49 protein-coding genes and 1 tRNA gene (2 of these 50 only partly in view) are annotated in these 57,671 nt (G+C 38.5%); 30 read left to right on the forward strand and 20 right to left on the reverse strand.

Annotation, left to right across the window (positions count from 1 at the left end):
- The 4 genes from AY601_RS01570 to AY601_RS01585 all read left to right on the forward strand — a co-directional run.
- Positions 1–717: the 3' portion of an alpha/beta hydrolase gene (locus AY601_RS01570; protein WP_084359015.1), read on the forward strand. It extends 126 nt beyond the left edge of the window; only the last 717 of its 843 coding nucleotides appear in the window; its start codon lies beyond the left edge, outside the window; the stop codon is at positions 715–717.
- 80 nt (positions 718–797) lie between these two features.
- Positions 798–1,322 carry an OmpA family protein gene (locus AY601_RS01575; RefSeq protein ID WP_068395519.1) on the forward strand — a complete coding sequence of 175 codons (525 nt, stop codon included), beginning with the start codon at positions 798–800 and terminating at the stop codon, positions 1,320–1,322.
- 124 nt (positions 1,323–1,446) lie between these two features.
- A complete protein-coding gene (locus tag AY601_RS01580) occupies positions 1,447–2,019 on the forward strand; it encodes a YeeE/YedE family protein (protein ID WP_232324679.1) in 573 nt (190 codons plus the stop codon).
- A gap of 2 nt (positions 2,020–2,021) precedes the next feature.
- The gene (locus AY601_RS01585; RefSeq protein ID WP_084359017.1) at positions 2,022–2,435 is read left to right on the forward strand and encodes a DUF6691 family protein; all 414 of its coding nucleotides are present in this window, start codon (positions 2,022–2,024) and stop codon (positions 2,433–2,435) included.
- Here the strand turns inward: AY601_RS01585 and AY601_RS01590 are convergent.
- Positions 2,432–2,923, reverse strand: coding sequence for a DUF6985 domain-containing protein (locus AY601_RS01590; RefSeq protein WP_068395523.1), 492 nt, complete (start codon positions 2,921–2,923; stop codon positions 2,432–2,434). The two genes, AY601_RS01585 and AY601_RS01590, sit on opposite strands and share 4 nt — an antisense overlap.
- A 255-nt stretch (positions 2,924–3,178) precedes the next feature.
- On the opposite strand from AY601_RS01590, the gene trpD reads away from it, so the two are divergent.
- The 4 genes from trpD to trpA are packed head-to-tail and all read left to right on the forward strand — an operon-like array spanning position 3,179 to position 6,829.
- Positions 3,179–4,165 (forward strand): anthranilate phosphoribosyltransferase, encoded by a 987-nt coding sequence (trpD, locus tag AY601_RS01595; RefSeq protein ID WP_068395525.1) that lies wholly within the window; start codon positions 3,179–3,181, stop codon positions 4,163–4,165.
- Positions 4,162–4,788 (forward strand): phosphoribosylanthranilate isomerase, encoded by a 627-nt coding sequence (locus tag AY601_RS01600; RefSeq protein WP_068395527.1) that lies wholly within the window; start codon positions 4,162–4,164, stop codon positions 4,786–4,788. Before trpD ends, AY601_RS01600 begins: the two co-directional genes overlap by 4 nt.
- A gap of 42 nt (positions 4,789–4,830) precedes the next feature.
- Positions 4,831–6,012 carry a tryptophan synthase subunit beta gene (gene trpB / locus AY601_RS01605; protein ID WP_068395529.1) on the forward strand — a complete coding sequence of 394 codons (1,182 nt, stop codon included), beginning with the start codon at positions 4,831–4,833 and terminating at the stop codon, positions 6,010–6,012.
- 46 nt (positions 6,013–6,058) lie between these two features.
- Complete coding sequence (gene trpA / locus AY601_RS01610; RefSeq protein ID WP_068395530.1) at positions 6,059–6,829, forward strand: tryptophan synthase subunit alpha; 771 nt, start codon at positions 6,059–6,061, stop codon at positions 6,827–6,829.
- A gap of 84 nt (positions 6,830–6,913) precedes the next feature.
- On the opposite strand, the gene AY601_RS01615 is transcribed toward trpA, so the two are convergent.
- A complete protein-coding gene (locus AY601_RS01615; RefSeq protein WP_068395532.1) occupies positions 6,914–7,534 on the reverse strand; it encodes an L-threonylcarbamoyladenylate synthase in 621 nt (206 codons plus the stop codon).
- Positions 7,535–7,612: 78 nt separating this feature from the next.
- Between AY601_RS01615 and AY601_RS01620 the strand changes: the two genes are divergently transcribed.
- Positions 7,613–9,271 carry an FMN-binding glutamate synthase family protein gene (locus AY601_RS01620; protein ID WP_068395534.1) on the forward strand — a complete coding sequence of 553 codons (1,659 nt, stop codon included), beginning with the start codon at positions 7,613–7,615 and terminating at the stop codon, positions 9,269–9,271.
- 69 nt (positions 9,272–9,340) lie between these two features.
- On the opposite strand, the gene AY601_RS01625 is transcribed toward AY601_RS01620, so the two are convergent.
- From AY601_RS01625 to sucC, 3 genes are all read right to left on the reverse strand, one after another.
- The gene (locus AY601_RS01625; protein ID WP_068395536.1) at positions 9,341–11,386 is read right to left on the reverse strand and encodes a M13 family metallopeptidase; all 2,046 of its coding nucleotides are present in this window, start codon (positions 11,384–11,386) and stop codon (positions 9,341–9,343) included.
- 195 nt (positions 11,387–11,581) lie between these two features.
- A complete protein-coding gene (gene asnS, locus AY601_RS01630; RefSeq protein WP_068395538.1) occupies positions 11,582–13,030 on the reverse strand; it encodes an asparagine--tRNA ligase in 1,449 nt (482 codons plus the stop codon).
- A 645-nt stretch (positions 13,031–13,675) separates the two neighbouring features.
- Positions 13,676–14,866, reverse strand: coding sequence for an ADP-forming succinate--CoA ligase subunit beta (gene sucC / locus AY601_RS01635; protein ID WP_068395540.1), 1,191 nt, complete (start codon positions 14,864–14,866; stop codon positions 13,676–13,678).
- Between the two features lie 228 nt (positions 14,867–15,094).
- Here sucC and AY601_RS01640 point away from each other — a divergent pair, with 228 nt between their 5' ends.
- Genes AY601_RS01640 through AY601_RS01655 form a run of 4 tightly spaced genes read left to right on the forward strand, consistent with a single transcriptional unit; the run spans position 15,095 to position 18,509 of the window.
- Positions 15,095–15,745: an ABC transporter ATP-binding protein gene (locus AY601_RS01640; RefSeq protein WP_068395542.1), complete on the forward strand. Its 651-nt coding sequence runs from the start codon at positions 15,095–15,097 to the stop codon at positions 15,743–15,745.
- A 3-nt stretch (positions 15,746–15,748) separates the two neighbouring features.
- Positions 15,749–16,240, forward strand: coding sequence for a hypothetical protein (locus tag AY601_RS01645; protein ID WP_068395544.1), 492 nt, complete (start codon positions 15,749–15,751; stop codon positions 16,238–16,240).
- Positions 16,240–16,827 (forward strand): haloacid dehalogenase, encoded by a 588-nt coding sequence (locus AY601_RS01650; RefSeq protein ID WP_068395546.1) that lies wholly within the window; start codon positions 16,240–16,242, stop codon positions 16,825–16,827. Before AY601_RS01645 ends, AY601_RS01650 begins: the two co-directional genes overlap by 1 nt.
- A gap of 47 nt (positions 16,828–16,874) precedes the next feature.
- Complete coding sequence (locus AY601_RS01655) at positions 16,875–18,509, forward strand: S41 family peptidase (RefSeq protein WP_068395548.1); 1,635 nt, start codon at positions 16,875–16,877, stop codon at positions 18,507–18,509.
- 169 nt (positions 18,510–18,678) lie between these two features.
- Here the strand turns inward: AY601_RS01655 and AY601_RS01660 are convergent, their stop codons facing one another.
- Positions 18,679–19,620 (reverse strand): M28 family peptidase, encoded by a 942-nt coding sequence (locus tag AY601_RS01660; protein ID WP_068395550.1) that lies wholly within the window; start codon positions 19,618–19,620, stop codon positions 18,679–18,681.
- A gap of 223 nt (positions 19,621–19,843) precedes the next feature.
- Here AY601_RS01660 and AY601_RS01665 point away from each other — a divergent pair, with 223 nt between their 5' ends.
- Positions 19,844–20,827: a potassium channel beta subunit family protein gene (locus tag AY601_RS01665; RefSeq protein ID WP_068395552.1), complete on the forward strand. Its 984-nt coding sequence runs from the start codon at positions 19,844–19,846 to the stop codon at positions 20,825–20,827.
- A gap of 85 nt (positions 20,828–20,912) precedes the next feature.
- On the opposite strand, the gene AY601_RS01670 is transcribed toward AY601_RS01665, so the two are convergent.
- The gene (locus AY601_RS01670) at positions 20,913–22,361 is read right to left on the reverse strand and encodes a glyceraldehyde-3-phosphate dehydrogenase (protein ID WP_068395554.1); all 1,449 of its coding nucleotides are present in this window, start codon (positions 22,359–22,361) and stop codon (positions 20,913–20,915) included.
- A 110-nt stretch (positions 22,362–22,471) separates the two neighbouring features.
- Positions 22,472–23,332 carry a sigma-70 family RNA polymerase sigma factor gene (locus AY601_RS01675; protein WP_062547391.1) on the reverse strand — a complete coding sequence of 287 codons (861 nt, stop codon included), beginning with the start codon at positions 23,330–23,332 and terminating at the stop codon, positions 22,472–22,474.
- Positions 23,333–23,793: 461 nt separating this feature from the next.
- On the opposite strand from AY601_RS01675, the gene AY601_RS01680 reads away from it, so the two are divergent.
- Positions 23,794–24,009: a helix-turn-helix domain-containing protein gene (locus AY601_RS01680; protein WP_068407022.1), complete on the forward strand. Its 216-nt coding sequence runs from the start codon at positions 23,794–23,796 to the stop codon at positions 24,007–24,009.
- A gap of 40 nt (positions 24,010–24,049) precedes the next feature.
- On the opposite strand, the gene AY601_RS01685 is transcribed toward AY601_RS01680, so the two are convergent.
- Both AY601_RS01685 and lpdA read right to left on the reverse strand, forming a co-directional pair.
- A complete protein-coding gene (locus tag AY601_RS01685) occupies positions 24,050–24,889 on the reverse strand; it encodes an MBL fold metallo-hydrolase (protein ID WP_068407025.1) in 840 nt (279 codons plus the stop codon).
- Between the two features lie 81 nt (positions 24,890–24,970).
- Positions 24,971–26,359, reverse strand: coding sequence for a dihydrolipoyl dehydrogenase (gene lpdA, locus AY601_RS01690; RefSeq protein ID WP_068395555.1), 1,389 nt, complete (start codon positions 26,357–26,359; stop codon positions 24,971–24,973).
- Positions 26,360–26,863: 504 nt separating this feature from the next.
- Here lpdA and AY601_RS01695 point away from each other — a divergent pair.
- The 6 genes from AY601_RS01695 (at position 26,864) to AY601_RS01720 (ending at position 37,698) form a co-directional block, all read left to right on the forward strand.
- Positions 26,864–30,145, forward strand: coding sequence for a TonB-dependent receptor (locus AY601_RS01695; protein ID WP_068395557.1), 3,282 nt, complete (start codon positions 26,864–26,866; stop codon positions 30,143–30,145).
- Between the two features lie 145 nt (positions 30,146–30,290).
- Positions 30,291–30,875 carry a TetR/AcrR family transcriptional regulator gene (locus AY601_RS01700; protein WP_068395559.1) on the forward strand — a complete coding sequence of 195 codons (585 nt, stop codon included), beginning with the start codon at positions 30,291–30,293 and terminating at the stop codon, positions 30,873–30,875.
- Between the two features lie 37 nt (positions 30,876–30,912).
- Positions 30,913–32,265 carry a TolC family protein gene (locus tag AY601_RS01705; RefSeq protein WP_084359471.1) on the forward strand — a complete coding sequence of 451 codons (1,353 nt, stop codon included), beginning with the start codon at positions 30,913–30,915 and terminating at the stop codon, positions 32,263–32,265.
- Positions 32,266–32,270: 5 nt separating this feature from the next.
- On the forward strand, positions 32,271–33,428 hold the full coding sequence (locus tag AY601_RS01710; RefSeq protein WP_068395563.1) for an efflux RND transporter periplasmic adaptor subunit: 1,158 nt from the start codon (positions 32,271–32,273) through the stop codon (positions 33,426–33,428).
- Positions 33,429–33,450: 22 nt separating this feature from the next.
- On the forward strand, positions 33,451–36,624 hold the full coding sequence (locus tag AY601_RS01715; protein WP_068395565.1) for an efflux RND transporter permease subunit: 3,174 nt from the start codon (positions 33,451–33,453) through the stop codon (positions 36,622–36,624).
- 159 nt (positions 36,625–36,783) lie between these two features.
- Positions 36,784–37,698, forward strand: coding sequence for an Rpn family recombination-promoting nuclease/putative transposase (locus tag AY601_RS01720; protein ID WP_068395567.1), 915 nt, complete (start codon positions 36,784–36,786; stop codon positions 37,696–37,698).
- Between the two features lie 46 nt (positions 37,699–37,744).
- Here AY601_RS01720 and AY601_RS01725 read toward each other — a convergent pair whose 3' ends face one another.
- From AY601_RS01725 to AY601_RS01740, 4 genes are read right to left on the reverse strand one after another with little or no spacing between them, the layout of a single operon-like run.
- A complete protein-coding gene (locus tag AY601_RS01725) occupies positions 37,745–38,455 on the reverse strand; it encodes a DUF4198 domain-containing protein (protein WP_068395569.1) in 711 nt (236 codons plus the stop codon).
- Positions 38,456–38,477: 22 nt separating this feature from the next.
- Positions 38,478–39,764, reverse strand: a complete 1,287-nt coding sequence (locus AY601_RS01730; RefSeq protein ID WP_068407028.1) for a PepSY-associated TM helix domain-containing protein — start codon at positions 39,762–39,764, stop codon at positions 38,478–38,480.
- Positions 39,765–39,801: 37 nt separating this feature from the next.
- Positions 39,802–41,040: a DUF4374 domain-containing protein gene (locus AY601_RS01735; protein WP_068395571.1), complete on the reverse strand. Its 1,239-nt coding sequence runs from the start codon at positions 41,038–41,040 to the stop codon at positions 39,802–39,804.
- Between the two features lie 20 nt (positions 41,041–41,060).
- A complete protein-coding gene (locus tag AY601_RS01740; protein ID WP_084359019.1) occupies positions 41,061–43,457 on the reverse strand; it encodes a TonB-dependent receptor in 2,397 nt (798 codons plus the stop codon).
- A 105-nt stretch (positions 43,458–43,562) separates the two neighbouring features.
- Between AY601_RS01740 and AY601_RS01745 the strand changes: the two genes are divergently transcribed.
- On the forward strand, positions 43,563–44,285 hold the full coding sequence (locus AY601_RS01745) for an AraC family transcriptional regulator (RefSeq protein ID WP_068395574.1): 723 nt from the start codon (positions 43,563–43,565) through the stop codon (positions 44,283–44,285).
- Between the two features lie 61 nt (positions 44,286–44,346).
- On the opposite strand, the gene AY601_RS01750 is transcribed toward AY601_RS01745, so the two are convergent.
- Both AY601_RS01750 and AY601_RS01755 read right to left on the reverse strand, forming a co-directional pair.
- Positions 44,347–45,528 (reverse strand): AIR synthase related protein, encoded by a 1,182-nt coding sequence (locus AY601_RS01750; RefSeq protein WP_068395577.1) that lies wholly within the window; start codon positions 45,526–45,528, stop codon positions 44,347–44,349.
- Between the two features lie 103 nt (positions 45,529–45,631).
- Entirely contained in the window at positions 45,632–47,815 is a 2,184-nt protein-coding gene (locus tag AY601_RS01755; protein WP_068395579.1) for a glutamine synthetase III, read from the reverse strand.
- Between the two features lie 328 nt (positions 47,816–48,143).
- Here AY601_RS01755 and AY601_RS01760 point away from each other — a divergent pair, with 328 nt between their 5' ends.
- From AY601_RS01760 to fbp, 4 genes are read left to right on the forward strand one after another with little or no spacing between them, the layout of a single operon-like run.
- Positions 48,144–48,527: a VOC family protein gene (locus AY601_RS01760; protein ID WP_068395581.1), complete on the forward strand. Its 384-nt coding sequence runs from the start codon at positions 48,144–48,146 to the stop codon at positions 48,525–48,527.
- A complete protein-coding gene (locus AY601_RS01765; protein ID WP_068395583.1) occupies positions 48,528–49,232 on the forward strand; it encodes a tRNA1(Val) (adenine(37)-N6)-methyltransferase in 705 nt (234 codons plus the stop codon). It begins immediately after the preceding gene.
- 31 nt (positions 49,233–49,263) lie between these two features.
- Positions 49,264–49,755 carry a metallophosphoesterase family protein gene (locus tag AY601_RS01770; protein ID WP_068395585.1) on the forward strand — a complete coding sequence of 164 codons (492 nt, stop codon included), beginning with the start codon at positions 49,264–49,266 and terminating at the stop codon, positions 49,753–49,755.
- Between the two features lie 23 nt (positions 49,756–49,778).
- Positions 49,779–50,810, forward strand: a complete 1,032-nt coding sequence (gene fbp / locus AY601_RS01775; RefSeq protein ID WP_068395587.1) for a class 1 fructose-bisphosphatase — start codon at positions 49,779–49,781, stop codon at positions 50,808–50,810.
- 52 nt (positions 50,811–50,862) lie between these two features.
- Here fbp and rnhA read toward each other — a convergent pair whose 3' ends face one another.
- Together rnhA and AY601_RS01785 are read right to left on the reverse strand one after the other, a co-directional pair.
- Positions 50,863–51,336, reverse strand: a complete 474-nt coding sequence (gene rnhA, locus AY601_RS01780) for a ribonuclease HI (RefSeq protein WP_068395589.1) — start codon at positions 51,334–51,336, stop codon at positions 50,863–50,865.
- A gap of 205 nt (positions 51,337–51,541) precedes the next feature.
- Positions 51,542–51,617 (reverse strand) — tRNA-His (locus tag AY601_RS01785).
- A gap of 459 nt (positions 51,618–52,076) precedes the next feature.
- Between AY601_RS01785 and AY601_RS01790 the strand changes: the two genes are divergently transcribed.
- The 4 genes from AY601_RS01790 (at position 52,077) to AY601_RS01805 (ending at position 56,118) form a co-directional block, all read left to right on the forward strand.
- Positions 52,077–52,646 carry a UbiX family flavin prenyltransferase gene (locus tag AY601_RS01790; RefSeq protein ID WP_068395591.1) on the forward strand — a complete coding sequence of 190 codons (570 nt, stop codon included), beginning with the start codon at positions 52,077–52,079 and terminating at the stop codon, positions 52,644–52,646.
- A gap of 164 nt (positions 52,647–52,810) precedes the next feature.
- Entirely contained in the window at positions 52,811–54,130 is a 1,320-nt protein-coding gene (gene mtaB, locus AY601_RS01795; RefSeq protein WP_068395593.1) for a tRNA (N(6)-L-threonylcarbamoyladenosine(37)-C(2))-methylthiotransferase MtaB, read from the forward strand.
- A 31-nt stretch (positions 54,131–54,161) separates the two neighbouring features.
- Positions 54,162–55,313, forward strand: coding sequence for a prolipoprotein diacylglyceryl transferase (locus AY601_RS01800; RefSeq protein ID WP_068395595.1), 1,152 nt, complete (start codon positions 54,162–54,164; stop codon positions 55,311–55,313).
- A 10-nt stretch (positions 55,314–55,323) separates the two neighbouring features.
- Positions 55,324–56,118, forward strand: coding sequence for an inositol monophosphatase family protein (locus AY601_RS01805; RefSeq protein ID WP_068395597.1), 795 nt, complete (start codon positions 55,324–55,326; stop codon positions 56,116–56,118).
- Positions 56,119–56,187: 69 nt separating this feature from the next.
- On the opposite strand, the gene AY601_RS01810 is transcribed toward AY601_RS01805, so the two are convergent.
- Together AY601_RS01810 and purB are read right to left on the reverse strand one after the other, a co-directional pair.
- Positions 56,188–56,739: a NifU family protein gene (locus tag AY601_RS01810; RefSeq protein WP_068395599.1), complete on the reverse strand. Its 552-nt coding sequence runs from the start codon at positions 56,737–56,739 to the stop codon at positions 56,188–56,190.
- A 116-nt stretch (positions 56,740–56,855) separates the two neighbouring features.
- Positions 56,856–57,671, reverse strand: the 3' portion of a protein-coding gene (gene purB / locus AY601_RS01815) for an adenylosuccinate lyase (protein ID WP_068395602.1). The gene runs 531 nt beyond the window's last position; 816 of the gene's 1,347 nt are visible here — the last part of the coding sequence; its start codon lies off the right edge, out of view — the gene reads right to left on this strand; its stop codon occupies positions 56,856–56,858.

The following is a 57,671-nucleotide window of genomic DNA, read 5'->3' on the forward strand; positions in this document are numbered from 1 at the left end:
GATGTCTTTTATCAGCACGACGTTTCTACAGCTAAAGACGTCGTAATTTTTATCCATGGAGGCTCATGGAGCAGCGGAAAAAAAGATATCTACTGGTGGCTGGGAAGGAACCTGGCCCGTAAAGGAGTGGTTACTGTAAATATAAACTACGGTTTAGCACCAGCCTATAAATATGACCGCATGGCTGAGGATTGTGCTCAGGCAGTAAAGTGGGTGAAAGAACATGTCAAAGAATACGGTGGGAACCCGGAAAGGATTTTTCTGATGGGACACTCTGCTGGTGGGCACCTTGCTGAACTGATCAATGATAACCCGGTTTATTTTAAACAAGCCGGTATTGCAAACCCAGTAAAAGGTGTGATTTTGAATGATGCCTTTGGCCTGGATATGATAGAATATATGAGTAGCGCAGAAAAGGATAACAGTTATTATGATTTCCTGCGGACCTTTTCTACAGATCCGTTAACGTGGGAAAAAGGTTCTCCTTTACATTATGCAGCGAACAGTAAAAATCCGCACCTGATCTTTTATGGCGCGAAAACTTATCCTGCAATACAACTACAGTCCGAAAGGCTGAATAAATTGCTTAACAATGCTCAAGTGCCATCTGCACTGCATATCATCCCTAAAAAGAAACACGTAGGGATGATTTCGCAAATGGTATTTGGCAGCAATCAGCTTTATGACTTCATACTGGATTTTTTAAAACGCACTTAAGAATTTACTACCTATCTATTGTAATTTATTTATGTTTACAATTCACAAATTTTAACCTTTAATAAGAAAAAAACACGAAAATGAGATTTCAAAAAACACACTTACTATTAGCTGGTATCGGCTTATTCGCTTTTTCTCTTCAAGCTTGTAAAACGAAGAAAATCGTTGCAAAACCTAATCCACCAGTAGCAGTAGAAAAACCGGTAGAGAAACCAGTAGAAAAAGCACCTGTAGAAGAAAAAGTGGAAACTCCTGCACCAGAGAAACCAAATTTCAACTTCGCTAATGTTCAGTTTGAATTTAACTCTGACGTCTTGAAAACAGCTTCCTTCCAGATCCTGGATAATGCAGCTAAAGAAATGAAAAAAGATCCTTCAGCTAAATTTGTTCTGAACGGAAACTCTTCAGCTGAAGGTACACCTGAGCACAATATGTCATTATCAGTAGACAGAGCAAATTCAGTAAAATCATATTTAGTGAATGCAGGTATCAGTGGTAGTAATTTATCAGTAAAAGGATTTGGCGCAACCAATCCAATTGACAATAACTCAACTGAAGCAGGTAAAGAATTGAACCGTAGAGTAGAGATTAAAGTAGCGCAATAACAAGCTATTTCATAGCTGGCTGAAGGTCCTTTCTTAAGGAGGGCCTTCAGCCATTTTTTTATAATGCCGATTTTTTATAATGCCGGATAAATAACGGAACTTACAGGCTTCATAATCCAGAGACATGAGTATCCTTGAATTTATAAAGCAACCGTGGCCATGGTACGTTGCGGGCCCATTGATCGGAATGACCGTACCCATACTGCTGCTGATCGGTAACAAAGCATTTGGCATCAGTTCTTCCTTACGTCATATCTGTGCGGCCTGTATGCCGGCTAAAATCCCATTCTTCCAATATGACTGGAAAAAAGAAGCCTGGAACCTTTTCTTCGTTGCAGGGATATTTTTGGGTGGTTTTATTGCCACATCCTTACTTTCTAATCCTTCAAATATTGTATTGAACCCTAAATTGGTAACCGAATTATCCGGCTATGGTATCACAGATTATCAGGCTATGGTTCCTGTGCAACTGTTTAACTGGTCTTCGCTTTTCACATTGCGCGGACTGATTATGATGGTTGGTGGTGGTTTTCTGGTTGGTTTCGGAACACGCTATGCCGGTGGATGTACAAGCGGGCATGCTATTATGGGGATTTCAACACTGCAATGGCCTTCCTTAGTCGCTACTTGCTGCTTTATGACTGGCGGTTTTATCATGGCTAACTATATCCTTCCGTACATTCTTTTACTCGGCTAATCATGAAAAATAATATAAAATATCTGTTAGTCGGTATTGCATTTGGCATTGTTTTCGTCAAGGCCGAAGTCATTAGCTGGTTCCGTATCCAGGAAATGTTCCGCTTGCAATCTTTCCATATGTTTGGGGTAATTGGCAGTGCAATCGCAGTAGGCATACTCTCTGTATGGCTCATTAAAAAGTTTAATATCAAAACGATCAATGGAGAAGCCATTACTTTTACGCCTAAGACTTTCAACAAAGGTCAGATTTACGGAGGACTGATCTTCGGTTTTGGCTGGGCGATTACAGGTGCTTGTCCAGGACCATTATTTGCACAAATAGGGACAGGTGCAACCGTAATCAGTATTACCTTGATCAGTGCCATTGCAGGAACCTGGGTGTATGGAAGGTTTAAGGATCATTTACCGCATTAAGACTCACCAATTCCGCCAATCGATGTAATCTGATTATTTTCAAGCTTTATTTCAATTCCATGTTCCGTATCCAATTGATAACGGATTGGAATAATGATAGTCTGATTATCCTCAATCCTGATTTGCAGTATATCTCGCATGTATTCAAAATGTTTTTCAGCTGTATCAATATTTAATGGCGCTTTTCCTGATTTTTCCTCATGCTCATAATAATGCGCATATAATCTACTGTAACGCTCAAAACCTTGCGCTTTAATGGCTAAAAGTACATCAGGAAGATTATTCAAAAATGCTGTATAGGTATCGGCGTATGCATCAAGACTTATTTTGTTTGGAGGAGTATCTATTTCATCCCCATCTTCATCAAACTCACTTCCTAAAAATATTTCTATTTCCTGTTCACTGAAATTTGGAATGTTATATTTTTTTTCAGCGGTATAGCCCATCAAACTTTCCGTTACCTGACCCCAGAATTTGTGTTTGCTCATCTTAATTATAGTTTTTGTTACTGTGCGAATGTAATTGTAAATAAGTAATTTGTCTTCTCAAAAAAATATTTCAACAAATAGTTGTTCTTTTCCAAAAACAATTCCATATTTGTTTCACAATGATACAAACAAACGGACTTAACATTTGGTGGTGGCACAACGCAATAGCGTAGTGTAACCCTATTTTGTACGTTTTATTTTATATACAATATTTTGAGGGTTGCTTTTTAAGCAGCCCTTTTTTTTTGACTCTCCATGAAGAAAATACTCAACCACTTATTCGAAAACAAGTCTTTTAGCAGGGAAGAAGCCCAGCGGATTTTAATAGCAATTGCCTCAGGGGAATTTAATACTTCGCAGATTGCAGCGTTTATTACGGCCTTCGGGATGCGTAATATAACAGTTGCAGAGTTGCAGGGGTTCCGCGACGCAATGCTTGACCTTTGTGTAAAAGTAGATCTGTCCAATTATGAGCTGGTCGACCTTTGCGGTACCGGAGGTGATGGAAAAGACACTTTTAATATTTCTACACTCGCTTCTTTTGTTGTAGCCGGAGCAGGATATAAAGTTGCTAAACACGGTAACTATGGTGTATCCTCAGGCTGCGGTTCTTCCAACGTGATGGAATACCTTGGTTATACTTTCACTGCTGATCAGGATGAACTGAAAAGAAGTCTGGACAGGGCAGGGATCTGCTTTATTCACGCCCCATTATTCAATCCTGCGATGAAAATCGTAGCACCGATACGCAAAGACTTAGGTGTTAAAACCTTTTTTAATATGCTGGGGCCAATGGTTAATCCAGCACAGCCAAAAAATCAGATCGTAGGCGTATTCAGTCTTGAACTTGCCCGCTTATACGCATATTTGTATCAGGAAACCGATAAAAATTATACGATTATACACGCTGTGGATGGCTTTGATGAAGTCTCCCTGACTTGTGATTTCAAAACATTCAGTAAAAATGGAGAAGCTTTAGTTAAAGTGAGCGACCTTGGTTTTGAGGAATTTGATGTACATGAAATTGTTGGCGGTGACACGATTAAATCATCAGCTCATATCTTTACTAATGTATTACAAGGCACAGGGACTGATCCGCAAAATAATGTAGTGTTGTGTAATGCGGCAATTGCGATTCAGACTATTAAACCAGAGCAGTCTTTTGCAGATTGTTTTTATGAAGCAGAATCTTCGCTCGTTGGTGGAATGGCCTTGAAAAGTTTCCAGAACTTAATCGGATGAAATATAAATTGAAAATCTGCGGGATGAAAATACCAGCTAATCTAGCAGAAGTGGTTGCTTTACAGCCCAACTATATTGGCTTTATCTTTTATCCTGGTTCTAAAAGATTTATTGGTGAGCTCGATCCTTCGCTGATTAAAAATATACCGGCAACTATAAAAACTACAGGTGTATTCGTGAACGAAGAATTGGAAACTGTAAAAAATGCGATCGTAACTTATCACCTGAAAGCTGTTCAGTTACATGGTCAGGAAAGCGCAGCCTACTGCGAAGCGTTGAAAGGATATGCAGAAGTAATCAAAGCATTTGGAATTGATGAAAGTTTTGATTTTGATACATTGGACGAATATCAGGCGTATACAGATTACTTCCTTTTTGATACACAAACTCCGGATCATGGAGGCTCTGGGAAAACTTTTAGCTGGCAAATCCTGGGGAATTATAAAAACAAGAAACCCTATTTTCTGAGTGGTGGAATAGGAATTGATCAGCTTGCTGAATTGGGAAAGATCAAAGATGAGAGCTTATATGCAATAGATGTCAATAGCAAATTTGAACTTTCACCAGGACTAAAAGACACTGCATTACTAAGTAACTTTAAACAGGGACTTGATAAAATTTAAATATTACAAAGTTGTTATTGCAACTTATAAAAAGATAAGACTATGAATTATTTTGTAAATGAAAAAGGTTATTACGGAGATTTTGGAGGGGCATACATTCCCGAAATGCTTTATCCGAATGTAGAAGAGCTCAGACAAAATTACCTCAAAATCATTGGGGATGCAGAATTCCAGAAAGAGTTTCATGCACTGCTGAAAGATTATGTAGGCAGACCTTCTCCGCTTTACCTTGCAAAACGGTTATCTGAAAAATACAATGCGAATATCTTTCTTAAAAGAGAAGATCTGAACCATACTGGGGCGCATAAAATAAACAATACTATTGGCCAGATCTTACTCGCTGAGAAATTAGGTAAAAAGCGGATTATCGCTGAAACTGGTGCAGGACAGCATGGCGTGGCGACCGCAACGGTATGCGCATTGCGTGGTCTGGAATGCGTAGTTTATATGGGCGAAATCGACATTCAACGCCAGGCACCTAATGTAGCCAGAATGAAAATGCTGGGTGCTAAAGTTGTTTCTGCAGTTTCAGGAAGTAAAACACTGAAAGATGCCACCAATGAAGCAATGCGTGACTGGATTAATAATCCAGTAGACACACATTATATTATCGGATCTGTAGTTGGGCCGCATCCTTACCCTGATATGGTTTCTATCTTTCAATCTATCATTTCTGAAGAAACTAAAAAGCAATTGATCGAACAGACTGGAAATGATCAGCCTGATTATGTCCTGGCTTGTGTAGGTGGCGGAAGTAATGCGATGGGCATGTTTTATCATTTTATCAATGATGAAAATGTAAAGCTGATCGCTATTGAAGCAGGAGGGAAAGGTGTGGATACCGGATTCTCAGCAGCAACTACTTTTCTGGGTAAAGAGGGTGTACTGCATGGAAGCAGAAGTATCCTCATGCAAACCGCAGATGGACAAGTTGTAGAACCGCATTCTGTTTCTGCCGGATTGGATTATCCTGGAATAGGTCCTCAGCATGCACATCTTTTCAAAACTACCAGAGCAGAATATGTTTCGGTCACAGATGATCAAGCATTGAACGCAGGATTGCTATGTACCCAAATGGAAGGAATTATTCCTGCCATTGAAAGTGCGCATGCGCTTGCCCATTTAGAGAGAATGAAATTTAAAGGTGGAGAAAATGTAGTCGTTTGTTTATCCGGCAGGGGAGATAAAGACATGGATACTTACATGAAACATTTCGGTTTTTAGAGTCTGTTTAGACAGTCTTTTATATATACTATAGCATACAGATCAAATGAACAGGATTAATAAAATATTCAAAGAGAAAAAGAACAATATACTATCCATCTACTATACAGCAGGTTATCCGGGTTTAGGTGACACGGTTGCAATTGCAGCTGCCCTGGAAAAAGCAGGAGCCGATATGCTGGAAATAGGTTTTCCTTATTCAGATCCGGTAGCAGATGGACCGGTTATTCAAGCCAGCAGTAAACTGTCCCTAGACCAGGGGATGGATTTAGACTTGTTATTTGAACAGTTAAAAGAATTGCGCAAAACAGTTACAATCCCGGTCTTGTTGATGGGGTACGTAAACCCAGTATTACAATACGGTGTAGAGCGTTTCTGTAAATCCTGTGCTGAAGTGGGGGTTGACGGTTGTATTGTACCCGATCTGCCAATGGTCGAATATGAAGAATTTTATAAAGACGTATTCCTGAAATACGGATTGAGCAATATATTTTTAGTTACCCCGCAAACTTCAACAGAGCGTATCCACAAAATTGATTCCCTGAGCAATGGATTTATCTATTTATTATCTTCTTCTGCTACAACAGGGCAAAACTTGCAAGTATCGGATACCACAGAAGCTTATTTTTCAAGGATTGCAGACCTGAAACTAAATAATCCAACAATGATCGGATTCGGGATCAGCAGTAAAGAGACTTTTGATAAAGCTTGTAAATATGCAAATGGAGGAATTATCGGTACAGCTTTTGTAAAAGCTATTGCAGCAGGTAACCTGGATGAGAATATTGAAGCGTTTATGACGAAATTTACGTCATAAACGCTGCTAATAAGAATAAAGCTGCTCATAAGAATAAAATAGCTCGGTACAGGCAATCTATCAGCACGAATACTGGTGAACTTATTATAAATAGTTTTCCAGTATTCCTTTTCCCTGACGGATAATCTCAAAATCGCCCTGCGTACAATCTACCACTGTAGAAGCTTCATTATCGCCATAGCCGCCATCAATCACCGCATCAACTAATGCTTCATATTTCTCATAGATCAATTCAGGATCTGTAGAATACTCCACCAGCTCATCATCATCCTTAATCGATGTTGACAAAATCGGGTTGCCTAACATTTCAACTATTGCCCTCGCAATACTGTTATCAGGTACCCTGATCCCGACAGTTTTCTTATTTGAACTCAGTAATTTTGGAACATTGTTGTTCGCATTGAATATGAAAGTAAAAGGGCCTGGAAGGGCTTTCTTTAACAAGCGGAATACAGTAGTGTCAATCGGCTTGACAAAATCAGAGATGTGTCTGAGGTCAGAACAGATAAAAGAAAAATTCGCTTTTTCAGGCTTTATGCCTCTGATCTGACAAATTCGCTCAATCGCCTTCTGGTTGGTGATATCGCATCCTAATCCATATACAGTATCAGTGGGATATATGATAATACCGCCCTTTTTGAGGACTTCAACCACTTGTTCAATCGCTTTCGGATTCGGATTTTCCGGGTATATTTTGATTAACATATGTAAATTTACAGATAATTTGGTTGAGTCGTTGATAAATGTTCGTACTATTGCCCCTGATTTAGTAATTACAAGAGTATGAGAAAAGCATTTATTGCGATTGCCGCATTTTTAGTCACGGCAACTTTGATGATTAGCCTGGCTTGGCCACCGTTTTATTGGGCCTTTATTTTTATAGGTCCTGTCATTTTATTGGGCATTTATGACCTTTACCAGCCAAAACATAGTATTGTTCGAAACTACCCGGTTTTAGGCCGCTTAAGATATCTTGCAGAAGATTTGCGCCCTAAAGTATACCAGTATTTTGTAGAAAGTGACACGAATGGGAAACCTTTCAGCAGACTAAACCGTTCGCTGATTTATCAGCGTGCAAAAAAAGAAAATGATACTATTCCATTTGGTACACAGCTTGACGTTTATGAAAACGGATACGAATGGTTAAGCCATAGTATTGCAGCGATCAGTCACCATGAATTGAACGAAGACCCAAGAGTATTGGTCGGTGGCCCTGATTGCGCACAGCCTTATTCTGCAAGTATATTAAATATTTCTGCCATGAGTTTTGGTTCCCTGAGCCAGAATGCGATCCTTTCTTTAAACGGAGGCGCTTTTATGGGCAACTTTGCACATAACACCGGCGAAGGAGGGATCAGTGATTACCATGCTGCTCCAAAAGGTGATTTAATCTGGCAGATCGGAACCGGTTATTTCGGTTGCCGTAACGATGATGGCTCATTTAACTATGATGCTTTTGGCATACGTTCAAAAACTGAGCAGGTTAAAATGATTGAGATTAAACTTTCACAAGGAGCTAAACCCGGACACGGTGGTATTCTTCCTGCAAAAAAGGTAACTCCGGAAATTGCAAGAATCAGGTTAGTAAAAGAAGGATTTGACGTGATTTCCCCACCTGCACACTCGGCGTTTTCAACACCTTTAGAGTTGCTTGCTTTTGTGAAAAAGTTAAGAGAGCTATCTGGTGGAAAACCAATTGGGTTTAAGTTATGTATCGGTCGTAAAAGTGAATTCTTTGCGATTTGCAAGGCGATGGTAGAAACAGGTACTTATGTAGATTTTATTACCGTTGACGGTGGTGAAGGTGGCACAGGAGCATCTCCACAGGAATTCTCAAACGCAGTAGGTATGCCTTTAAGAGAAGGTGTAGCTTTTGTTTATGATGTGCTTTCAGGTTTTGATTTAAAGAAACATATCAAGATTATTGCCTCAGGTAAAGTTTCATCAGGATTTGACCTGGTAAAAAACATTGCATTAGGTGCTGATTTATGTAATTCTGCCAGAGCGATGATGTTTGCTTTAGGCTGTATCCAGGCGCTGGAATGTAATAGCAATACTTGTCCTACAGGTGTAGCTACACAAGATCCTAGTCTGATGAAAGGATTAGTGGTAGAAGATAAAAAAGTACGTGTATTTAACTATCACCGTTTAACGGTAGCAAGCGCAGTTGAGCTTTTAGGTGCGGCAGGTTTACGCCATACTTATCAATTGAGCAGGGCTTATATCAACAGAAGGATTGCACCAAATGTAATGCAATCTTATATGGAAACTTTCCCTTATATCCCTGAAGGCAGTTTGTTGAATACACCTTATCCATTGAGATTTGAACTGGGCATGGCTTTAAGTACTTCCTCCAGCTTTGCACCTACAGATTATAGAGTAACTGCAATTGATTATGCACACGCGAATTCATTTACAGATACGCAGCAATCAAACAACTAATTAATCAGAATATAAAAAGGGGATGTGTCTTTACAGATACGTCCCCTTTTTTATATCAGAATATGGAGTTTACCAAACACCTACACGGTTTGCAGGTGCAACATACATCTTTGCAGTTGCTGGTACGTTAAATGCTTTATAAAAAGCTTCCATGCTGTAAACAGCACCGTTAACTCTGAACATTTCCGGAGAGTGCGGATCAGTTTTTAAACGAACGCGCATAGACTCGTCTCTGCTCTTGATACGCCAAACCTGCGCAAAGCTCAGGAAGAAACGCTGATCGGGTGTAAAACCATCAATCTTTTTATCGCTTTTGCCATCTGGCGTTAATTTAAATGCCTGATAAGCAATTGCTAAACCACCGATATCTGCCAGGTTTTCCCCTAAAGTCAACTCGCCATTTACATGTTGGTTATCGAGTAAAGTAAAGCCATTGTACAAGTCAACTACCCTTTTAGCTTTCTCTTTGAATTTAGTCGCATCTGCAGCTGTCCACCAATCTTTAAGGTTTCCGTCTTTATCATATTGTTTACCCTGATCATCAAAACCATGTGTCATTTCATGGCCAATTACAGCACCAATCGCCCCATAATTGATTGCATCATCTGCATTGACATCAAAGAAAGGAAACTGAAGAATTCCCGCCGGGAAAACAATCTCATTAATAGAAGGATTGTAATACGCATTTACCGTTGGTGGCGTCATTCCCCATTCTGTTTTGTCTACAGGTTTCCCCATTTTTTCTACCATTTCTTTGTAAGCATGTTTATCTGCCGACTGAAGGTTCGCGAAATAGGTGTTTTTTGAAATTTCTACATCATCATATTTTTTCCATTGATCAGGATAACCGATCTTTTTAATGAATGCATTCAGTTTCTCCAATGCTTTTTGTTTAGTAGCAGGAGTCATCCAGTCTAATTTCTCGATTCTTGATTTGTAAACTTTTTGAAGATTATCTACCAGTTCCAGCATTCTTTTCTTTGATTCTGGGGTGAAATGCTCCTTTACATATAATTGTCCAAGCAACTCGCCCATGTTTCCGTCTGTGCTGCTTACAATTGCTTTCCAGCGTTCTTTTGGTGCTTTCAGTCCTTGTATAGTTTTACCGAAGAAATCAAATCTTGCAGTACGGAAATCTTTGCTCAATGCACCTGTCGCGTTATTGATCGCATCAAACTTTAATTTTTCTTTCCAGATAGCAATTGGCTCTGATTTTAACAGGTTATTTAGCGCCTGATAGTATTTTGGCTGACCTACGATGATCGTGTCAGTTTTAAGCTCTAATTTGCCCAATACTGTTTTCCAGTCAATGTCAGGAGTCAGTTTCTGGAAATCGGCCAGGTAATATTTGTTGTAATTTTTCGGGATATCACGTAACTCAACAGGAGTAGAATGTGAATTTGCAATACTGGTTTCCAGTTTAAGGATATGGTCAGCAGATTTCGCTGCGTCTTCTTTTTTTGAACCTGTTAAGACAAAAAGCTGGGTAATGTAGTTCAAAAAACCTGCTCTGATTTTCTTGGTTTCTGCATCATTATTGAAGTAATAACTGCGTTCTGGTAAGGTAATACCAGACTGGCCGAAGTTAACTGCGTTTTTATTGCTGATCTTGTCATCAGGCCCAACATGGAAGTCTAATAAATCGCCGTTACCATTTTTATAACCATCGGCAATAAAACTGATCACCTCTTTATAATCTTTCAATCCATCAATCTGTGCAAGCAGAGGCTTTAATGGGGTGTAACCTAATTTTTCAATAGTCACGGTATCCATTCCACTGGCGTAGAAATCACCTACTTTTTGTTCCAGGCTACCTTTGCTATGTTCTTCTCTGGCAGCGTTAGTCAGGATCTGCTCCAGATTTTTTATATTATCATTGTATAACGTATAGAAAGAACCCCAACCCGTTTCCGTCTTCGGGATTTCTGTATTTTTCATCCACTTCCCGTTGGCATACTGAAAGAAGTTGTCTCCCGGTGTAACCGTGGTGTCCATGCCAGACTTATCAAAGAACTCTGTTCTGGCCTCTTTATGAGCAGTACTGCCTTTGTCTTTGTTCTGACAAGCAGCTAGCAGTGCCAATCCTGCTAATGGTAAAATTATTTTTGCTTTCATCTATTTGTTTATTGTTTTTTTCTGTCAGATGGAGCCTTTGATGATTAAAATAAGTATTGCCCTTCGGATTTAATTATTTTAATCATGTCAGGTTCATATTTGAAATTTAAGTCTAAAACTAATCAATAGCGGTGAAAAAGCACAAAAAAAGAGGATACCATTACTGATATCCTCTTTTTAGATAATTTATGGCGTTTAAAACTCTGCGTTTTTCGGGAAACGAGGGAAAGCAATCACATCTCTGATGTTGGTCATACCAGTAACAAACAAGACTAAACGTTCAAAACCTAAGCCGAAACCAGCATGTTTAGCAGAACCGAATCTTCTGGTGTCTAAATACCACCACAACTCTTCCTGAGAGATATTCATTTCATCCATACGCTGAGTCAGCTTGTCCATTCTTTCTTCTCGCTGTGCACCACCGATCATCTCGCCAATACCAGGGAATAAAACGTCCATCGCCGCAACAGTCCTTCTGCCTTCAGCATCCGGCTCATTCTGGCGCATATAGAATGCTTTAATATCTGCTGGATAATCCGTTAAGATAACTGGCTTTTTAAAGTGTTTCTCTACCAGGAAGCGCTCATGCTCAGATTGTAAATCAGCACCCCACTCATTAATCAGGTATTTAAACTGTTTTTTCTGATTAGGTTTTGACGAACGCAAAATCGCAATTGCTTCTGTATACGTTAAACGTACAAATTCATTATTGATACAGAAATTCAGCTTTTCTATCAATGATAATTCACTGCGTTCTTGCTGTGGCTTGGTTTTTTCGTCCTCTAATAAACGGTTATTTAAGAATTCAATCTCTTCTTTACAGTTGTCCAGTGCGTAAGTGATGATATATTTCATCATATCTTCTGCAAGCTGCATGTTGTCTTCCAGGTCAGCAAAAGCAAATTCAGGTTCAACCATCCAGAATTCTGCAAGGTGACGTGTAGTATTTGAATTTTCTGCTCTGAAAGTAGGGCCGAAGGTATAAATCTGACCAAAAGCCATCGCTGCCAATTCACCTTCCAGCTGACCGGAAACAGTTAAATTAGTCGCACGGCCGAAGAAATCTTCAGAAAAATCTACTTTTCCGTCTTCAGTTCTTGGGGTCTGATCAAAATCAAGAGTGGTTACTTTAAACATTTCGCCCGCACCTTCAGCGTCAGACGCTGTGATTACAGGCGTATGCATGTAAACAAAACCTCTTTCATTATAAAATTGGTGTATTGCAAATGCCAATGCGTGACGCACTTTGAAAACAGCATTAAAAGTATTGGTACGGAAACGCAGGTGTGCAATTTCTCTTAAAAATTCAAGACTGTGTTTTTTTGGTTGCAAAGGGAATTTTTCCGCATCACTATCACCAAGAATTTCGATAGAAACTGCTTTTACATCAACACGCTGGCCTTTACCTAAAGATTCTACCAATTGACCAGTTACAGCAATTGCTGCGCCTGTGGTAATCCTTTTTAATAATTCCTCCGCTGTATTTTCAAAATCAACAACTATCTGAATATTTCCCATGCAGGAACCATCATTGATGGCAATAAACTGGTTGTTACGGAACGTTCTTACCCAACCCATTACGGTCACTTCTCTGTTAAAATCAGTTGTTTCTAACAGGCTTTTTATTTTTTCTCTTTTAATCATGATTTTCTTGTGGAGCGCTCAAAAATAATGATTTCCATTTAGAAATAACAGGGTTAAACTTTAAGTTTTTAGCAGGAGAGTTAAAATTGCAGCTTATCGGATTATGGCTGAAAATGAGTTAAGCTAAATTATTTTAGGTTTATTTTGGTATTTTTTGCTAAAATAAATTGTTTTATTCTTTATTTGTGGATAATTTAATAGGAAACAGCTGTTTTTTATTGTTTAATTTTTGTTTTTTACTGAAATTGTCTATTTTTTGATGTGTTTTATTGCTTTAAATTTGTCTTTTAATTTTTTTTGTATAAAATATTGTGTGTTTAATTGAGTTATTGTGTCTAATAATCAGGTAATTGTATTTTTTGGTGTTAAATGATGTGTTTTAATTGTGTTAATGTTTTGTTTTACCATAAAAGTCCCTATATTTGTATTGCTCGTTTAAATTATATTTGGTTAAGAAACCTCTGGCTTAATTGCTGGAGGTTTTTTTGTTTAAGCAAATTGTGGAAAAAGACGTGAGCTGAATAGCTTTTAGAAATTAAAGGCATAAAAAAATGCCAATTGCTTTTAAACAATTGGCATTTTTTATATAGTAAGCATCCTTTAAACCGGACACGAAGAGTTTCCTCTTTTTTTATCTGTTATAGACTAAGCTAAAACCTGGGTAACTAAGGCAGCAGCATCTTTCAATGCAATTGCAGAGAAAACTTTCAAACCAGACTCATCAATTAGTTTTTTCGCTTCAACAGCATTTGTACCTTGTAAACGACAGATAATTGGAACAGGAATATCTCCGATCTCTTTATAAGCGTCAATTACACCCTGAGCAACACGGTCACAACGAACGATACCACCAAAGATGTTGATTAAGATAGCTTTAACATTCGGATCTTTTAAGATGATGTTAAAACCAGCTTTTACAGTTTGTGCGTTAGCTGTTCCACCTACGTCAAGGAAGTTAGCCGGCTCACCACCTGCAATTTTGATAATATCCATAGTTGCCATAGCTAAACCAGCACCGTTAACCATACAACCAACGTTTCCGTCTAATTTTACATAGTTTAAGTTTGATTCACTAGCTTCAACGTCAGTTGGATCTTCTTCCAGTTTATCACGCATTGCTGCATAATCAGGATGACGGAATAAAGCATTCTCGTCTAAATCTACTTTCGCATCAACAGCAATAATTTTATCATCTGATGTTTTTAAAACCGGGTTGATTTCAAACATTGCAGAATCAGTGTTGTCATAAGCTTTGTAAAGCGCAGTAACAAATTTCACCATTTCTTTAAAAGCAGCACCGCTTAATCCAAGGTTGAAAGCAATTTTACGTGCCTGAAACCCTTGAAGACCAACTTTAGGATCAATCTCTTCTTTGAAAATTAAGTGAGGAGTGTGTTCTGCAACTTCTTCGATATCCATACCACCTTCGGTAGAATACATGATGATGTTTTTTCCACTGGCACGGTTCAATAAAACACTCACATAGAATTCTTTTGTTTCAGAAGCTCCCGGATAGTAAACATCCTGAGCAACAAGAATTTTATGTACTTTTTTACCTTCTGCACTAGTTTGAGGTGTGATCAATTGCATACCTAAAATATCGGTAGCTCTTTGTTTAACCTCGTCAAGGTTTTTAGCCAACTTAACACCTCCACCTTTTCCTCTTCCACCAGCATGTACTTGTGCTTTAATTACTACCCAGTCAGAGTTGTAGTCTGCTTTCATTTTTTTAGCAGCTTCTACAGCCTGCTCAACAGTTTCGGCAACTATGCCTTCTTGTACGGCAACACCAAAACTTTTAAGTATTTCTTTACCTTGATATTCGTGTATATTCATTTGCTGAAAAAATTTGATCCAAATCTACAATTTCATATTGGTTTTAAAAACTTAGAGCCAGTTTAAATTTATAAAATAACCTTGTTTATTGCTTATTTTTCAGTGAAAGCAGGCAAATGTTAAGACCTTAACATTTTCTATACACGCTTAACCATGGTTTTACCTGAATGTAAAAACTGCAAATCTTCCGTTAATTGAATTTAATCTCAAATTTTGTAAGTTTGTTGCATGCTAAAAGCCACAGGTATCAGAAAAGCTTATGGAAGTCTGCCTATTCTAAAAGGAGTAGATTTTGAAGTTGCCAAAGGAGAGATTGTCAGTATCATCGGGGCTTCAGGTGCGGGTAAAAGTACTTTACTGCATATTTTAGGTACGCTGGATAAACCAGACGAAGGAACTGTTGAATTAAATGGGACCAAACTGGCACAGCTTTCCGGTGAGCCCATGAGTATCTTCAGAAATCAGAATATTGGTTTTGTATTCCAGTTTCACCATTTACTGCCGGAATTCAGTGCACTTGAAAATATCTGTATTCCTGCTTTTATTGCTAAAAAGAGTAAAAAAGAAGCGGAAACCCGTGCATTGGAACTTTTAGAACTGCTTGGCTTAAAAGATCGCGCGTCGCATAAACCAAACCAACTGTCGGGAGGGGAGCAGCAGCGTATTGCAGTAGCCAGAGCTTTAATTAATAATCCTGCCATTATATTGGCCGATGAGCCATCAGGAAACCTTGATTCAGCAAATGCTGAGTCCCTGCATCAGTTTTTTATCACCCTGCGTGATAACTTTCAGCAGACATTCGTAATTGTTACCCATAATAAAGACCTTGCCTCAATTAGCGACAGGGTTGTCACCATGAAAGATGGTTTAATTGTATAAAATTTGAAAACACTGATTACCGGAGGCAAATCTGCCCAGGCACAAAAAATATTAAAGGCATTTACCGGCGACCAAATCCTGCTAGGGGATTATGGCGACATGCCTTCTTTTGCATCTGCTCAATACCAGTTTGTAAGTTTAGGCGAGCGGAATGAGGATACCATAGCACATACACTACTGAACGCTTGTTTAGACCAGCAAGCAGATCGTTTATTGCCATTGTATAGTTTCGAACTGGAAGCTGTGATGCGGTCGGCTGTTTTATTTGAAGAGTTCAATATTCATGTTTTATTACCTGATTTGCTTCATTTCCCGCTTTACCTGTCTGAAAAGATCACAGATAAAAATAACTGGGCTGTGTTTGACAAAGGAGAATTGCTTTATGCTGCTATACCAGCGGCTCAATTAGCCGTACTGGGAAAAGAAAAAACATTAAATGGTGTTTTCTATATGAATGAAGCACCGCAGGAACAAGCATTATTTACGATTGCGTAATGAAATACCAAGAGCTCATTAATCCCAGACAGGCCTTTGTTTTTGGTCTGGATGATGTCTTATATCCGCTAAAGGATTATCAATTGCAGGTTTATTATCTGTTTGCACAGTTTATAGAGTATGGAGAGCAAATAGATGCACAGGCAATTGTGCAGTTTATGAATGAGGCCTATCTGACAGATGGCGCTGAAGCTATCTTTGCTAAAACAGCAGCAAAGTTTAATTTACCTCAGAAATACATCATTAACTTTGATTTACTGCAACAGAATGCAAAGCTCCCGCTAAAATTATTGCTTTTTGCACCTGTTCTGGATTTTCTGAAAGAAATCCATGCCGCTGGTAAACCTATCTTTTTATTGGTAGATGGTGATCCGGTACAGCAGTTGAATAAAATCAGGCAAATGGAGTGGAACGGTTTAGCGCAGTCTTTGGTTGTCTATTTTAGTGCAGAAACAGGTACTTTTAAACAGACGCTGGACATGATCGTCCTGAAGCATGACTTAAAGAAGAAAGAAGTTTTAGTCATTGGTAAAAGTCTGTGTGTCAGTGAAGATAAAATTGAATTTTTAGCTGTAGATCAACTTTAATACTTATTCTTTCTTTACCTTAATTGCATATTTCATATTGCCTATTTATGAGGATAAACTTATCAAACAATCGTTTAGCGATTTATACGCTGTTTCTTTTAATCGTGATTTCAAGTTCATGTAAAAAGAGCCCTAAGCCAGATATTACAGATAACCCAACAGACAGAAACGGAGGATTACCAGCTGTGGGTACGCGTACACAGTTGACGCTGGATTCGCTGTTTTTATATGCTAAACAGATTTACTACTGGAGTGATGCGATCCCTGCTTACGATGCTTTCAATCCAAGACAGTATTCCAGCAAATCAAAGCCAATCGATAATTATGATGACGAGTTATTTGCCATCAGTAACCTGAAGCTTAATCCTGCCACTGGTAAACCTTTTGAATATAATGGTTATGGTTATCCTAAGTATTCCAGGATTGATGACCTGACCCAGGCAAATCCAAATGCTACTTCTGCAATAAAAACTGCAAATGTAGATGTAGACAATAACGGATATGATGTAGGGATCAGGCCTATTTTCTATCTTTTCAGAAATTCTGATAAATATCAATTATTTGTCACTGCTGTTTATCCGGGGTCTCCGGCAGAAACTGCTGGTGTGAAAAGAGGCTGGTTAATTACAAAAGTGAATGGCCAGACTGTAGGTGCGAGTTACACGAATGAAAATGAAACTGTATTTAATTCGTTTTCGGCAGCTTCCGTAACTATTGAAGGTTATAACTCCATTGATAAGGTTCCTTTTAGTTTAACGCTGAACAGAGCTTCTTATAAAAGCAATCCGGTTTACACCGCTAAAGTTATTGCCCGTTCAGGTAAAAAAATAGGTTATTTAGCTTATGCAAGATTTGCACGCTTATCAAGCAATACCGGAGCAAGTGATGCCAGTTTGGATCCTGTATTTGCAGATTTTAGCGCGCAGGGTGTAACTGACCTTATTATTGATTTAAGATACAATGGCGGTGGTTATGTAAATGCAGCATCTTATCTGACCAATCTGATCGGACCATCAAGTACTTCAGGAAAGACTATGTTCACTGAAATTTATAACCCATTGATGCAGGCTGGTAATGCAACTATTCTTGCCAATCAGCCGCTTCTTGATGGAGATGGAAAGATTATACGCCAAAATGGAAAAATAGTGACTGCCGCTGACGATAACTATTCAGTAGCAGCCAATACCATTACATTTAGTAAAAAAGGAAGCCTGAGCGGAGTCAATAATGTCGTTTTCATTGTGACGCGTAATACAGCTTCTGCAAGTGAGATCGTAATTAACAGTCTTAAACCTTATATGAACGTAAAATTGGTAGGGGATACCACCTACGGTAAACCTGTTGGATTTTTCCCTATCGTACTGGAAAACAGATACCAGGTTTATATGCCAATATTTGAAACCAGAAATTCAAAAAATGAAGGTGGATACTATACAGGGATGGTACCCGATGTATTGGATGAATATGACGACCCTGAATACGTTTTTGGTGATGTAAGAGAGAATTACCTGGCTAAGGCATTAAATGTACTGGCACCTTCAGTTACCGCTACTCAGGGTATTGCCAATACGGAAACCAGGAGAGCTAGTACAGTGGAATTCAAAGGCCAGCAGATCAGAAAGGTTAATCCTAATAGTGAATTTGTAGGAATGATTGAAACCAGGCATTCCCGGAAAAGATAAAGTAAGGCGAAAAAGGCCGGGATTGGACATGCCCCAAAAAGCATTTTCTGTTACAATAACCATGGGTCTGTCCTTGTTGTTTTTCAGGCCATAACTGCCTGTTTTCAGGCTGATTTAGTCAGTTAGAAAACAGGCAGTTAGAGCAAAGAAAGAGTTGCGGAATTATTTATTATCTTCTTTTTGACTGAAGTCTGTCACGCAGTATTTTTTCTACGGTACGCTCTTTATCAATGTTATCTGTGATTTCTAAAATACCATTTGCAGCATTAATGAAAAATGCCTGATTGATATTCTCGAATTTGTCTGAAGATTTGTGGTAATCTTTATGATCTTCTACTCCAAAGTAGATGAAAGGAATGTTTTTGGCATTAAAAGCAGACTGATCACTTTGATTTGTCCAGTCATCTGCTCCCAACCTTGAATTATCATGTCCAAAAAGTATTTTTAAATCAGGAATGGTTGTGGCAATATAGTTTTTGAGTTGCGGATATATATAGGTTCCGGCCGCATAAAGTTCACCTTTATCATTATGACTGATCATATCCAGGTTAAGGTTCAGTTTGATTTTACTCAGTTCAACCGGAGGATGGTTCACAAAGTACTCAGAGCCTTTCCTGCCAAATTCTTCTGCATCAAATGCAACAAAAATCAGGGTATACATCGGTTTATTCTTTGCATAGTGCGTGGCTATTTTCAGTAATCCAGCTACGCCGGAAGCATTGTCGTCTGCACCATTATAGATTGTTCCGTTAATCACGCCTAAGTGATCATAGTGTGCGGAAATAACGATTACTTTACTGGTTGTCCCTTTGATATAACCAATCATATTCTTACCGGTAATTTTTGGATTATCAATACCCGCAAAAGTAAAGGATTGCTGGTAGCCATTACAGCTTTTGTAGGCTTTGAGGCCAATTTCCTTAAAACGTTTGGTAAGGTAAGCCCTTGCTAGTTCGGCACCTTTAGTACCTGTTTTTCTGCCTTCGTAAGCATCAGAAGACAGAACCTTGACGTCATTGATTAACTGATCAGCGTGAACGGGTTGATTGGATGTTTTTACTGCATTGCAACCCAGTGTAAATGCCAGGGGTAATAGCAAATATAATTTCATAGCGCCAGAATTTTTATTAATAGGTTGTTGTGTTGATATCCCTAATATATTACAAATTAGTGACACTTCAATGGGCTATCGTAAAAACTTAACTAAAGGGCTCCTGTTCTTATTTTACACATTTAGCTTATTGATCGGCATAGGAATCAGTAGTCCTGTAACCCAGGTGATACTGACGGAAGTGCTGATTTGAAAATAGCTGAGAATTAAAATTCATATAAAAATGGAATACAGACGTTTAGGAAAATCGGGATTACAATTAAGTGCACTTTCTTTGGGAAGCTGGCTGACATTTGGTAATCAGATCAGTGATAAAGTTGCGGATGAACTGATGGGAATTGCTTATGATGCTGGTGTAAACTTTTTTGATAATGCAGAAGGTTATGCAGAAGGAAAGTCAGAAGAAGTGATGGGCAAAATCATTAAAGCACATCAATGGGAGCGTGAATCATACGTAGTTTCCAGCAAAGTTTTCTTTGGAACTGAAAATAAAGGCCCGAACAGGACCGGCTTATCGAGGAAACATGTGATCGAAGCTTGTCATGCTGCGTTAAAGAGGTTACAGGTAGATTACCTGGATTTATATTTTTGTCACCGCCCTGATAAGAACACGCCTATTGAAGAGACGGTGTGGGCAATGAATACTTTATTACAGCAAGGGAAAATCTTATATTGGGGAACTTCAGAATGGAGTGCTGCAGAGATTCTGGAAGCTATCCGCGTGGCACGCCAGTATCATCTGGTCGGACCGACAATGGAACAGCCTCAGTACAATTTGCTGGAACGGAATAAATTGGAAAACGAATATTTATTGTTGTTTAAAGAGTATGGACTGGGTACTACAATCTGGTCACCTTTAGCTTCTGGATTGCTTTCCGGTAAATATACTGCTGGAGATGCAAAAGACACACGGTTGGACATGAAAGGGATGGAGTGGTTAAAGGAATCGGCATTGGCCGAAGAAAAGCTGGCTAAAGTTAAAAAATTACAAACGCTTGCTGATGAGCTGAATGTGCCTCTGGCTAAGTTATCGTTAGCCTGGTGCCTGAAAAATCCGAATGTAAGTACAGTTATTTTAGGGGCATCAAAAACAGAGCAGTTAAAAGAAAACCTGACTACTTTAAACGTATTGCCTTTATTAACGGATGAAGTGATGGAAGAGATTGAGGGAGTTATGGAAACTAAACCTATATTGCCACAGTTTTAAGTAATATTTTTAAGCAGTAGTTTTGAAATAAGCAAAAGGGGCTGGAAATTAATTTCCAGCCCCTTTTGCTTATTTTAAAATGTGTCTAGTAATAAGTTAAACGCACTACGCCAGCTAGTTTTTTAGCCAGGCGGATCACTTGTCTAGTATAGCCGTATTCGTTGTCATACCAGGTGTAAATCACAACAGACTTATTGTCTTTTGCCATGATGGTAGCCGGGCCGTCAATAATTGAAGCATGGCTGTTACCGATTAAATCAGAACTTACCAGTTCATTAGAGATGGAGAATTCTATTTGTTCAGACAAGTTTCCGAAAAGAGATGCTTGTTTGATGATCTCTATAACTTCATCTCTTGAAGTCACTTTATTCAATGACAAGTTAAGAATGGCCAGTGAAACGTTAGGAGTAGGGACACGCACTGCATTTCCTGTTAATTTTCCACCCAGATGAGGAATTACTTTTGCGACTGCTTTATCCGCACCAGTTTCAGTAATTACCATATTTAAGGCCGCAGATCTGCCGCGACGATATTTTTTATGGTAGTTATCTAATAGATTCTGATCGTTTGTATAAGAGTGAATAGTTTCTATATGTCCTTTTTCAATGCCAAAAGCATCATCAATAACTTTCAATACCGGAACAATCGCATTGGTGGTACAGGAAGCATTGGATACGATCGTTTCTTTCGTGAAATCGAAATCCGCATCGTTAATCCCTGCGACTATATTTGGAATATCTCCTTTGGCTGGTGCGGTCAATAATACTTTAGCGATACCATTAGCTGCAAGATGACGGCTAAGTCCTTCACGGTCACGGAATACGCCTGTATTATCAATTAATAAGGCATCTTGAATGCCGTAAGTTGTATAATCTACATCTTCAGGATGATTAGCTACAATAAAATAGATAGTTTGTCCATTGATGATAAGCGCTTTATTAATGAAATCTTCAATAATAATACCGTTAAAAGTTCCGTGGACAGAGTCTGTACGTAGTAATTCTGCGCGTTTAATTAATTCCTCATCACTATAAGTCCTGGTTACGATTGCACGTAGTCTGAGCTGTTCACCTTTACCGGCCTGCAGGATCAATTCTCTTGCTGCCAGTCTGCCAATTCTTCCGAAACCAAACAGGACAACATCTTTTGGTAAAAGACTGATTTTGTCTTTGCCAATGTGACGGCTGAGTTTGCTGATGACAAAATCGTGCATCGTTGCAAAATCATTGTTTTCATCCAGCCATTCTGCTGCCAGTCTTCCAATGTCAACACGGGAAGGGGCAAGGTTACATTTGGCAATTTCATTTGCGAGCTCCAGTGTCTCATAAATGTTGATGTCTTTTCCTGAAATTTCTTTAGCGTACTGGTGGTGAGCAAGGATTTCGCTGCTGCCTACGTCGAATAATGGTTTACGAAAAAGTACAAGTTCAATAGATCTGTCAAACCATAACTGGCCAACAACATTGAGTAATTCAACTGCTTTTTTCTCTTTTTCAATCCAGTTCTGAAATTCGGATTGGTATTTATTAAACATATCGCGATTATTTGGTTAGAATGCCACAAAAGTAAAAAAGATTGGGGGAAACCCAATCTTTTTCTATCCGATATTTGATTTAAGAAGTTATTTAAATTACGCTACGGCTATTAACCCAAGTATGATTTTAATATTTTACTTCTTGAAGTGTGACGTAAACGTTGCAGCGCCTTATCTTTGATCTGGCGGACACGCTCACGGGTTAAGTTGAATTTCTCACCGATTTCTTCCAGAGAAAGTGGGTGGTTAGTACTCAATCCGAAGAAAAGAACAATGATTTCGCGTTCACGTTCTGTTAATGTAGACAATGAACGTTTGATCTCTTCAGAAAGTGATTCGTTAATTAAGCTACTGTCTGTATTGGGTTCATGGTTTTCTAAAACATCTAATAAAGTGTTTTCTTCACCCTGAACAAAAGGAGCATCCATTGATACGTGTCTTCCTGAGTTACTTAAAGTGTCAGAAATTTTATCAACAGTTGTTTCCAGGATATCAGCTAATTCTTCCGGAGAAGGTTCGCGTTCAAATTCCTGCTCCAGTTTAGAGAATGCTTTACTGATCTTACTCAATGAACCCACCTGGTTTAATGGAAGACGTACGATACGGCTTTGCTCAGCAATAGCTTGTAAAATTGACTGACGAATCCACCATACTGCATAAGAGATGAATTTGAAACCTTTAGTTTCATCAAAACGTTTAGCTGCTTTGATTAGTCCAAGGTTACCCTCATTAATTAAATCACCTAAAGTTAATCCCTGATTTTGATACTGCTTAGCTACGGAAACAACAAAACGTAAGTTTGTTTTTGTCAGACGCTCCAATGCGGCCTGATCACCTTCACGTATCTTTCTTGCCAGTATTACTTCTTCTTCTGCGGTGATTAAATCTACTTTACCAATCTCATGAAGATATTTGTCTAGAGATTGACTCTCGCGATTGGTTATGGATTGGGTGATTTTGAGTTGTCTCATTTATGTGCTTTGGTGCTCTTTATGTGTTAGAACGTGCAAAAGTAAGGATTAAAAGGCAATTTAAAAACATAAATTCCTGAAAATGTTACACTTTACACTGGTTATTTGTATGATAATTTAATAGCAATAATTATTCCAAAGTACATTTGACAGTCTGCCTGTCTTATATTGATATATGTACATTATTTATTGCATATCAATGATAAATGCTTGTTATTTAATAATTCATCTTTTAGAAAGTTCTATTATTTTTATAATAATCATGGCGTTTTATTGATTTAATATGATAATTTAATTAAAAAAATGTTTCTCATTTAACAGATGTCTGCCAGTATTGTTTGCTATTGTCATATTGATTTTTTATAATTTTTTCTTAAAATCCTATCTTTTGAGAAAAGATGTCTGCAAAAGCCGGCAATTTTACCGATTTTTATAATTATAATTTCAATAACAAATCACATATGCCTATAGTCATTAATTTAGATGTAATGCTCGCGAAACGCAAAGTGTCTCTTACTGAATTGAGCCTGAAGGTTGGTATTACTTTATCTAATCTTTCTATCCTGAAAACGGGAAAGGCAAAAGCGGTCCGGCTGGAAACATTGGAGGCTATTTGTAAGGCACTGGATTGTCAGCCGGGAGATATCCTGGAGTATAATCCAATGCCTGTTGAATGATGAGCTTGATGATGAGTTTGTGCTTTGATTTAAATCCAGGCTATAAATCTGCCAGTTTCAAAGTATCTTTTAATCTGATCCCTTTTTCTGTTTGCTGTACGGTACAGCATTCATTCACTGAATCATGCTCTAAATAAAGAATGTAGTTTTTAGCAGCAGCTTCTTCTAAAAATGCTTTTTTCTCTTTTAGGGTTTGTAAAGGAAACATGTCATAAGACATGACATAGGGTAGGGGAATATGACCGGTAGAAGGTAGTAAATCTGCTGTATAAATAATAGTATGGTCTTTGTAAGTCAGTTCAGGCAACATCATCGCATCAGTATGGCCAAATGCAAAACGTACTTTAAAGCCGGATTGAAATTCAATTCCTTCCTGGTCATCGATAAATTTGAGCTGCCCGCTTTCTTGTAATGGCAGGATATTATCTTTCAGAAATGAAGCTTTTTCTCTGTCATTGGGATGAACTGCCCAGTCCCAGTGTTTTTCGTTACTCCAGTAAGTAGCTTGTTTAAATGCAGTGACCAGTTTTTCGCCTTCGCGGACAATCGCTCCTCCGCAATGGTCAAAGTGTAAATGGGTCAGAAATACATCTGTAATATCAGCTGTACTGAACCCTTTTGCTGCCAGTGACTTTTCCATTGTATCTTCGCCATGCAGGTAATAATGGCTTAGAAATTTTTCATCCTGTTTATTCCCGATGCCTGTGTCAATCAAAATCAGGCGGTTGCCGTCTTCTACTAATAAACAGCGCATTGCCCAGGTACACATATTATTTGCATCTGCGGGATTATTTTTTTGCCAGATAGATTTTGGAACCACTCCAAACATCGCACCACCATCCAGTTTAAATAATCCGGTATCTATAGTATGTAAGTTCATCTGAATAAAATTTGGTATGCTGTAAAAATAAGAAACCCGCTGAGTTATCAGCGGGTTTCCATGTATCATTTAAGCTGTTTTTTACAAGTGAATTACTTCTCCGTAAGCGTCAGCAGTAGCTTCCATGATCGCTTCACTCATTGTTGGGTGAGGGTGGACAGCTTTTAACATTTCGTGGCCAGTAGTTTCTAATTTACGGGCAACAACGATTTCTGCAATTAATTCAGTTACGTTGGCACCGATCATGTGAGCACCTAAAAGTTCACCGTATTTAGCGTCATAAATCATTTTGATGAAACCATCTTTTGCACCAGCTGCACTAGCTTTACCTGAAGCTGAGAACGGGAATTTACCAATTTTCAGTTCATAACCAGCTGCTTTTGCTGCTTTTTCTGTATATCCTACAGAAGCAATTTCAGGTGAGCAGTAAGTACAGCCCGGGATATTGTTATAGTCTAATGGCTCAGGAGACTGTCCAGCGATTTTCTCTACACAAATAATCCCTTCTGCAGAAGCTACATGCGCTAAGGCTTGTCCGCCAACGATATCACCAATTGCATAATATCCTTTTACAGAAGTATTATAGAATTCGTCTACCACTACTTTACCTTTCTCAGTTTTGATCCCTGTTTCTTCCAGACCTATGTTTTCAAGGTTCGCAACAACACCAGCAGCAGAAAGAACGATATCACATTCGATCGTTTGCATACCAGCAGCAGTTTTTACCTGAACTTTACAGCCTGCGCCAGTGGTATCAACTGATTCAACGCTTGATGAGGTCATGACTTCGATACCAACTTTTTTGAAGCTGCGCAGCAATTGTTTAGAAACGTCTTCATCTTCTACAGGAACAATGTTCTCCATGAATTCAACTACAGTTACTTTCGTTCCCATTGTTGCATAGAAGTAAGCAAATTCTACTCCGATAGCTCCAGAACCAACGATCACCATTGATTTAGGCATTTCAGGTAAAACCATTGCTTGTCTGTAGCCGATGATTTTTTTACCGTCTTGTTTTACACTTGGCAATTCTTTTGAACGTCCGCCTGTGGCAAGGATAATATTTTTTGCAGTTAACTCTGAAGTAGAACCGTCTGCACCTTTAACTTCTACCTTATTGCCCGGTTTAACTTTACCGGTACCCATTACTACGTCAATTTTATTTTTTTTCATTAAAAACTGAACGCCTTTGCTCATTCCTTCCGCTACACCACGGCTGCGTTTGATCACAGCTGCGAAATCAGCTTCAGCTTCGGCAGTTTTGATACCGTATTCTGCTGCATGATTGATATATTCAAATACCTGCGCACTTTTTAATAAAGCTTTGGTTGGGATACAGCCCCAGTTAAGGCAGATTCCACCTAAGGATTCACGTTCTACAATTGCAGTTTTTAAACCTAATTGTGACGCTCTGATTGCAGCAACGTATCCGCCGGGACCGCTACCTATTATAATTACATCGTAGTTCATATCTTTAATAGGGGACTTTAATAGTAAAGACCCAAAATTAAAAAAAATTGTTCGTTAAACAGCGTATTTGGTTTTTGTGACACTAAGAAACTATTTAAAATTCACCTGCTCATTTGTTTACGCTTATTTTTAGCTGCCACATTACCAATTACAAGCCGGGCAGTAAGGCTACCGGAAGGCATTTGGCTTGTTTCACTTGAAAAGAAACTATAAACAATTTGGGTATTTCGGTCTGAATAGAGGCTGAATTTGCAGGAAGAGAAACCCAGCTCCGCTTTTCAGTAAATAGCGCCATTTTAGCATATTCCAAATAATGAACTGATAAACTGTAGGTTAAGCATGTATGATAAATGTTAATTGTGGATAAAAAACATATATAATTAATGATTAATTAACATTGAAAGCTAAAACGTTCTGTATTTTATCTATACTTTTGTGGCTGTAAACTATTATGTACCTAAAACGCTTTGCGTTTAAACAAAACAATTCATTAAAAAATAAAGTATGAAGAAAGCTCTACTATTTAAAATTGTAGTAATCATGTTAGCAGTTGTGGGAACTATCTTTTCTGCAAATGCCCAGGTAACTACCTCAGCGATGACGGGTGTCGTGAAAGATGCTAAAGGACCGTTACCTGGTGCGAGCGTTAAAGCTATCCACGTACCAACGGGGTCAGTTTATACGACAACTACAAACGGCGATGGTCGTTTTACAATCGCTAACATGCGTGTTGGCGGTCCTTACTCAGTAACCATTACTTTTATTGGATTCCAGGCTGCTAAATATGACAACCTTAATCTTAAATTAGGTGGTTCTTATCCATTGAACGTTGTTTTATCAGACGGAGCGCAACAATTAAGCGACGTTGTGATTACAGCAAACAAAAGCAAGATCATTAACAGTTCAAGAACTGGTGCTGCGACTAACGTATCACAGAAGCAAATTGAACAGCTTCCGGCAATTTCCAGAAGTATTACTGATTTAACTAAATTAACTCCTCAGGCTAACACTAAAGGTGATGGTTTCTCTTTTGCGGGTAGAAACAGTTTGTTTAACTCACTAACTTTAGATGGTGCGCAAATGAACAACGTTTTCGGTTTATCATCATTACCTGGTGGTGCAACGGGAGCTCAGCCTTTCTCTTTGGATGCATTGGAAGAATTACAAGTCAACCTTGCACCTTATGATGTAAAACAAAGTGGTTTTACTGGTGCTGGTGTAAATGCGATTACTAAAGCAGGTACAAATAAATTCTCAGGTTCTGTCTATACTTATTACAAAGATCAGAACTTACAAGGTTATGATGTTGGTGATACAAAACTTGATAAATCAACTCAGGCATTTTTAAATAAGCAATTTGGTTTCAGATTAGGTGGAGCAATTGTTCAGAACAAATTGTTCTTCTTTGTAAATGGTGAGATTTCAAGACGTGTTTCTCCAGGTACAAACTTATTAGCCAATCCAAATGCAGTAGCGAATAAAGTAACAGATCCTAAAAATATGTCAAGAGTATTGACCAGAGATTTAGACCTGGTTAAAAATACAGTATTGAATAGATTTGGATATGATCCGGGTGTATATTCAGGCTATAGCAATCAGCAAAATGCAGATAACGTTACTGCACGTTTAGACTGGAATATCAACGATGCAAACAGATTAACTGTACGTTATAACTATCTTAAATCTTTCAAGGATGCCGGTGTAAGTACTTCAAACTCTAACCAGGGACGCGGGCCATCATTGACCTCAATGATTTATGATAACATGAGATATACGCAGTATAACAATATCAATTCTGTAACTGCGGAGTTAAATACACGTTTCAGTGATAAATTTGCAAACAACCTGCAATTGGTTTATACTGGCTTCCGTGATTACCGTAAAGCAAAAGGAAACCCATTCCCGGTAGTAGATATTGAAGATGGAAATGGTGCAAACTATATTTCATTAGGTACAGAGCCTTTTAGTGGCCTGAATACCTTAAATCAGGATATCTATACTTTAAATGAAAACTTTAACATTTTTGCAGGTAACCATACGATCACTGTTGGTGGTTCTGTAGGATACCAGAAATTTCAAAATGCATTTGCTCAGTTCTTATATGGACAGTTCAGATACAAAAGCGTATCTGATTTTGTATCTGCTGCAAATGGTAATACAGCTGTTAACCCTCTTTTATACCAGTTAACTTATTCGACTGATAAAAATAATCCAATACCTGCAGCGGCTACTTTCAGCCAGATGCCAGTTGCGGTTTATGCACAGGATGAGTGGTATATCAAACCTAACTTTAAACTGACTTATGGTTTAAGATTAGATATGCCAATTTATACTTCAACAATTCAATCTAATCCATTGGTAACTGCGGCTACTTTCCGTGATGGTGAGAAATTAGATGTTGGAAAATTACCTAAAACACAGCTTTTATTCTCTCCTCGTGTTGGTTTCAACTGGGATGTTAAAGGTGATGGTACTGTTCAGGTACGTGGTGGTTCTGGTATCTTTACTGGTGCTGTTCCTGCGGTTTGGTTAACTAACCAGGCTGGAAATACAGGTTTAGGAACTGGTAACGACTTTTTAAATAATCCGAAAAACCGTCCGTTTAGTCCTGATCCGGCAGCTTATATCCCTGCTAATCCAGGAAATCCTGCAACGTTTGCGATTAACCAGGCTTCTAATAACTTTAAAGTCCCACAAATCTGGAGATCAAGTTTAGCAGTTGATTATAAATTACCAGGTGGTTTAGTAGCTACTGTGGATGGATTATATACTAAATCCTTAAACGAAGTATTCCACAGAGATGCGAATTTAGTTAACTCAACATCCAGCTTAACAGGTTCTGGCGATACCCGTCCTTACTTCCCAGGTGGTAACTTAAACAGAATTAACCCTTTCTTAACGAATGCTATTGTGTTTGATAACACAAACAAAGGTTATGCATGGAGTTTAACTGGTCAGATCCAGAAAAGATTCGGATCGTTCGCTGATATTATGGTAGCTTATACCAGAAGTGATGCACGTGATATTACTTCAACTCCAGGTTCACAGGCTGCGTCTGCATTTAATGGTAACCAGGTTGCTGGTGACCCAAATAAACCAGTATTGGCTTATAGCAGTTTCTTAGTTAAAAACAGGATCATTGCAGCTGTTAATTTCAACTTCTCGATTATCCCTCAATTGCCTACTTCTATTGGGGTAGTATATGAAGGTTCTCCTTATGGTGATTCGTTTGGTAACACAAGGTTCTCTTATGTTGCTGCAGGAAACATAAACAATGACAACTCTACTTTTAACGATTTAATGTACATTCCCAGAGATCGTAATGATATCCGCTTAATAGATATTCCTGCTGTTGCCGGCAGATCTACTGCAGAAACAGCTGATCAACAATGGGCAAGATTAGATGCTTATATCAATCAGGATAAATATCTAAGCAAACACAGAGGTCAGGTTGCGGAGAGAAATGGTGCTGAATATCCTTGGGCAAACCGTTTTGATATCAGAATCTTACAACAGATCAAAACTGTAATGGGTTCAAAATCTAATAGCAGGTTCGAAATCTCTGTTGATATTATCAACTTCGGTAATTTGTTAAACAAAAACTGGGGTTCAACACAAATTCCTTCTTTAACCAACTTTATGCAATATAAAGGGGTAGTAAGCCCTACCAACCTGACTCCTACTTATACTGTTAGCCAGGATTTATCAAACTCTACTTTCAGAGTGAATACAGATATCGCTTCAAGATATCAGATTCAGGTTGGCGCAAGATATAGCTTCAACTAAGTTTTTAAATTTTTGATTAAGCCCCGTTCTGATTATTCAGGACGGGGCTTTTTTGTTTGCTGCATTGATTGAGCTGGATCACTTTTTTGTCATATTAGGTTAAACAATTAATTGGTATATTTAATTTGTGTTTATTTGCAACCGAATGAACGTTCAATTAGATGATACTTCCGGAAAACGTGTTGCTGTCCTAAACAGCACACTCGCTTTGATTAAAGAGCATGGGTTCCATGGTGCCCCCATGAGTTTAATTGCCAAACATGCTGGCGTTGCAGCAGGTACTATATACCACTATTTCGATTCCAAAGAAACCCTCATTTTAGAGCTTTATGTTCATGTGAAGGATAAACTGGCATTGGCAATATCTGCGGGTGATGACGCTGAAAAGCCTTATAAAGACCGGTTTTTCAATTTGATGATCAATCAGTTCAATTTCTATGTGGAAAATGAGGACTCTCTTTTTTTTCTCGAGCAGTATATGAGTTCTCCTTTCGCCAAGAATTTCCCTGAATGTGATAGTCAACTATTTGCAGACAAGGTTATTACATTATTCCAATATGGCATAGAAAATGCGCACTTCAGAAATATTGACTCAAGGCTGCTTGCCCCGACGATTAAAGGGACGCTTGTTGCCGCTGCGACTTTCCAATTATCTGAGCAAATTGTGTTTTCTAAGGAAGATATTCTCGAAGTAATCAGCATCATATGGGATGGAGTTAAAAGGCAATAACATGAACGATAGTAAAACAAACACCCTTAATATATATATGAAACCTCACAAATTAATTTTAATGATGCTCGTCTGCATATCAGCTCTGCTGCCAGGAGTGGTATTCGCTCAGACGACAGTTAGAGAGCAGCCGACGCTGAGCAATGCAACCTTGCAGGAATGTATTGATTACGCTTTGAGCAATAAGCCTGGGGTACAACAAGCGCTGATTGACGAAGAGATAGGTGAACGGGATATCAAATCAGCGTTATCTGGTTGGTTACCTCAAATTAATGGTACTGGAACAGTAAACCATAATTTTAAGCAGCAGTCTCAGATCCTGACTACAAACGGACAGTCTTCTTTACTAACTTTTGGTGGTAAGAATACTTCATCTTTTGTATTACAGGCTGATCAGCAGTTTTTAAATGCGGGATTGATCCAGGCTTCTAAATCTGCTAAGTTTTACAGACAACAGTATAAACAAAGTACAGAAAATACAAAAATCAGTACTATTGTTGATGTAAGTAAAGCATTTTATGATGTGCTGACCAGCAAAGAGCAATTAAACATCATCGCGGAAAATATCGCCAGACAAGAAAAACAGTTGAAAGATGCTAAGGCGCAGTATGATGCTGGTCTGGTTGATAAAACTGATTTTCAAAGAGCACAGATTAGTCTGAGCAATTCTCAGGCTGACAGAAAAAGAACGGATGAGCTGTTGAAGTATAAGTATGCGTACTTAAGAGAGTTAATTGGTTATAGCGCAGAAAAGCCATTCGGGTTATCTTTTACTTCAAGAGATATGGAGAATGATGTCATGATAGACACGACTCAATTGTTAAATTATCAAAACCGTGTAGAATATCGTTTGCTGGAAACACAGAGAAGTTTGCAAAAGATTACGACCAGTTATAATAAATGGGCTTATTCTCCTACACTTTCTGGTTTTATCAATTATGGGTTTAATTATCAGAATAACTCCCTAAGCAATTTGTACGATCAGAATTTCCCAAGTTCGGTTGTTGGATTGAAATTATCGGTGCCGATCTTCCTTGGAGGAAAACGGACACAGGAAATTAGAAAATCGCAGTTACAGGAGCGCAAGATTGATCTTGATTTAGTGAATACAAAAAACAAGATCAATACGCAGTATGAGCAGGCTATTGCTACTTATAAAGCGAATCTGAATGATTTAAACACGAATAAAGCGAATGTTGAAATTTCAAAACAGGTTTACAGCACGATCAAGCTTCAGTATGATGAGGGGATTAAAACCTATCTGGATCTGACAACTTCGGAAACTGATCTCCGTACTGCACAAATTAATTATCTGAATTCATTATATAACCTCCTTTCGTCAAAACTAGACGTAAAACAAGCATTAGGGACAATCACCGTAAACCAATAAAAGACATGGACATTAAATACATAAAATTAGGCATCTTAATCCTTGGTTCAGTAACATTAGCATCTTGCGGTGGTCAACCTGCACCGCAGCAAGGACCTCCTCCGGCTACTCCGGTAACCACTTATACGGTGGATGAACAACCTGTAACTACTGTGGATACTTATCCTGGTGTAGTTATAGCCCTGAACGAGGTTGAACTTCGTGCGCAGGTTGGTGGTTATATCACAGCAATCTATGTAAAAGATGGTCAGCGTGTAACTAAAGGACAAAAATTATATGAAATTGACCGTACTAAATATCAGGCGGCTTATAATTCAGCTCAGGCTAATGTAGCGGTTGCGAAAGCAAACCGTGATAAAGCGAAGAAAGATGCGGACCGTTATACTAAATTAGCACAACAGGAAGCGATCGCTAAACAACGTGTAGATTACGCATTAACTGACTTGGCAAATGCTGAATCACAAATTGCTGCAGCCAAAGCAAATCTTGCTTCGGCTGCGAATGATTTACAACGTTCAATTATTGTTTCTCCTTTAAATGGAACAATCGGTATTTCACAGGTGAAACTGGGCGCTTTGGCTTCTCCGGGTACTACACTTTTAAATACGGTTTCTACAAATGATCCGATCGCGGTTGATATTCCTGTAAATCAGGGTGAAATCCCTCGTTTTATCCAGTTGGAGAAAAACACAGCTGCGGTTAAAGATTCTCTTTTCAGCATTCAGCTTCAGGATAACAGCATTTACAAGCGTCAGGGCAGAATTATTGCGATTGACCGTGCGGTTGATCCTCAGACAGGTACTATCAAAGTGAGAATCAGCTATCCTAATGAGGGTGGAAGGCTTATTTCCGGGATGAACGTGAACTTACAGGTGCTGAATAAAGCGGCTGGTAACCAATTGGTAATTCCTTATAAAGCGGTTACAGAGCAATTGGGTGAATTCAACGTTTATGTGGTTGGTGACAGCAGCAAAGCAGTACCAAGAGTAATTAAGGTTGGTACACAGGTAGATCAGAATATTGTAGTGAAAAGTGGTCTGAAAAAGGGTGAAGTTATTGTAGTAGATGGTGTTCAGAACGTAAGACCAGGTGCAGTAGTACACGCGGGATCGGCAGCAGAAGCAAATGGACAGCAACCGGCAGCGGCTGCACCAAAGAAATAGTTATTATAAGAATTTCAAGAATATGATATCAGATGTATTTATAAAACGACCGGTCACGGCGATCGTCATTTCCATATTAATTGTACTGATAGGGGCGATCGTGATCACCACATTGCCGATCAGTCAATATCCGAGCATTGCTCCGCCTACGGTTACCGTTACTGGTACGTATACAGGAGCTGATGCGCAAACGGTAGAACAAACGGTAACTACACAAATTGAGAGTCAGATTAACGGTACGCCGGGTATGAAGTATCTTTCTTCCAATAGTACATCAGATGGTCGTTCGGCCATTACTGTAACTTTTGATGTAGGTACAAATATTGATATTGCAGCACTTGATGTGCAGAACAGGGTGGGTATTGCACAACCAGGTTTACCTGAAGCTGTTCAACGTTTGGGGATTACGACTAAAAAAGCAAATAATGATATTTTGATGGTTATTGGTCTGTATTCTCCAAATGGAACTTACGACCAGAAATTCATTTCAAATTATGTCAATTTATATGTAAAGGATGCGTTATTGCGTATCAAAGGTGTAGGTGATGTGCAGGTGTTCAGTCAGCCGTTTAGTATGCGGGTTTGGTTGGATGCAGGTAAATTAGCGAGATTAGGTTTAACGCCAGCGCAGGTTTCTGCTGCGATTGCAGAACAAAATACACGTGCTCCGGGTGGTAGTGTTGGTGGGCCGCCTCAGCAGAATTCACAGACTTTTGAATTCTCGGTGGTCATGGATGGTGATTTAAACTCTGAAGAGCAGTTTAAAAACATAGTTGTAAAAACTGGCCAGGATGGTTCTCCTGTTTATCTTAAAGATGTAGCGCGTGTAGAGTTAGGTGAGTTTGCTTATTCTACAACTGCAAAGGTAAATGGTAAAGTAGCTTCTTTAATGGCTGTTAACCAGACTCCTGGTGGAAATGCGGTTCAGACTGCTGAAGGTATTGATCAGACGATGGCTGAGTTGAAGAAATCTTTCCCTAAGGATTTGGATTTCAAGATCAGTTATGAAACGGTTTCTATTATTAAAGTCTCGATCAGTGAGGTAATCCATACTTTGGTCGAAGCGCTTATCCTGGTGACAATTGTTGTATTCTTCTTTTTACAGAGCTGGAGAGCAACCTTGATTCCTGTATTGGCAATCCCGGTTTCTATTATTGGTACTTTCATCTTCTTTACTTTACTTGGATTCTCGATCAACGTATTAACGATGTTTGGATTCGTCCTCGCGATTGGTATTGTGGTGGATGATGCGATTGTGGTAGTGGAAGCGGTCCAGCATTATATGGACCATGAGGGACTTTCTGCTCCTGATGCTACCCGTAAAGCGATGAAGGATATTACAGCTCCGGTAATTGCGATTGCATTAATTCTTGCGGCAGTATTTATCCCGGTAGGGTTTATTCCGGGTATGGTTGGTCAGTTGTACCAGCAGTTTGCGATAACGATTGCTGTATCGGTATTGATCTCAGCGTTCATCGCTTTATCATTGACTCCGGCTTTGTGTTCGTTATTGTTAACGCCTATGAACCTGACCAAAGATTCAAAAGGATTGAATAGGTTCTTCTTTAAATTTAATGGATGGTTTGCAAGGGTAACTGAAAAGTATTCGAATGGTGTTAAATGGGCTTTGAAAAAAGCACCTTTAGTGATGATTATCCTGGCTTGTATTTATGTGGGTACGGTTGGTTTATTCATCAAAAAACCTTCAGGGTTTATTCCGAATGAGGATGCTGGTATCTTTATTATGGGGGTAACTTTACCAGAGGGTGCATCAGCAGTTCGTACCAATGCGTTTATCAAAAGGATTACTGATTCTATACAAACAAACATTCCTGAAGTTAAAAATATCACTTCTGTAAGTGGTATTAACATTCTGAACAGATCATTCAAGTCTAATGCGGGTACGTTTTTTGTACAGTTGAAGAACTGGGATGATCGTAAAAAGGACGTGGCTACAGTTTTAGCTGAGGTTTCTAAAACATTTGCTGGTGATAAGGACGGAAGTGTGCTTGCAGTTACGCCGCCGCCAATTCCTGGTTTAGGTATCAGTGGTGGTTTCTCCCTGCAGATTCAGGAAAAACAAGCTGGTGATATCAAGAAGTTTGAAGGTGTTGTTGGCAAATTCCTTGCCGCTGCGAATCAGCGTCCTGAGATTGGGATGGCTTATACGCTGTTTAATGCAAGAACGCCGAATTATCAGCTGCATGTTGATCGTGACAAGGTGAAAAGGATGGGGGTTTCTATCGGAGCGGTATACAGTACGATTTCTGCTTATCTGGGTAGTAGTTATATCAATGACTTTACTAAATACGGACGTAGTTTCCGGGTAGTTTCTCAGGCTGATACAAATTTCAGGAGCAGCATTGAAAACTTAAACCAGATTTATGTAAATAATAGTGTTGGAACGCCTGTACCGCTAAGTGCGTTTGTTTCTTATAATATGACTGAAAATGCGTCGATTATTAATCACTATAATATGTTCAGGTCGATCGAGATTGGTGGAGCTGCAAAACCTGGAAAAAGTTCTGGTGATGCGTTACAGGCATTAAGAGAGGTTGCTGCACAGACTTTACCACAGGGTTATACTTATAATTTCTCGGGTTTAAGTTTGGAAGAAACTGAGGCGGGTAACAGTACGACACTTATTTTCGGTTTGATCGTGGTGTTTGTATTCTTATTATTGGCTGCTTTATATGAGAGCTGGTCAGTACCTTTCTCTATTTTATTAGCGGTCCCACTTGGTTTATTCGGGGCGATCCTTGCTTTGATATTCTTACCAAAACTGGATAATAATATTTATGCGCAGGTTGGTCTGATTACATTGATTGGTCTATCTGCGAAGAATGCGATTCTGATTGTAGAGTTTGCTAAGGAGCGTGTGGATTGGGGAATGGAGTTAATTGCTGCGACTATTGAAGCGGTTAAATTAAGGTTACGTCCGATTATCATGACTTCACTGGCATTTATTCTGGGGGTTATTCCTTTGATCATCTCTTCTGGTGCTGGTGCGGTATCTCGTATGACTATTGGCTGGACGGTAGCTGCGGGTATGCTTTCGGCAACTATTCTTGCTTTGTTTATTGTTCCGGTACTGTTTGTACTGATCACTAAACTGGCTTATGGTAAAAAGAAATTGGCTGAGTTAGAAGCTAATTATAAGCCAGAAGAACATGCTGATGTACTGCATGCAGATTAAGTTTTAATAATTTTATGAAAAGGCCTTCTCATGCATAATTGTGAGAAGGCCTTTTTTTGTGGAATGTAGTTTCTGTATGGAGTTATTTATTCACAATAGAGATATTTATTACCTTTTAAATATAAAACGGGAGTAGCTTGACCTAAATCATAAAGAATTATGTCAGCTAGTACAAATAAATACATTGATCCATTATCAGATTTTGGATTCAAACATCTTTTTGGCGGTGAACCTAACAAAGAGATCATGATTGCCTTTTTAAATGCATTGTTTGAGGGAGAAAAACGCATTACCGATCTTGTTTACAACCCAACCGAACTTGCCAGGGATGACAAGGAGCATAAAAAGGTCAGTTTCGATTTGCTGTGCACCGGGGACAACGGGGAGCAATTTATTGTAGAAATGCAGCGTGCAGATCATGATAATTTTGAGGACCGCTGCATTTTTTACCTGAGCCGGCTGATCCATCAGCAAAAGCTAATGGGTAACCGGCACTGGGAAGTTAAGATGAAAGAGGTTTTCCTGATTGCGATCCTGGATTTTAACATGAAAAATTGCCTGAGTGACCATTATCTGCAAAGCATTTCACTGGTCAATACCGGTACAGGTGAAATATTCCACAATGGACTGGGATTTAAATTTTTGGAACTGCCTAAATTTGGGAAGAAAGAAGATGAACTGGAAAATGAACTGGACAAATGGGTGTATATGCTTAAACACATGCACAGCCTGGATCAGATTCCTAAATACCTGGATAAACGCGTTTTTGAAAAAATATTTAATATCGCCGAAATGAAGAAATTATCACCAGAACAACAATTTGTATACGACTCGATTTTACAGCGGGAAGAAGATGATTACAGCAGGCTTAAATCTGCGGAACGGAGAGGAAGGAGAGAAGGAAAAGAAGAAGGGAAAGATGAGGGAAGGGAAGAAGGGATAGAAAAGGGTTTAGTGCAAGGAAAACATGAAACTGCGCTGGCTATCGCAAGAAAAATGAAGGAAGAGAAGTTTGATAATGATAAAATTGCTGGATTTACGGCACTCCCGATTGAAGAAATAGAAAGCCTTTAAACACAGGAGGCTGTATTACGATACAGCCTCCTGTAGATATCTTTTTTTATTTCACTTCAAAACTGTAAGTAGCACCTTGCCAGATAGCTTCATAAGCTTTGCCCTGATGTTCACCTTTTACTTTTTGAAATTCAGCTACTTCAATAACATATCTTCCTGGCCAGATCGGTGTAAACTGAACATTACCATTTTCATCTGTTTTAGTTTCTTTAGACCATCCTGAAGGAGAGAATATAGTAACTGTTTTAGCTTTTGCAGCCTCTTTGTTTAAAGATGCTGTTAATTTAATAGTTTGATTCACTTTTACTGGCGCACTGTTATCCAGTTTTAAATTCAATACGTTGGTATTTGCCGCAATTGTGCTGGCTTTTCCAACATTAACATTGGTACTGGCCAGAAAATGATATTTAGTTGTACCACCAAGTTCTTTGGCTTCATGGCTGACTTCTAAATTGTATGCGCCATTTTTATCAGGTGTAAAGCTACTTGTAAATGAATTGCTGTCTGCTGTAAGCTTCAGCTGAGTTCTTTGCTGGTCAGGGCCTACAAGCCATAAGGTAAAGTCTTTAACGTCAGAGTACCATTTGGATACATTTTCTCTTTCGTTAGACACATATTCACCGTAATAGACTTTTACAGTTTGCGACTGACCGATTTTTCCGGTGTTAACGGTTTCTATCCATAGTGCGTGTGCAGAAATTTTGCTGGTAATTAAGCAGAATAAAATGCTCAGGGTTAAAAAGGTTAGTTTCTTCATCTTTTATATAATTAATAGGGTTTTAAATTGTTTCCTGTAATTCAGGTTTTGATATTTTAAGGGGTTTAGCTTCTTTAATTGAAGCTGATTGCGCAAGTTTCGTGTTTTTAGTGCCTTTTTTCTTGAATTTACGACCGTACCAGATCAGAAAGCCTGTTATTGGCAGGGAGGCACCAATCAGCGAAGCCAGGAATGCCAGGACTTTACCAGGAAAGCCAAGTATACTGCCTACATGAATGTCATAATTCATTTTACGGATTTTACCGCCTGCTCCTGCATCTGCATAAGAAGAGGAATAGATGTCATCCGATTTCAGTTCTTTTAAGGTATGCTGGTCAAAAGTATAGCCTACGTTGTTGTAAAACTGACCTGCGCTAGGGTATACTGTAATATTTATTGCAGATTTTGCTTCAGAGGTATCAGGGAAACTATAATAGAATCCAATTGATTTCGGGTGTTTAGCTGCGACTTTCTGCCATGCTAAATCCATCGCTTTTTCTGGGGTGTAAAATTTGTTTGCCTGTAAGGAATCAGATTCCAACCGTTTGAATTCGGTTAGTTTTTCTCCTGTAGTGACCCAGTATAAACCTTCGCTGTACCATTGGATACCATAGACCATACCTGTTAGCGCAATAGCGAGCAAAAAGAGCAGGGAGTAAAATCCAAGTACATTATGGATATCAAGATTCAACCTTTTAAAGGAGGCTCCCCATTTAATCTTAAAACTTTTGTCGCGTGTAGATTTATTCCACTTTTTAGGATACCACCAGATCATTCCGGTAATCAGTAACACCACAAATACCATTGTACCATAGTTTACGATTGGTCTTCCGATTTTGTAGGGCATCCATAAAAAACGGTGTCCGTTGAGTATAAACCTGAAGAAGTCAGTTTCTCCTTTTTTACGTTCTACCGCGCTGACTACTTTTCCTGTGTAGGGATTAATCTTTAAGGTCACTCCACCACTTCTGCGTTCTTTAGATTTTGGATCTTTTAGTGCAAGCGTGATTACGCGTCCTTGCTGATACGTGGCATAAGAAGCAGCCAGATTCGGATACAGGTCCTTTGCAACGGTCGTGAGTTGAGCGGGGGTAAGCACGGCTTTATCTTGTTTTTCTACTTTAGTCTCTGGTTCTAATAAAGCTGTAATCTCTTCATTGAATACCCAGATACAGGCCGTAATACAGACAATTAAAACGATAACTCCGGAAACCAGGCCCAGCCAAAGGTGCAGCCACTTATTGATCCTTGTAAAGAGTGAATCCGTTTTCTTCTTTTTTTGCGGGTTTTGCTTAGTTCCGTTAACCATAGCCTGATTTGTTTTGTTATAATTATTAAATCCCAATTTAATAGCTTAATGCTGATATAGCTGTGATTGTTCCGCCTTCTACTTTTAGTCCACGTCTGGCAACAGCTAAGTTGGCGTCAAATACATAGACATAACTGCCTTCACTGGCAGTAGTAATCCCTATATATCCTTTTAACCCATCTTTTGGAGAGTAATTGGTCGTAGTCGTTCTGGTGATGTCGGCAGGGATCCCTGTTACCCACTTAAAGGTTTTGTTAACTACATCTGCTATAGCAAATTTTCCAACAGGTCCGATTGTCGTATTAGGATTGGTGTACATATGTAAAATGAATATACCTTTGCCAACATAAGTCTGAGAAGAAATATGATAGCCTCCGGATTGTTGCTGCACGTTGAAAAAGTAAGTTTTGTCAAATTCTGTTGTTCCTTTATTGATACGCACAACAGCTGATGGGTTCTTGGATATTGGTTGACTATTATTCGTAGCTGAAGCTCCTGAAAAAGCATAAGCATCTCCATTTTCGATTTCAACCAGGCCATTATTGAAGTAAGCACCAATAAAACTGGTGCGGTTGTCTCTGATGATCTTTTCAAGTTTAAGTTCCGGATAAGAATAAACTGCTACCCAGGTACTATCAGGATACGCAGTTCCAAAAGCATCAGGGGCAGCTCCTTTAATGCTCATGTATGGTAAAAATACTTTATCACCCACTTGTGTTGCTCCGTTAAAGTGTGCGCGTTCTCCGTTTCCGGCAAGCTTAACGATGTTGACTTGTTGTTCGCCAACAATCTGATACTGGCGCGCGTCAATACGGAACATACTGGCAAATTCATTTCCTGACCTGGGTACTTTAACCAGGAATACATCGTCTTTGACTGCTGCAGAAACATGTACGGTCTCACTTTGAAAATTAGTAAGCTTAGTTAATTTACCACTGCCATCCAAACGGTAACTGGTTACTGCGCCAGGATTTCCCTGTCCATATAATAAGCTGAAGAATCTGTTTTTATGGGAGATGTAATATCTGTAAGATCCGTCTTGTTCTATTCCGTTACCTTTGGTGGTAATCATACCTTCATCGAGGTTATTTGCTGTTAACAAGTAATCAGCAATACCTGTAGTACCGATTGGTGTCGCAGCGATGATATATTTTGTGGCACCCGTTAATTCTGTGTCTGCATCTTTTACTTCCGAAAAATCCAGTGGCGGATCGCAGGCTGTTAAAAGGCTGACCATACCCAGGGCAAGTAGTTGAAGTATATTTTTGTGTTTCATTTTCAATTTTTTTATGGGGATTATCTGTTATTGCTGATAAAATATCTCACTTTGGCATAAAATGCTCTTCCTGGTTTTTGAAGGGAGAAGTTGTCGTATACTCTGTTGTCAGTTAGGTTTTTACATTCCAATGCAATGTTGTATTTACCATTTCCAAGGGTGTATACAACGTTTACATCTTGCATCCACTGTCTTGGAATATCATATTTTGTATCTGATGTACCTTGGCTTGGCCATGACAAATAATAGGCGTGAACGTATAAAACATTATAACCTAAGGTCAGGGTATTATCTTTTTTACCTACATGATTAAAGAAGAGTGAAGCATCAGCATTACCAAATAAGTAAGGCATGTTCGGGATTCTGTCTCTGTATAAAGGACTTTCCATAGTTTGTCCCTGCTCATACTTTGTATTGTTGCGCAAATTCTGATAAGTCATGTTAACACCTGTAGTAAACAGATTTTTAAATGAATATCTGATTTCTCCCTCTACACCAAGATTAGTTACGTCAGCTACGTTACTCATCACTTGCTTGGTTTGGTTTTGATTTAACATGGGACGAATAAAGTCCTTCGCATTTCTGTACAATACACTTCCGTCAAAACTAAATTTGTGTATTTGATTGAGCTGTGCCTGATAACCTAATCCCAGATTATAATTATGGCTGTATTCTGGTTTCAGTTCAATGTTCCCATCAAGATTCAGCAAATCACCAAAGAGTTCATCGTTTTCTGGTAGTCTGTAACTTTTCTCATAAGAAGCTTTAAGTTGAAGTGTTGGTTTCAGGAAATAAGTGGATGCAATACCATAACCAAGCTTATTGAAACTGTTTTTTTGATCCTGATAAGCTACATCACCCCAGTTGCCGCTTGGGTTATAACTCACTGAATATTTATTCTGCTGAGAAAAATACTTGGTAAACACAGAAGTGTTCCATTTTTCTGAAGCACTGTATTTATAACCAAAGCCTAAGACATTTTTTGTGTTTTTACGCGGCTGTTCGTATTTGTCACTTTCTGGAAAAAGTTCGTCAGAACCTTTTCTGTTAAAAGAGTTAAAGACATTGTTTAAGGCAAATGAATGCTGGTCACTCAGGGTGTAAGTAAGGTTTACAGCACCCATACCGTTGTTGTTTTTGAATTTGTACAGGGAGCGCTCACGTTCACTTCCCAGACCTTCATATTGTTTGTATTCCTGGAACCAGTTGTAACGACGGTATACTGTATCGATGTTTTGTTCTTGTCCAAGATTGAAGTTTCCATTAATTCTCAGGTCAAGTCCATCGACAAATAAGTTTTTCTTGGTATACAACACATTGGGCATTACGATATTGCCTTTTCTGTGCCAATCACCAAAAACACTGACCATACGGGCACCTGTTTGAATCTCTGCATAGTTCTGGCCTACAGTAACTCCAAATAATAGTTGATCTGCATAAGATTTATTAACTACGCCAGCGCTGGCGATAATGGTTTCGTTATGATAAGTATCATGGAATCTTTTTACTTTTTGATTCCTGAAATACTTTCCTGAAAAAGCAGCAACGTCTGTGGTTACTGTATAATTATTGTCTGAGTAATTCTGGAAGGCGTTCAGTTGAAATTTAAATCCGGAAGCAGTAGTATATCCAGTATTGATAGAGGTTTTATGGGTATTGAATGAGCCATACGAATAAGATACATCTGCATAGCTTTTCATATCATTCGCTGTAACAATGTTAATTGCTCCGCCTAATGCATCTGAACCTAACCAAACCGGAACTACACCTTTATATACTTCTACACGCTGGGCAAGATTGATTGGGATATTATTGATCTGGAATGATGAACCGAAGTTATCCATAGGTACACCATCGAGAAAAAACTTAACCTGTCTGCCGGAAAAACCATTTAGCGAAAATTCCATCCTGGAACCAACACCGCCGGCTTCACGTACTCTTACGCCTGAAACCCTGTCTAAAGCATGGGAAATATCAAGTGTAGAATTGTGTAGTTTTTTAGCATCTATAGAGGTTACGTTAAAGGCTTGCCTGTTTGCTTCCTGATTTGCTGTCCGGCCGATAACTGAAACTTCTGAAAGATTGTTCTCATCTGCTTGCAGGGTAAATTGTGATTTTTTGGCATTAGCTAACGGAAGATTGATTTTAATGGTTTGTTCTGTATAACCAATATGTCTGATCCGTATTTTATAGGTGCCTGGTGACAGGTCTTTGAAGTTGAATTCTCCAAGAGAGTTGGTTACTGCTGATTTATTAATTTCGATTGCTGTTACTCCCGCACCTTCAAGTGGCTGACCGTTAGTGTCTTTTACTGTTCCTTCAAAGCTATGCTTTTGTTGTGCGATGGCATTAAAGCAGCTGAATGTGAGTAAGAGTAAAATAAAAAAAGCAAAAGGTTGTTTGGTAAAAATTTGCATGTGTTATTTCTTTTGTGTTTATTTAGACTTGTTATTAACAATAGGCAAAAATAACGTATTCGAACTACGAGTTTTGCAGCAAAGTGTACGGAATCAGCAGTGGGAATGGTAGAAGTTTATATTAAAAAAGGAGAAGAGGTATTGATCGAATCAGTCAGTATCATTAAGCGTGAGTATGTTTCTGTGCATAAAGCAACAGTGAGATCAATAGATTCAGGTACTTTGTTGTTTCTTCCAGACACTACTTTTGATACTAATTTTGCAACTACTTTACCTGTTGAGCTTTCTGGTCATCAGTTATATAAAATCGGATATGATCTTCAGAAAGTTTTAAATGAGCTGACTAGCCGCGGCTCTGGTAAATACACTAATTTTTATACCAAGCTTAAAATCTGCGAGATTATTGTAATGGTTATTGAAGCGCAGGAAGAGGCAGCGGGGCCTGTTCACAAATGGAGTAAAAAGGATATTGCCAGTTTTGAAATGGTTTCCAGGATAATCAGTCAGAATCTCTCGAGGAATATTTCTATTGCAGGTTTAGCTGAGAAAGCTGGGATGAACCGTACCAAACTTCAGGCGGGTTTTAAAGAGATTATGGGGCAAACGATTAATAGTTATGCTTCTGAGCTTAAGATGCAAAAGGCGAAAACATTGCTACTCAATAAACCTGGATATAGTTTGAAACAAATTGCGGCGGTAGTAGGCTATAGCTGCGGCAATCATTTTTCTGCTGCGTTTAAGAAAAAATTCAGTTTTTCTCCTTCCTATTTTAAAAATACAACGAATCTGGTGTTCTCTGTATGGTTGTGGGATTTTATGTTGCTTTAGACAGGGCATAAAAAAAGAGCTTGTTTAAAAACAAACTCTTTTCGTCTATATTTTATAAGGCTTATTCGTAGTTGAATTGCCCTTTTTCACTGGTAATGGTTACTTGTTTATGCGTAGATTCTTCTACGCGACCGATAATTTGTGCGTCGATATTAAAACTTTCAGAGATAGCTATAATATCATCAGCGATTTCCTGAGGTACATATATTTCCATACGGTGACCCATATTAAATACTTTGTACATCTCTTTCCAGGCTGTACCTGATTGTTCCTGAATCAATTCAAAAAGTGGAGGAACAGTGAATAGGTTATCTTTAATTACATGAATGTTATCATTGATAAAGTGGAGCACTTTAGTTTGTGCACCACCACTGCAGTGTACTAATCCATGGATCTGGTTTCTGTGTTTCTCTAATACTTTTTTGATAACCGGGGCATAGGTACGGGTAGGAGAGAGTACCAGTTTTCCAATAGTGATCTCTGTGTTTTCATCGATACGGATTTTATCAGTTAGATTTTTACCGCCGGAGAAAACCAGGTCGTAAGGTACTGCCGGATCAAAGCTTTCAGGATAGCTGTCTGCTACTGATTTATCAAATACATCATGACGTGCAGAAGTTAAGCCATTAGAGCCCATACCACCATTATATTCAGTTTCATAGGTTGCCTGACCTGAGGAAGATAGTCCAACAATAACATCTCCGTTTTGAATGTTGTGATTACTGATCACTTCATCACGCTTGATGCGGCAGGTGACAGTTGAGTCTACAATGATAGTACGTACCAGGTCACCTACATCGGCAGTTTCACCACCTGTAGAATAAATGGAAATACCCATTTCCCGCAGTTCAGCGAGGATTTCTTCTGTTCCGTTGATAATAGCAGCGATAACTTCTCCTGTAATCAGGTTTTTGTTTCTGCCAATTGTTGAGGAGAGTAAAATATGATCTGTAGCGCCTACACAGATTAAATCATCAAGGTTCATAATGATTGCATCTTGTGCGATGCCTTTCCATACAGAAATATCACCGGTTTCTTTCCAGTATACGTAGGCTAAAGAGGATTTAGTACCTGCACCATCAGCGTGCATAATATTACAGAAAGCATCGTCATTACCTAAAATATCAGGTATGATTTTACAAAATGCTTGTGGGAAAATACCCTTGTCTATGTTTTTGATGGCTTGATGCACATCTTCTTTCGAAGCCGAAACGCCACGCTGGTTGTACCTGTTATCACTCATATTGCTGCAAAGATAGATAAACGTCCGAATGTAGACGATTCAAACAAAAAAAAATAACCTCTGCATTTTATTGCAGAGGTTATATCAATAAATTAATGGAATTCTATTTTAAAAATAGCAACTCTCTGAATTTTGGTAATGGCCAAACACTGTCGTCTACAATTTGCTCTAATTTGTCAATGTTGTAACGGATAGTATCAAAATGAGATTTAACTTTCTCATCATAAGCGATGGCTTTTTCTCTCGAATCTTCAATGGTATTGGCAACTTTACGTGCTTCTAACATCGCATCAATTGTAGTTTTTACGATTGACAAGTGATCAGATAATTTGTTGATGATTGCTAATGGTGCAACCAATGCTTCTTTTGGTAAGCCTAATTCTTTAATGCTTTTCGCATTTTCTAATAAGGTATTCTGATAAGAGATACAAGCAGGAATAATCATGGTATTCGCAACTTCACCCATTACTCTGGCTTCAATCTGTAATTTTTTGTAATAACTTTCTAAAAGAATGTCATGACGTGCATGCAATTCACGTTTAGTGAAAATATTTGCTCTTTCAAATAATTCAGTTGATTTCTCAGAGATATAAGCATCTAATGCTAATGGCGTAGTTTTGATATTTGCTAATCCACGTTTAGCTGCTTCATCTTCCCAGTCCTGGCTGTAACCATTTCCTTCGAAACGAATATCTTTTGATTCTTTGATGTATTTTTTGATAACTGTTAAAAGAGCAATATCTTTTTTCTCGCCTTTTTTGATCAGTTTATCTACTTCAACTTTAAATTTAACCAGCTGATCTGCCATGATAGAGTTCAGAACTGTCATCGGTGCTGATGAGTTTGCTGAAGATCCTACGGCACGTAATTCAAATTTATTACCTGTAAAGGCAAATGGTGAAGTACGGTTACGGTCGGTATTGTCTAATAAGATTTGTGGAATTTTAGGAATACCTAACCACAATGCGTTATCTTCCTTGATTTTTTTGCTGATACGTGAGTGTTCGATTTCATCTAATACTTCGTTCAATTGCTGACCTAAGAAAATAGAAATGATTGCCGGTGGTGCTTCGTTAGCGCCTAAACGGTGATCATTACTTACTGAAGCGATACTTGCTCTTAGTAAATCTGCGTGTTCGTGCACTGCTTTGATTGTATTCACAAAGAAAGCAAGGAACATCAGGTTATTTTTAGGCGTTTTACCTGGGGCTAACAGGTTTTTACCTGTATTTGTAATTAATGACCAGTTGTTATGTTTACCTGAACCGTTGATACCTGCATATGGTTTCTCATGTAATAATACTTTGAAGTTATGGCGGCGTGCAACTTTTTCCATCAGATCCATCAATAATTGATTGTGATCGATAGCCAGGTTGATTTCTTCGTATAATGGTGCACATTCGAATTGCAATGGTGCAACCTCGTTGTGACGGGTTTTTAAAGGAATACCTAATTTGAAGGCTTCATTTTCAAAATCAACCATGAAAGTGAATACACGCTCAGGGATTGATCCGAAATAATGATCGTCTAATTGTTGTCCTTTAGCGGACATATGACCAAATAAAGTACGGCCTGTTAAAGCTAAATCCGGACGTGCGTTAAATAAAGCAAGGTCAACCAGGAAGTATTCCTGCTCAATACCTAAAGAAGCTGTTACTTTGTCAATTCCTTTATCGAAATATTGACAAACATCAACTGCTGCTTTGTCTAATGCGTTTAATGCTTTTAATAAAGGAGCTTTATAATCTAATGCTTCACCTGTATAAGCTACGAATACAGTTGGAATACATAAGGTCTTTCCTGCTTTACTTTCCATAATGAAAGCTGGAGAAGAAGGATCCCATGCAGTATAACCTCTGGCTTCAAAAGTATTTCTGATACCACCATTCGGGAAACTTGATGCATCTGGTTCTTGTTGTACTAAAGCACTGCCTGCAAATTTTTCTACCGGACCATCAATCGTAGGTTCGAAAAAAGAGTCATGTTTTTCAGCTGTAGAGCCTGTTAATGGTTGAAACCAGTGCGTATAGTGTGTAACTCCTTTAGACATCGCCCAATGTTTCATCGCTGTAGCGATCTGATTGGCATCATCCTGATTAATTAATTCACCCTGATCGATTGCTGAGATAAGTTTTTCATAGACTTCTTTAGATAAGAAATCTTTCATTTTCTTTTTATCGAACACGTTTGAGCCAAAAAACTCAGAAATTTTGGTTGATGGAGCCTTAACTTCTGGTGAAACTCTGGTTTGTGCTTCTTTTAATGCGTTTGTCCTTAAGCTTTTCATTAGTTTCTTTAAAATTTGATCAAAAATATAATTTTTATAATTAATTATTGAATAATTCTGACTAAAAAATCAATTATCAATATGTTAAATAATGTTATCTGTGATATTTTGGTCCGTTTAATAAAGGTTTCGCCTCTTTAATCTTGCTTTTTCGGCTTTAATGCTCGTTTACGCATGAATTGCTTTTTTTATTAAATGGATGTTATTTTTCGGAATTTAGTCATTTCTATCCTTATAATTTGAAGATAATCTTGTTTTTATGTTAAATTTCTACTCAAACCTTTATAATTTTTACATTTGATCAGAATTTAAAACAAGAAAAGAGCTTATGTTCAAAAGAATTCATCACGTTGCTATAATTTGTACTGATTATACGGTTAGTAAAAATTTCTATGTTAATATATTAGGTTTAACAGTTGTTCAGGAGGTCTATAGAGAGGAACGTAATTCTTATAAATTGGATTTGTCTGTAAACGGGCTTTATCAGCTGGAATTGTTCTCTTTTGAAAATCCTCCTGAAAGGCCTTCCAGGCCAGAGGCTGCGGGGCTGAGGCATTTAGCTTTTGAAGTTGATGATGTTAAGGCTGTTGCGGCTGCGCTGAATGCTAAAGGGGTAGAAACCGAAGCGTTGAGAATTGATGAGTATACGGGTAAGAAGTTTACTTTCTTTACTGATCCTGATGGTTTACCGCTGGAGATTTATCAAAGCTAAATGGGGAGTGTTTTCAGATTTAAACAGTTTGAAGTAGATCAGGCTGGTTGTGCGATGAAAATAAATACGGATGGTGTTATTTTAGGAGCTGTAGCGGAGCATCTGGATCCTGTAAACATTTTAGATATAGGTACTGGAACTGGAGTCATTGCATTGATGATGGCGCAGCGTTTCCCTTCTGCCTGTGTAAATGCAGTTGAAATTGATGAGTCTGCTGCGCTGGCGTCATCAAAAAATTGTTTGAATTCTCCATTTGCTGACAGAATGAGTGTGTTTTATTCTTCCTTTGAAGATTTTACGACCACGCTGAAGTATTCGCTGATTGTTTCCAATCCTCCATATTTTGTAAATGATTTGAAGAATCCTGAAAAGAGAAAGGAGATTGCCAGACATGCAGATGAGGATTTTTTTGACTTGTTATTGAAGAAGGCTGCGGGAATGCTAACTGAGGATGGGTTACTTTGGTTAATTCTTCCGGTGAAACAGGCAGCGTCTGTTGTGGTGAATGCAGTACTTCAAAAACTTTTTCCTTCAAAGATCGTTCATGTGTATTCGGATCAGACTAAGGCTTCTTTCAGACAGATTATTTGTCTTGGTTTTTCTGACAGGCCGCCTTTGGAAGAACATTTATATATATATGAAGGATTGAATTTATATACGGATCAGTATAAATATCTGCTCAGCGATTTTTTACTGGCCTTTTAAGATGTTTTTAATAAATTTTAACGAATTCTAAATGACAAAGATTGGATTAATTTCAGATACACATGGTTACCTGGATGATGCGGTTTATAAGCACTTTGACGAATGTGATGAAATCTGGCATGCGGGAGATTTTGGGCCTGATGTTGCGGAAAAGTTAAAAGCGTTCAAACCGCTAAAAGGAGTGTACGGAAATATTGATGATAAGGAGATCAGAGCGGAGTTTCCAGAGCATCTGCGTTTTAACTGTGAAAATGTAGATGTCTGGATGACTCATATTGGCGGATATCCTGGAAAATACGCTCCAAATATAAAGGGTGAAATATACACTAACCCACCAAAGCTTTTCATTACTGGCCACTCTCATATCTTAAAAGTAATGTTCGATCCTAAAATTAGCTGTTTGCATATAAACCCGGGTGCAGCGGGTAAATCGGGCTGGCATAAAGTTAAAACTTTAATTCGTTTTTGTATTTCGGAAGAAAAAATCCATACCTTAGAGGCCATAGAAATAGGTAATAGGTAACGTATAAAATACACTAAGTATATATGTCGGGTATAAAAACATTAGGACAATTCATTATTGAGAAACAGGCTGATTTCTCTTACGCAAAAGGAGAGCTCTCCAGATTATTGAGAGATATAGGAATCGCTGCAAAAATTGTTAACCGCGAGGTAAATAAAGCAGGATTAGTAGATATTCTCGGGGATGCAGGAACGGTAAATATCCAGGGGGAGGGGCAGAAAAAGTTAGATGTTTTTGCAAATACCCAGTTTATTTCTGCACTGACCAGCGGAGGAGAGTGCTGTATTGTTGCAACTGAGGAGGAAGATGATTTTGTCCCTATTGATTCTCCAGTCTCTAAAAATGCAAAATATATTGTTTGTATCGATCCTCTGGATGGTTCTTCAAATATTGATGTCAATGTAGCTGTTGGAACTATCTTTTCTATTTACCGCAGAAAATCTGTGGAAGGAATGGCAACTTTAGCTGATGTGCTTCAAAAAGGTACAGAGCAGGTAGCAGCAGGTTATGTGATCTATGGTTCTTCAACGATGCTGGTTTATACTACTGGTAAGGGAGTGAATGGTTTCACACTTGATCCTTCTATCGGTGAGTTCTGTTTATCTCATCCGAATATGAAAGTGCCTAAAGATGGCAGTATTTATTCGATCAATGAAGGGAATTATGTGCATTTCCCTATGGGGGTAAAGCAGTATCTTAAATATGCACAGGTTCATGATGAAGCAACTAACAGGCCTTACACTTCAAGGTATATTGGTTCTATGGTTGCTGATATTCACCGTAATTTAATTAAGGGGGGTATTTATATTTATCCAACTACAGCAAGTTCTCCAAATGGAAAGCTGAGGTTGTTGTATGAGTGTAATCCAATGGCATTTATTATAGAGCAGGCTGGTGGTACCGCTTCTGATGGTTTCAGAAGGATTTTAGAAATACAGCCTGAGGAATTACACCAGAGATCATCTATTTTTATCGGTTCGGAGAAAATGGTAAAGATGGCTGAAGAGTTGATGGCCACTTATGCGGTAACTGATTCGAAAGTTAAAACTGCTTAGTTTATTGTTATAGCTAATATATGCCGGACAGATCTTCTGTCCGGCTTTTTTGTTATAGTAAGGTCGCTCTGTTTTTTTCTGCTTCAAATTCTGTATCGATTTGCTGTGCTGCTCTGTCTTTGGAAGCTGCAACGGCTAATACATCGCATCTTTCGTTTTCAGGATGATCGTTGTGCCCTTTGATCCAGATAAATTTGATGTCGTGTAATTTATGTACTGCCAGGTAACGAATCCAGAGATCTTTATTCTTTTTATCCTTGAATCCTTTTTTGACCCAGCCAAATACCCATTTTTTTTCTACGGAATCTACAACGTATTTAGAGTCCGAGTAAATGGTAACCTGCGCGCCTGGTTGTTTGATGGCATTGAGGCCTTCGATAACGGCGAGCAGTTCCATCCTGTTATTGGTCGTCATGCGGAAGCCTCCGCTTAATTCTTTATAATGACTACCTGAGCGTAATATTACGCCATATCCTCCTGGCCCTGGATTTCCGCTTGCTGCACCGTCCGTATAAATTTCAATCATTATGCTTGTGTAATTACTATAAACAGGGGTATTTGTTTAATTCGTGTGGGGCTAAATTACAAAAGAAAATGTAAATGGAGGTAAGCGCAGCTTGTTTAAGAAGGTTCTGTGGAAAGAATAGTGGCGGGCATATTTTATTGTTGCCAAAAATTGAATTCAAAAAAAAAGCAGTCTCTAAAGACTGCTTTTATACTGATTTTATAATGGGTGGAATATGGGGCTCGAACCCACGACCCTCGGTACCACAAACCGATGCTCTAACCAACTGAGCTAAAACCACCGTGTTTTTCAGTTTGACAAAAGTACGAATTATAATAACGTTAGCAAATTATTCCGAACTAAAATCTGAATTATTTTTTAAACTATTCATAGACAGTATTTTAAATTTTAATAAAATTTTAAAATATATGTTGGATTTGAGGCCGTGAGGATAGATAAATGACATTGTCAAGAATTTTCAAGCGTTCGGCATAACGTTTCTTATGGCAGATAGCGGAGATCCGGAAGTTTTTCAGGTTACCTTCAGAAAAATAAATGGCTATTATCATAGTGTAAAAGGTACAATTAACATCATTGTATCATAAATACTTAAAAAGTGTTAAAATTTTCTTTTTGTTAGAAAAGAATATTACATTTGAGCTTACCCTTTCGAGGGTATGTTTTTCATAGGTAGATGTAGGGCCGGAAATTTATTTTCGGCCCTTTTTTGTTTCTACAGGTTCTGTATCTTTACCACCTCTATGAAGAAGAAGAAAATCATCGTCGCGATCACCGGAGCCAGCGGTTCTGTCTATGCTAAACTCTTATTGAATAATTTGCTGCAGTTGGCTGACCAGATCGAAGCGGTAGGTGTAGTGATGTCTGACAACGCAAAAGAGGTTTGGCGTTTTGAATTGGGAAATAGTGATTACGAACAGTATCCTTTTACCTTTTATTCAAAAATGGATTTTAATGCTCCTTTTGCTTCCGGATCTGCAAAATTTGATACGATGATTATTATTCCTTGTTCTATGGGGACTTTAGGAAGAATTGCCCATGGCATCTCTAATGATTTAATTTCAAGAGCTGCTGATGTTATCTTAAAAGAACGCAGGAAACTAATTGCTGTAGTAAGAGATACGCCTTTTAGTCTGATTCATATCAATAATATGAAAACGGTGACTGAAGCAGGTGGTATTATCTGTCCGGCCAGTCCATCTTATTATAGTATTCCAACCACTATTGAGGAAGCAGCACAAACTGTCGTGAGCAGAGTCATAGACCTTGCAGGGTTGGAGCAGGATAGTTACAGGTGGAACGAAAACCAGTAAATTAGTATAAAGATAAGCTGCTTGCATAATTTGACAATGAACAAATGTTGGGGTTATACAAACATTAATCTAAAAACTTATCTTTGCAGCTCAAATGAAAGCTGATATATTCAGCATTATACAATAATGTATAATACTTATTAGCCTCATAACAATATATTTCAATGAAGAAAGTAGCATTTTATACACTGGGTTGCAAGTTAAACTTTTCGGAAACTTCAACTATCGGACGTCTTTTTACTGATGCAGGTTATGCTGTTGTAGATTTTACTGACGCCGCCGATGTATATGTAATCAATACCTGCTCTGTAACTGAGCATGCGGATAAAAAGTGCCGTAAGGTAGTGAAGGAAGCTCTTAAATATGCACCCAATGCTTATATTACTATTGTTGGTTGTTATGCGCAGTTGAAGCCTGTTGAAATTGCTGAAATTGAAGGTGTGGACATGGTATTGGGCGCGGCCGAGAAATTCCGTATTGTAGAATATATCTCAGACCTGACCAAATTACCAAAAGCCGTTATTCATCAGCAAAATATTGAAAAAGTTAATCATAATTTTATAGCTGCCTATTCTATTGGGGACAGAACACGTACTTTCCTGAAAGTTCAGGATGGCTGTGATTATCCTTGTACTTATTGTACAATTCCGCTTGCAAGAGGTGGCAGCAGAAGTGATACTATAGAAAATGTAGTTAATCGTGCCCGGCAAATTGCGGAAAGTGGTGTAAAAGAAATCGTACTGACTGGTGTAAACCTTGGTGATTTTGGTATCCGTGACGGAAAGCGTGAGGATAAGTTTTTTGATTTGGTGAAAGCTTTGGACGAGGTTGAAGGGATTGAAAGAATCCGGATCTCTTCTATTGAACCTAATTTATTAAGCAATGAAATTATCAGCTTTGTAGCTGCTTCTAAAAGATTTGTGCCCCATTTCCATATTCCATTACAATCGGGTTCTGATAAGATCCTGGGACTAATGAAAAGACGTTACCGCAGAGATTTATACACGGAACGTGTAGCAACAATTAAAGCATTAATTCCTGATTGCTGTATCGGAGTAGACGTCATTGTTGGTTTCCCGGGAGAAACTAAAGAAGACTTCTTAGATACTTACCAGTTCCTGAATGAACTTGATATTTCTTACCTGCATGTTTTTACGTATTCGGAGCGTGAACAGACTGAAGCTGCTGAAATGACTGGTGCTGTTGCCGGAAGTACACGTGCTGACCGAAGTAAAATGCTGCATATTTTATCTGATAAAAAACGCAGGGCTTTTTACCAGTCGCAAATAGGAACTGTTGGAGAAGTTTTATTTGAAGACGATCAGAAAAATGGTTTCATGCATGGTTTTACCAAGAATTATGTGAAGGTGAAAGCTAAATATGACCCTGTAATGGTTAATGAAATTAAAATGGTTAAACTAATGGAATTAACTGCTGATGGTGAGGTAGAAGTTATGGAAACTGAACAAGTTTTAGCACATTAATCTTATATTCGCGTAAAAAAAATATACGCGTATGTTTCCTACCGTTTCTCATTTTATAGAATATCTCTTCGGTATTCAGGTTCCTCTGCCTTTTAATACTTTCGGTGTATTTGTCGCCCTGGCTTTTATTGCGGGTTACTGGGCGTTCACGCAGGAACTGAAAAGAAAAGAGGCTTTAGGTTTATTGCATCCTGTAAAAAGAATCATCACTATTGGTCAGCCTGCAACGACTACAGAATTAATCTCTAATTGTGTTTTTGGTTTTCTGATTGGTTATAAACTGGTTTATGCTTTATTGAACTATCGTTTGTTTGTCAGCGATGCACAAACGGTACTGTTATCACTGAAGGGAAATATTCTGGGTGGTTTACTCTTTGCCGGATTATTTGCGTACTGGGATTATAAAGAAAAAAATAAATTCAAACTTGCCCAGCCTAAAAAAGTAGAAGTTACGGAACATCCTTATGAATTAATGGGGAATATGATCGTATGGGCTGCGGTGTGGGGGTTCCTGGGTGCAAAAATATTTGATAACCTGGAACACTGGGATACTTTTATCCAGGATCCTATAGGCGGGTTATTGTCTTTTAGTGGTTTAACATTTTACGGAGGATTAATCTGCGGTGGTGCGGCTGTGTTATATATCGCAAAGAAAAATGGAATTAAGCCTTTACATATGCTGGATGTCGGCGGACCCGGAATGATGCTGGCTTACAGTGTGGGCCGGATTGGTTGTCATATGTCTGGTGATGGGGATTGGGGTATAGTCAATATGAATCCTAAGCCTTTTACCTGGTTACCTGATTGGTTGTGGGCATATACCTATCCAAACAATGTGGCGATGGAGGGGATACCTATTCCGGGCTGTGTTGGCAAATTCTGTAACGTATTGCCTCTTCCTGTATATCCTACGCCTATTTACGAGGTGATTGTATGTTTTATCTTATTCCTTATTCTATGGCGTATCCGCCACCAGATTAAGCTTCCGGGCATGATGTTCGGAATTTATCTGATGATGAACGGAATGGAAAGATTTTTCGTCGAACTGATCCGTGTCAATTCAAAGTATCATGTTGCAGGTATCTCTTTTACACAGGCAGAGTTGATTTCTTCTCTCTTGTTTATCGGTGGTTTGTTATTGGTAGCGTTCTCGATAAAGAATAAAAATACACACACAAGCTAAATTTTACAATTTGAATTACGAATTACTGAGTTCACAGGTTATCGCAATCGCGCGGTTGGCGGGCAATTTTATACGGAAGGAATCGATGCGTTTTGATGCGGAGGCTATTGAATTCAAAGGATTAAACGATTTGGTTTCTTATGTAGATAAAACTGCCGAAGAGATCATTGTCGAAAATCTTGATCAATTAATACCGGATGCTGGTTTTACAACCGAAGAACAAACGGTCAATACGAAAGGGAAAACATATAACTGGATTATAGATCCGCTGGATGGTACGACAAACTTTATTCACGGCGTGCCAACTTACTCTATCAGCATTGCTTTGTATGAAGAGGACAAGCCTGTTTTAGGAGTTGTTTATGAGATCAACAGGGGCGAGATGTTTCATAGTTATAAAGATGCCCCTGCTTATTTAAATCACAAGCCTATCCGGGTTTCTCAACGGAATAGTCTGGCAGATTCTTTACTGGCTACCGGTTTTCCTTATTATGAATTTGACAAACAGGCTCAGTATATGAGGTTACTGGCAGAGTTAATGCAGAAAACACATGGTTTAAGACGGATAGGTTCTGCTGCAGTAGATTTGGCGTATGTGGCTTGTGGTAGATTTGATGCATTTTTTGAATACAATCTGAATTCTTATGATGTGGCTGGAGGGGCTTATCTGGTGCAGCAGGCTGGTGGAAAGGTGATGAATTTTGGCGGTGGCGATGAATTCATCGAGCGCAGGGAAATTCTGGCTACCAACGGTTTGGTCGATATAGAAATGCTGGAAGCTATCCAGCGGCATTTTGAAGGTTAAACATAAAAAACGGTCTGTGAATACTTCACAGACCGTTTTTTATGTAGTCTTATACAGACCTGGTTTGAATTATAAAGCGTTGGAAACAACTTCTTTTACTTCAGGAACCATACGCTGCAATAAATTCTGAATACCAGATTTTAAAGTGATTGTAGAGGAAGGGCATCCGCTGCATGAACCGCGAAGTTCAACGGTAACTACACCTTCTTCAAATGATTTATAGCTGATTGCACCACCATCCTGTTCAACAGCAGGACGCACGTAATCATGTAGTATCTGCTGGATTTTTACTTCCAGGTCAGATCCTTCAAAAGCAGGGGCTTCTTCTGTGGTAATTTCTTTTATTTTATATTCTGATTCTACAGCACCTTTAACAAACTCCTTTAAGATAGGCTCAATATCAGTCCATTCAGCATCTTCAGTTTTTGTAATGGTCACGAAATTACTTGCGAAAAATACACCACTAACAAAATTAAACTTGAATAATTCTTTTGCAAAAGGAGAGTGCTCAGCACTTTCTTTTGTAGCGAAGTCCTCGCTGCCATTAATCAGAAGTTTATTAACCATAAACTTCATGGTGGCAGGATTCGGGGTTTGTTCTGTATATACGTTAATAGTCATTGTCTCTTTTTTCTTACAAAAATAAATAATTAGCGATTCAATTACAGATATCGATGTCTGTTTTAGGTCATTATATATTATCTTGTATTAAGGTACTATTTTAAACCTGAATTTAGTTAAAATACGCCAGTATAATTAAATGGAGTGATTTGTTTTAATTCTTGCTTTAAATCCTCATCGATTTGAAGACCGTCGATAAATGCTGCCATGGTATGCGCAGTAATTTTCTGATTGGTACGCGTCAGGTCTTTTAAGGCTTCATATGGATTAGGATAAGCTTCTCTTCTCAATACGGTTTGTATAGCTTCAGCAACTACTGCCCAGTTATTTTCCAGGTCTGCAGCAATAACTTCATTGTTTAATAAAAGCTTGTTCAGCCCTTTTAAAGTAGAAGAGATAGAGATTATAGTATGTGCTACTGGTACACCTACGTTTCTTAATACTGTGGAGTCTGTTAAATCTCTCTGTAAACGTGAAATTGGCAGTTTCGCAGCAAAGAATTCAAAGAGTGCATTGGCAAGGCCAGCATTTCCTTCTGCATTTTCAAAGTCAATAGGATTTACTTTATGTGGCATTGCGGAAGAACCTACTTCTCCTTCTTTAATTTTTTGCTTAAAGTAGTTTTTAGAAATGTAAGCCCAGATATCTCTGTCCAGGTCAATAATAATCGTATTAATCCTTTTTAAGGCATCACATTGCGCTGCAAATTGGTCATAATGCTCAATTTGTGTAGTATGTTGTGCACGGTTTAAGGTTAAAATATCATTGACAAAGTGGTTGGAAAAGTCTACCCAGTTAATTCCAGGATAGGCAATATGATGTGCATTGAAGTTTCCTGTTGCACCACCAAATTTGGCACTGTGGGGAATGTTTTTAAGCGCATTCAATTGAATTTCCAGGCGTTCTGCGAAGACTAAAAACTCTTTACCCAG

Origin of the sequence: Pedobacter cryoconitis (assembly GCF_001590605.1) — a bacterium.
Classification (GTDB): domain Bacteria; phylum Bacteroidota; class Bacteroidia; order Sphingobacteriales; family Sphingobacteriaceae; genus Pedobacter; species Pedobacter cryoconitis_A.

Excerpts from the sequence above, each read along its gene's own strand:
- AY601_RS01575 (WP_068395519.1), top strand. The coding sequence starts at position 798 with ATGAGATTTCAAAAAACACACTTACTATTAGCTGGTATCGGCTTATTC.
- AY601_RS01580 (WP_232324679.1), top strand. The coding sequence starts at position 1,447 with ATGAGTATCCTTGAATTTATAAAGCAACCGTGGCCATGGTACGTTGCG.
- AY601_RS01585 (WP_084359017.1), top strand. The coding sequence starts at position 2,022 with ATGAAAAATAATATAAAATATCTGTTAGTCGGTATTGCATTTGGCATT.
- AY601_RS01590 (WP_068395523.1), bottom strand. The coding sequence starts at position 2,923 with ATGAGCAAACACAAATTCTGGGGTCAGGTAACGGAAAGTTTGATGGGC.
- trpD (WP_068395525.1), top strand. The coding sequence starts at position 3,179 with ATGAAGAAAATACTCAACCACTTATTCGAAAACAAGTCTTTTAGCAGG.
- AY601_RS01600 (WP_068395527.1), top strand. The coding sequence starts at position 4,162 with ATGAAATATAAATTGAAAATCTGCGGGATGAAAATACCAGCTAATCTA.
- trpB (WP_068395529.1), top strand. The coding sequence starts at position 4,831 with ATGAATTATTTTGTAAATGAAAAAGGTTATTACGGAGATTTTGGAGGG.
- trpA (WP_068395530.1), top strand. The coding sequence starts at position 6,059 with ATGAACAGGATTAATAAAATATTCAAAGAGAAAAAGAACAATATACTA.
- AY601_RS01615 (WP_068395532.1), bottom strand. The coding sequence starts at position 7,534 with ATGTTAATCAAAATATACCCGGAAAATCCGAATCCGAAAGCGATTGAA.
- AY601_RS01620 (WP_068395534.1), top strand. The coding sequence starts at position 7,613 with ATGAGAAAAGCATTTATTGCGATTGCCGCATTTTTAGTCACGGCAACT.
- AY601_RS01625 (WP_068395536.1), bottom strand. The coding sequence starts at position 11,386 with ATGAAAGCAAAAATAATTTTACCATTAGCAGGATTGGCACTGCTAGCT.
- asnS (WP_068395538.1), bottom strand. The coding sequence starts at position 13,030 with ATGATTAAAAGAGAAAAAATAAAAAGCCTGTTAGAAACAACTGATTTT.
- sucC (WP_068395540.1), bottom strand. The coding sequence starts at position 14,866 with ATGAATATACACGAATATCAAGGTAAAGAAATACTTAAAAGTTTTGGT.
- AY601_RS01640 (WP_068395542.1), top strand. The coding sequence starts at position 15,095 with ATGCTAAAAGCCACAGGTATCAGAAAAGCTTATGGAAGTCTGCCTATT.
- AY601_RS01650 (WP_068395546.1), top strand. The coding sequence starts at position 16,240 with ATGAAATACCAAGAGCTCATTAATCCCAGACAGGCCTTTGTTTTTGGT.
- AY601_RS01655 (WP_068395548.1), top strand. The coding sequence starts at position 16,875 with ATGAGGATAAACTTATCAAACAATCGTTTAGCGATTTATACGCTGTTT.
- AY601_RS01660 (WP_068395550.1), bottom strand. The coding sequence starts at position 19,620 with ATGAAATTATATTTGCTATTACCCCTGGCATTTACACTGGGTTGCAAT.
- AY601_RS01665 (WP_068395552.1), top strand. The coding sequence starts at position 19,844 with ATGGAATACAGACGTTTAGGAAAATCGGGATTACAATTAAGTGCACTT.
- AY601_RS01670 (WP_068395554.1), bottom strand. The coding sequence starts at position 22,361 with ATGTTTAATAAATACCAATCCGAATTTCAGAACTGGATTGAAAAAGAG.
- AY601_RS01675 (WP_062547391.1), bottom strand. The coding sequence starts at position 23,332 with ATGAGACAACTCAAAATCACCCAATCCATAACCAATCGCGAGAGTCAA.
- AY601_RS01680 (WP_068407022.1), top strand. The coding sequence starts at position 23,794 with ATGCCTATAGTCATTAATTTAGATGTAATGCTCGCGAAACGCAAAGTG.
- AY601_RS01685 (WP_068407025.1), bottom strand. The coding sequence starts at position 24,889 with ATGAACTTACATACTATAGATACCGGATTATTTAAACTGGATGGTGGT.
- lpdA (WP_068395555.1), bottom strand. The coding sequence starts at position 26,359 with ATGAACTACGATGTAATTATAATAGGTAGCGGTCCCGGCGGATACGTT.
- AY601_RS01695 (WP_068395557.1), top strand. The coding sequence starts at position 26,864 with ATGAAGAAAGCTCTACTATTTAAAATTGTAGTAATCATGTTAGCAGTT.
- AY601_RS01700 (WP_068395559.1), top strand. The coding sequence starts at position 30,291 with ATGAACGTTCAATTAGATGATACTTCCGGAAAACGTGTTGCTGTCCTA.
- AY601_RS01705 (WP_084359471.1), top strand. The coding sequence starts at position 30,913 with ATGAAACCTCACAAATTAATTTTAATGATGCTCGTCTGCATATCAGCT.
- AY601_RS01710 (WP_068395563.1), top strand. The coding sequence starts at position 32,271 with ATGGACATTAAATACATAAAATTAGGCATCTTAATCCTTGGTTCAGTA.
- AY601_RS01715 (WP_068395565.1), top strand. The coding sequence starts at position 33,451 with ATGATATCAGATGTATTTATAAAACGACCGGTCACGGCGATCGTCATT.
- AY601_RS01720 (WP_068395567.1), top strand. The coding sequence starts at position 36,784 with ATGTCAGCTAGTACAAATAAATACATTGATCCATTATCAGATTTTGGA.
- AY601_RS01725 (WP_068395569.1), bottom strand. The coding sequence starts at position 38,455 with ATGAAGAAACTAACCTTTTTAACCCTGAGCATTTTATTCTGCTTAATT.
- AY601_RS01730 (WP_068407028.1), bottom strand. The coding sequence starts at position 39,764 with ATGGTTAACGGAACTAAGCAAAACCCGCAAAAAAAGAAGAAAACGGAT.
- AY601_RS01735 (WP_068395571.1), bottom strand. The coding sequence starts at position 41,040 with ATGAAACACAAAAATATACTTCAACTACTTGCCCTGGGTATGGTCAGC.
- AY601_RS01740 (WP_084359019.1), bottom strand. The coding sequence starts at position 43,457 with ATGCAAATTTTTACCAAACAACCTTTTGCTTTTTTTATTTTACTCTTA.
- AY601_RS01745 (WP_068395574.1), top strand. The coding sequence starts at position 43,563 with ATGGTAGAAGTTTATATTAAAAAAGGAGAAGAGGTATTGATCGAATCA.
- AY601_RS01750 (WP_068395577.1), bottom strand. The coding sequence starts at position 45,528 with ATGAGTGATAACAGGTACAACCAGCGTGGCGTTTCGGCTTCGAAAGAA.
- AY601_RS01755 (WP_068395579.1), bottom strand. The coding sequence starts at position 47,815 with ATGAAAAGCTTAAGGACAAACGCATTAAAAGAAGCACAAACCAGAGTT.
- AY601_RS01760 (WP_068395581.1), top strand. The coding sequence starts at position 48,144 with ATGTTCAAAAGAATTCATCACGTTGCTATAATTTGTACTGATTATACG.
- AY601_RS01765 (WP_068395583.1), top strand. The coding sequence starts at position 48,528 with ATGGGGAGTGTTTTCAGATTTAAACAGTTTGAAGTAGATCAGGCTGGT.
- AY601_RS01770 (WP_068395585.1), top strand. The coding sequence starts at position 49,264 with ATGACAAAGATTGGATTAATTTCAGATACACATGGTTACCTGGATGAT.
- fbp (WP_068395587.1), top strand. The coding sequence starts at position 49,779 with ATGTCGGGTATAAAAACATTAGGACAATTCATTATTGAGAAACAGGCT.
- rnhA (WP_068395589.1), bottom strand. The coding sequence starts at position 51,336 with ATGATTGAAATTTATACGGACGGTGCAGCAAGCGGAAATCCAGGGCCA.
- AY601_RS01790 (WP_068395591.1), top strand. The coding sequence starts at position 52,077 with ATGAAGAAGAAGAAAATCATCGTCGCGATCACCGGAGCCAGCGGTTCT.
- mtaB (WP_068395593.1), top strand. The coding sequence starts at position 52,811 with ATGAAGAAAGTAGCATTTTATACACTGGGTTGCAAGTTAAACTTTTCG.
- AY601_RS01800 (WP_068395595.1), top strand. The coding sequence starts at position 54,162 with ATGTTTCCTACCGTTTCTCATTTTATAGAATATCTCTTCGGTATTCAG.
- AY601_RS01810 (WP_068395599.1), bottom strand. The coding sequence starts at position 56,739 with ATGACTATTAACGTATATACAGAACAAACCCCGAATCCTGCCACCATG.